Source organism: Johannesbaptistia floridana (genome assembly GCF_057440575.1).
This window is the reverse complement of record NZ_JALKVM010000414.1, coordinates 1-40,753: the sequence shown is the minus strand read 5'-3', so window position 1 is coordinate 40,753 and position 40,753 is coordinate 1. Positions and strand designations below refer to the sequence as shown.

The following is a 40,753-nucleotide window of genomic DNA, read 5'->3' as shown; positions in this document are numbered from 1 at the left end:
GGGGGGATCTGTAAATATAAATATTGTTAACACTACAACGCTCATTGCTATAACTTGGTAAATACTATGAAAAGAAGAAAATTATTAACTAATTTAGGACTTTTAACCGCCAGTAGCCTAATTCCTCTTAGTAAAAATGTATGGATTGGGCAAGAAACTACAGCAACCTCTAGACAACAAAAATTAATCGTTATTTTTCTCAGGGGAGGAGCAGATGGACTAAATATTGTAGTACCATATCAAGACCCTGAATACTATATTGCTCGCCCTAGTCTAGCTTTACCTCCACCTCAAAAAACTGATGGAGTTATCGATTTAGATGGTTATTTTGGATTACATCCTGCCTTAGCTCCTCTGATGCCCTTGTGGAGAGAAAAAAACTTGGCTTTTGTACATGCCTGTGGTTCTCCTGATTCCACTCGCTCTCACTTTCAAGCTCAAGATTATCTGGAAAATGGTACTCCAGGAGATATTAAAACAAATACTGGTTGGCTGAATCGACTTTTATCTCTCTTACCTGGTGATCATCCCGTAAAAGGGGTGAATTTAGGAAGAACTACACCTTATATACTAAGGGGTACAGCACCTGTAGTCAATGTTCCCCCAGAAAAGCAAAAACAGCATTCTCCCATCAATCGAGGGGGAATCACTGAGGCTTTAGACCAACTATATCACGGGAATGATCTTCTCAGCTTAGCTTACCAAGACGGGAGAGAAAGTCAACAGATTCTTATAGAAGAGTTAAATGAAGAAATGATGGAGCAATCTATTCAAGACTATCAATCTAAGCGAGGAGTGACTAAAGATTTACTGAAATTAGCTCAATTAATCAAAGGTGATGCACAAAGCACCATAGGTTTTGTCAATGTTGGAGGATGGGATACTCATACTTCTCAACATCATAGTTTGAATAGATCTCTTGAAATTTTAGTAGAAGGATTAAATACTTTAGTCCAAGAATTAGATACAGTTTATCAAAATACCTTGATTGTAGTTGTTTCAGAATTTGGTCGTACAGTGAGAGAAAATGGAAATCGCGGCACAGACCATGGACATGGTAATGTGATGTGGTTAATGGGAGGTAATATACCTGGAGGAAAAGTATATGGAGAATGGTTAGGCTTAGGAGAATCGAATCTCTATCAACAGCGAGATTTAGCTATCACTACAGATTTTCGCCAAATTCTTTGGTTTATGTTAGCTGAACATTTTCAGCTTAGTTACTCTCAAATGAGTCAAGTTTTTCCTAATTATCATCCAGATAAAAAGCTCTTTTTATAAGAAATGTAGGGACATAATAAGATTTATTGCTGATCTTAAATTTCATATTTTAATACAAGCTATAATTGTATGTAAGATGATTTGATAAGAATTAATCATGACTACAGCAAAAATAACCAAAGCAAAAATATGGCTTGTTGATCAAAACAATAACAATAGTTTGGTGCTTCCCGAAACCAATAAAATTAGCGCAGAAAATTTAATAGCTCCAGCGCAACCATTTACTATTAATATGCTTGGGACCCAAATATTTGAAAAGTTAGATAAACATACCGATAATGATATTCTCATTAGAACTCGTACAGTTTGGAGCAATGAGCGAGTAGATAGGGTTAATTGTTGGGAAAAAGATTTTCCCTCAGGAAAATTTTTGAGAGCTAATGATGCAAGAGATAATCATTATGAAAATATGTTTTTCACTGATGATTATTTAGGAGGAGAAATAAGTATACGTATTGCTGTTATCGAAGTAGATACTTACGATTCAGAAAGAGACCAAATAGTTACTAGTTTTCAACAACTATACCAAAAATTTGGTGCAGTTTTTCCTGTTTTGTCGCCATATATTTCTATAGGTGATGTTGTTTTTAGCACAATTAAAAAGATATCTGATTTAATGCAAAAAGATGAGACAATTATTGAGGTTGATTGTGATTTTCGTGAATGTAAACCGGGGAGTAATGTTCCCATAGGTAAAATACCTTTAAAAGCTGGAACTTATGTTGCTTTTAAAGAAGAGTTTCAAGGAAAAGCCGTTAGGATAACACATGAAGGTAAAATAGAATCTAAAGGAGAAGGAAGTTTTGACGTTACTGATATCATACCTTCTTATGTAGTCTTTCAAATCATACAGGAAAAGCCTCAAAATCCAGACTATGTAATCGGACAAGAAATAGCAGCTTTATTGACTAAAGTAAACGCAGCTAAGAATAAATCTTCAACTGCTGCTTCTCTTGACTTCCTCAAGGAAATTTTCACAGGTGCTAAGATTATCCAGGATTTAGACAGATATCAAGAATTAACTCGCCGTAAAAAAAATGGTGCTACACTAACCGAGTTTGAAACACAGCGTTTAGCTGAATTAGAAGAAGAATTAAAGAATATCCCAGTATAAATGTAATAAGGCGCTAATGAGAGAGTGAAAAATAGTTTTTTGTCATAAAACTATGAGTATCTTTGCTTTTTTCTGGATAACTGTGAAGTGTGTTGTAATGATAATTATTTTTATTGTTACCTGAGAAACCCACCAAAACAAGTTGACATACTCCCGCCAGAAGAATTAAATTTATGGTCAATCTAACCTAAGATAGAAATATTATTGAACCTAATCTTACTATTAATTCAATGAATATTTGGCCAAAAATTAAACAAAAAATCGCTCTTGATGGTTTAAGTCAGTTAATCAAGATAAGTCTCAATCGTATTTTCTTAAAATTTCCCTTTGGTGATAAAATTATTCATCGTCCCTATTACATATCACCGGAGGGTTATCCTTTATCCTCTTACTCTATCTTAATGCCTGAGTGGTTAAAAAACACTCCCAACTTATCAGACACGAGAATTTTATTTTTATCTGACACTTCTACTGTTGAGATGACTCCCCTCATTGATTATCTTCAAAAGAATTGTCAAAGTTTTAAAATAACTTCACCTAATCATCTAGGGTTATTTACTAAATTATCTCAACAGGATGTAATTTTTCTAGTAGATATTCCCTTTAGTCATCGACTGCGCCAAATTTTAAAGTATTCTTATTCTCATTATCTCCCCACTTTTTCTCTTGCTACTCAATCGACATTTACCAAAGAAAAGCTACAGACTTATTTAAGTACAGATTTTATATTAACTCCAGAGACTAGTTTAATAGAAAAATATCCAGAAAAAAAATATAAACTTTTTCTTTTTGATTTTAAGCAAAACCCAGATAAGCTTCCAGCTATTTTTACAGAGGCAATCAGCCAATACAAAAGTAGATATTTTCCCAAAGTAACTATCATATCTACCTTAGATAAAGCCATAGATAAATCAGTTATTCAAGATTGCTGGTTATCTTATGTTAATCAATCTTATTTGGGAGAAATACAGATTATTATAGTTGACTTATACCATCAATTATCGGGAAAAGATGAACAGAATATCTTAGAAAATTTACCTCTGACTATAACTATATCTGAATCTAGAGAAGAGAGTTTATCTCTAGCAATCGGGGATTTAATCCTCTTCACTAAATCTAACTATTATCTGAATGAAGACTATGTAAAAAGTCATGTTATTTCCCATAGTTACCAAGATTGTGATATATCCATTGGTAACGCTATTTTTATTTCAAAACAAGCTAATCTTAAAGAAAGTTATGAAAACCTCGATAAAAAATCAGTTGCTAATCAGTTTTTTAAACGAGATCCAATAAATCCCCATAGTTTTGTTAACATAAGCTTAAATCATCTTGGCATTAAAAGAAAGTGGGGAGAAGATAATTTAGATATTTTTAATCTAGAAGATCTAGAATTAGGTTATCAACTCTATCAACAGGGTTTAAGATTACAGTTTACCACAAGTGCCTTTACTCTATCTCCTCAACCAGTTTCCTCAGAAGATACTTTCCCAAGCATTACACAATTATCTGGTTTATTAACCACTTATCCACCCATATCTTTAGTTGTGAGGCGATGGCTTTTACAAAAATACCCAGATCTAAATTTAGATAATTCTCACATCTGTTTAGCTTCCCTTTATAATCAACCTCCACGAGTGAAGATTCTTACTTATCCTTGGCATATTTCCCATCAATATGAATTGTATAAACTGCCATATCAATTTACTCTAATTACAGATGTAGGTACATGGAGTGCGAGTGGGTGGAACTTACAACATCGACCAATTCCAGAAAATATTCTGTTTAAATCAATTAGAGAAATAAATCCTCAAGATTATGACTTAGCTATTCTTCATTTTGATGAAAATGTTCTTTCACCAGAACAAAGTAATGGCAAGATTAGTAAAGACTGGGGAGATAGTTTTAAGTTTTTTCGAGAAAAGATAGATTTACCCAAGGTAGCTATATGTCATGGAACACCACAATTTTATGGTCAATATGACCTTAGTTATGACCAGTCTAACTTATTACAAACTATTGAATCTGAAAGAGAAAAATTAGTCAATTATTTAGGAGATATACTAGTAATCAATAATTCCCATCAAGCACAACGAGAATGGAATTTTAAAAACAGTAAAGTAATTTGGCATGGATTTGATCCTACAGAATTTCCACCCACAACCTATACTCAGGGGATTTTATCACCCTTTGGTGAAGCAGTCACCTCTAGACCACATTATCGAGGTTATCAGATTTATAAGTCTGTTTTAGAGAATTTTCCCCGTGAATACTTTCCTTCTATTTTATCAGTACCAGAACCCCATATCTTATTACAGGGGAATGAATACGCGCAAACTAGATTTAGAAACTATGTAGATAATATTAGAGAATATTCTATTTATTTTAATCCTACCATTAGATCTCCTATGCCGCGATCGCGTGGCGAAGCCATGATGTGTGGTTTAGTAACCGTTAGTTTAAAAAATCACGATGTGGATATGTTTATAGATAATGGTATCAATGGATTTTATGGCGATACCCCCGCAGAAATTAGAGAAATTTTCTTATATCTTCTCCATAATCCCCAAGAAACCGATAAAATTGGACAAAGAGGTAGAGAATTAGCCATGGATATTTTTAATCATGATCGCTATTTAAAAGCTTGGCATGAAACACTCTTACAATTAATCTAACTTAAAATCGTTTATAATCACCTAAACACAATGAATTAATATCCCCAAAAATATGAATCAATTGTTACAACAAGCTTTTTATGAAGCACAAAAGCTATCCGATGCTCTTCAAGATGAATTAGCTCAACAAATGTTGGCAGATATCGAAAATGAACTAAAATGGCAAAAAACTTTAGAAAATCCAGATAATGACTTAGATATTCTCAGAAAAATGGCTAAAGACGCATTAGACGAAGATCAAGAAGGTAAAACTGAAGACAAAGGTTTTGGCGAAGAATAAGAAGAATAAGAAGAATAATAACAATAATGAGATCTTCTAGAACTAGGGATTTTCGACAAAAATTTGTAAAATTACCTCCAAGAGTAAAGGAAACAGCAAAAAAGAACTATAAACTCTGGAAACAAAATCCATTTCATCCCAGTTTAGAATTTAAACAAGTAAAAGAACAACAGAACATTTGGTCAGTCAGAATAGGTATAGGATGGCGTGCATTAGGAGTAATGAAAATTAGTGAACAAAAAATTATCTGGTTTTGGGTTGGATCTCATGCTGAATATGACAAACTTCTGAATAAAAAGTAAAAGAAATAAAATTTATGCTTGTTATCCGTCATTTAATCTAACTTTCTGTATGTATCGTATTGCTGCTTATATCACCGCCTATGAAGATATCGACGCTGTTAAAAGATGTATAACCGCGATTAAAAATCAGTCTTATCCTGTAGACAAGATTTACATCATAGATAATTCTACTATTCCTCTTAGCAATTTAATCGATGACCATCACCTACTTATCTTTGACCATCATCCTGATAATATTGGTATTGCCGCAGGCTTAAATATTAGTATGAATTGGTCAAAACAGGAAAACTACGATTTTTTGTGGACCTTTGACCAAGATAGTCAACCAACGCCAGAGGCTTTAACTTCTTTAATTAACACCTATCAAAAGTTAAGAGATAGTCAAGTTAAACCGGGAATTGTTGCCTGTTTACCGATTGATGTATCTACAGGATATGAGTTACATGGTTTAGTTTTTACTCGCCATAAATTTAGAGAAATCCCAGAATCTAAAAGGCAAAGTGATTATTATGAATGTGATTTAGTGATTACTTCTGGTTCTCTAGTTGTAGTAAGTGCCGTTAATGATATCTCTCCCCTAAATGAGAATTTATTTATTGATGCAGTGGACTGGGATTTATGCTTAAAATTAAAGCAACAAAATTATAGTATTTACGTAGATAAAAATGCTGTTTTGAATCATCACTATGGTAGTTCTTATTACGTAACTATACCTATACTTAAGAAACAACTAGCTATTAGTAATTATTCTTCTCTACGCTACTACTATATCTCTCGCAACCAAACTTTTATGGAAACTCGCTACGCCTTTACTCACCATAGGGGGATAATTACAGTTATCTATCGCCTGATTAATATGAACAAAAAACTCCTAAAAATAGTTATGTTTGAAAAAAATCAAGTGCTATTAAAACTCTATGCTACGATAATAGGAACAATCCAAGGATTGCAGGGAAATTTAAATAAGCGTTGGTACTCTTAGGGGTTTTTATAGAAATAACAGATATTTATTAATATTACTTGCTTGAGAATTACTATAGAGGAAAATATTATTTCAAACTAAGTAAATCCTAAATTTCATTTAAATTACCCCCTAATTCTCTTAATTTATAGCAAATTGATTAAAAAATCCTAAAAATATAGAAGCCGACTAGATCCCCCCAACCCCCCTTATTAAGCTATGCTTTATAAACATCTTTCTTAACATAAAACTTGACAAAAACACCAACTTGTGATTAAGTGCTTTTTCAGATTTTGTTTAAGAAAATAATGTATAAACAAATACATTATTTAGGAAATTAAGTAATTTTACTTAAAAATTTCTCCCTGCTCCCTGCTCCCTGCTCCCTGCTATACAAGGGTTTCAGAGTTGCTTATCAAGGATAGCGCAATTTCGGGGGGCTGTTTTATTCTAAAATAAAAACCCGGAACAGATGAAAGCGGCCCAATAAACAGGATGAGAAAAAGGTTTAGACTCTTGACAAAAAGAATCTAATTTTTTTTTGGCTTGATAAATGCCCTTGGCAATTTGGTCATGTTTTTTGTATTCTTCATCTAGTTGCTGATACATTGGAGAAGCTGGTGGATGAGTATTTCTTGCTTGTTTAGTTTTTTTAAGCAAAGTTGACCTTTCCTTGAGTTTTTCTGTCAAAAAATCATTTAGGGTTGGTTGGTAGTTTTGTCTAAGAGTTTCACCTGTAAGATTTCGCAGTTGAAATTGAGCTTTTTTAATTGACTCTAATTGCTTATTTCCTTGCTCTCTATATTGATAATAAAATAATGAAAATAGGGCGGTTGCTAAATCATTTACTGACCAGAGTGTACTAATCACACTTTTTGCCCCTGCACAAATAAAACCTGTGGCAAGAGTTAAAATATCATTAGTTATTTCAGGCGGACACAAGCTAGTTTCACAGCAAGAAAGAAAAACGCATTCTAACTGAGGACTGCGCCAAGCAGGAGTTAATAATTGAGCCAGAGTAATCCGTCCATTGGCTAAAATTAATGCTGATTCTAAAGGATTATCAAGCCGCGCTTGGGCATGATGGCTAGAATGAATTACTTGGACTTTTCCCAGCAATTCCCGATAGTTGCTCACACTAGCTTGTTGACTGCCTTTTAAATATTGATGATTAGGAATGTTGTACAAATTAACTATTTGTTCTCCTTCCCAATTAGCATAAGGTAAATCTTCAGTAGCATTTTCAACGATACCATACTTTAAATTATTATCTGTTGAGAGACGATTGTGACAAAATTTGAGAATTTGACAACTAGGAACATAACGAATCAAAAATTTATCCCCTAGATATTGACTTTCTGCAATTGGTAAAGCAGCAAAGGGAATTTGATGTAAAGCTAGATGAGGAATTATAATTAATTCTGAAATATTTTGCAGATGTTGTGCTATCAAATCATTTAATTTCAAGACTTCAGCTAGTTCTGATGTTAATGAATGAAATTTTTCTTTCCAATTATCTTGGTTATCTATATATTGCCCTAGCCAATCAGTTAAAATTAATGTTTGTAAAGTTGACACTCCCAATCCAGTGCAAGTGTGTAAATTAATTTGATTTTGCCGAATTATAAAGATATGGGTGTCATAGGGAGTAATAAAAAAGCTCAAAATAGCTGTTGTAGGAAATTTAATTAGCTGCTGTATAGATGACAAATTCATGTGAGTTACTTGAATTTGACTGGCTGACACAGGATCTAAATGGCGAATTTGTTCCCAAATTTGCTGTTTATCAGCTTCTAAATTGGCAATGATTTCGTTATCAGCTTGAAGAGCAACACGATTATCAAATATATTATTACCAACAAGAGATTCTCTCTCATGATCAATTTGCTGTTGGATAGCTTCAAAATCTTGTAAATACTTTTGAATTTCTGAGGGGATTTCACTATCCCAATAAAGGTCATTAATTTCTATTAAATCTACCAATCGTTTTGAGCGAGAACGTTCGACGTATTCAACAGCTTTATCGAGTTGTTTATTATTAAGACAAGCTTGCACCATATTGTAGTAAATATCAAGAGAACTAAGTAAGATTTTTTGACGGCCTAATTCTGAACCAGTCCAAGTGCGACTAGTTTCTACAGCCTCAATTGCTAGACCATAACCTTTAATCGCTTCAGCCCAATCACCAATTTTCAAAGCCGTATTTCCTAGCATTTCTCCTGTCTGCCGACAATATTGGGGAAAAGCTGTGGGGGTGAAAATTTTTAAGGCTGAGCGATAACAAGTAATTGCTGCTTCTTCTTGCTCTTGTTGTGAGAAAACATTGCCTAAATTCATCTGAGTCATAGCCCAGTGTCGGGGAAATTCTTGTTTAGTAAAGATTTGTAAAGCTGCTTGATGATGGGAGATCGCCTTATCTAAGTTTTTCCTGGTATCAAGATAAGCATTACCTAGATTCATCTGTACTCCTGCCCAATCTAGGGGAAATTCTTCTTGGGTGTAGACTTGTAAAGCTGCTTGATAAGCGGCGATCGCCATTTCTAGATTTTCTGCGGCATCCCCTTGACGTCTCTGACGATAGGCAGAGCCAATATTCATTTGAGTTTGAGCCCAAAGTTCGGGCAACTCTTCGCGCTTACGAACCTCAAGAGCATTTTGATAACAGGCGATCGCTTTTTCTAAATTCTCATCCGCATCATCTGTCACATTTTCAGGTTTGTAAATAAGACCTAGATTGTTTTGAATTGCTCCCCATCTTTCAGGATATTGATCCCTTGTATAAACCTCCAAAGCTGCTTCCCCTGCTTTGATTGCTAATTCAGCGTTTTCTGCTTGATCTCCCCGAATTCGAGAGCCATAAGCAATCAGCAAATTATTGTGAATTTCTGCCCAAATGTTACCAATTTTAAAAGAATTATTTGAATAAGAAATTGATTTTTCTATGTTTTCTGCTTCTGTACCCTTTATTCTACGGTTATAGATTTGTAAAGCATTATTTAAAAAATCAAGGGATTTTTCTATGTTTTCTGCTCGTTCACCCTTTATTCTACGGTGATAAATATTTCCTAACCCTAACTGACATATAAATGTAGAAAATTGTTCTCGGAAAGTTTCCCCATGGAAAATTTTAGAAGCAATTTCATATCCTGTCAGGGCAATTTCTAAATTATTCCCCTCATTACCTTGTCGAAATTCTTGAAATAGAAAGCTTGAGCAAATAAGCATTGTCCCTAAAGCTTCTGCTTCTTCCGAGGATACTTGAGAAAGCAAACCTTCTATGTGTAGTTTCAATACAGTAACAAAGCGTTCATCTAATTTGTCTTGATTTGCTTTGAGTAAAGGGTATACATTTTCGATATTTTCTGGGTTTTTTGATAATGCTTCCCATAACTGACTCTGGAATACTGCACGCAAATCATTTTGAATAGTTTCCCATTGTTGAGGAAAATCTTGCTTGGTAAAAACAGTAGCAGCTACCTCATAACCTGTAACAGCAATTTTCAACTTAATTGTTAGATCACCTTGAGGAAATCGGCGAATTAAACTACTAAAACTGACAATATTTGCAGCAATTTGAATAGCTTGACCTGATGGTATGTGTTCATAAAGATCCTTAAACCTTTGGAAGTTTTGAACAAATTCTTCATCTAATTTATCTAGATTATTTTCCAGAAACGGATAGACGATATCAGGGTTTCCATTGTTATCAGCAATTATCTGTAGTATCTGTCCGAGGAATTGTGCATTTGAGTGAAATTCTTGCAATTGCTGATCATCTATCAAGTCTAAAATACTTGGTAAACCAGAACGTTTAGCATATATTTCGGCTTGATCTCTTTCCCCATTGATTAGACAAAAAATTACTATGCCTATATAAGCTTCAATTGCTTCGGGAATTTCTTGTAAATGAGAAATACCACCCTGTCGGCGAATTTGTTCTACAGCTTCAATAGCGATCTGATAACCTCTCATAGCTTCTGCTTTCAAGTCAGCAGCTACGGCGGCTTTAGCCAAAATTAAGCCAGTTCTGATACAATCTCTAGGGAAATTGGTGGGAGTAAAGAATTGCAGCGCGGCGCGGCAACATTCCAAGGCTTCAGTTAATTGACTTGCTTGATAATAGGCATTTCCCAAACTACTGGTTGTCGCCCCCCATCGTTCAGGATAATCATATATTGTATAAACTTCCAATGCCTTAAGATATGCCGCAATAGCCTTCTCTAAATTCTGTTGTTTATTTCCTCTAATCCTTGCTGTGTAAGCATTAGCTAGGTTATGTTGACTACTAGCCCAATAATAGGGTGATTTCCTCTCACGTACTTGTAAGGCGACTTGATAGCAAGCGATGGCCTTCTCTAAACTCTGTGCCTTATCACCTTCAATTCTATTAAGGTAGGCATTCCCCAAATTATTTTGAATTGTACTCCAAAGTTCAGGCATCTCATGGCGGTTAACTACTGTTAAAGCAGTTTCATAACAAGAAATTGACTTTTCGATGTTGTCAGCTTTGTTTCCTATAATTCTGTCAGTATATACAAGACCCAGATTATTTTGCACAAAAGCCCAATTTTGGGGAAAAGCGACAGGAGTGTAAACACTTTGGGCATTATTACCAGCAATAATTGCCTTTTCTAGGTTATCTGCACGATTTCCTCTGAGACGATGGCGATAAGGAGGTACTAAATTAAGTTGAATCTCTGCCCAAATTTCTGAAGAAATCTCAGGAGTAAAGATATTAGCTAATGCTTCTAAACCTGTAATGGCAATTTCTAAGTTAATCTCCCGATTACCAAGGGGAAATTCCCAAAGCAATATAGAAAAATTAATAACACTCCATCCGACTCTTATTAATGCTTCTCGGTTTAAATTGGTTATCCAGTCATGAAACTGTTCATAAAAATCTTCATTGATTTGATGTAAGTTCGCTCTAAGCAGAGGGTAAACCTTTTTTGGGTTATCTTGATTTTGAGCGATCGCTCCCAATATTTCAGCTAAAAAATCCATTGTGTAATCTCTATGTATTCCCAGTTCTTGACTCAACCAATTAGCTACATTTTGCAAAAAGTAAGCAGAATCAATATCTCCTTGGTTTGCTCGGATTTGAGATACCATCAAAAGGGTTTCTACCAATCCTGCATCAACTAGATGTGAATGCTTCCTAAGAACCTTCATTTCCTTACCAATAGGAGATTTGAGTAGCTGCTTAATCAATTTAAAATAAGCTTTTTGGCGTTTAGTAAAATCTGGTGATTTTTGAGAACCGAAACCTTTATTCATATAATTTATAGCAATGAGCTAATAGATGTTGACAAAAATAATGAAAAGCCCCCCTTGGTAAGGGGGTTAGGGGGATCATTGGTGATAAATGTTGTTAAAACCACTGCGGTCACTGGTATATTTACTTACAAAAATATTTTAAATAAAGTGTAATTTAGATATGGCGCTAAAATTACTCAGCATTTTCCCAAATTTCTGCTAACTTCTCCATTAACATTTCCGCTAAATCTTCTAATTCATGATCATCTAACTGAATTGTTTCACGGGTAGCACTAACAGTCATAGCATCGACCCCTAATATTTCACCTCCTGCATATCGCCACTCAAATTCTTCCGCAGTTCGGTAAAGAAGCTCGAATCTTGCCACAATTTCTGATAAAGGTTTACTTTGCAAGACATTACGTACTTCTTGAGCCACTACATCATCTGTTTCAAGAAAGGCGATCGCTTCTTCTAAACGAGTAATTTGTTCTAAAAGAGTTTCAATCGGCTGAAGTTCTGACACTGCTAACTGTGTCTCTGGATTTGCTTGATCATAGGTAGGGGCAAATCCTAATATTTCTACTGAGTCTAAGCTTTCTTGAAACTGTACTGCTACATAACCAATTTGATTTTCTCTGGTATTCAGCAATAAGATAACAGTTTGTTGAGGTAAAACTGGACAGCATTCTAACTTGCCCACATTGGGAATTACCAAATCAGCTACATTTGATAAAGCTGCTGTTACCGGATTCAGGCAATCTGATTCTGTTAAATCTGTTGGTATTTGCAACCATTTTAAATAACAGTGAACAGCATAAACTGCTAAGACATTTAAGTAAACTCGTTTTCCTTTTTCAACAGTACTTTGTTGAGCTGCTAACTCTCTGGCTCTAGAATGAATATCTAAATCTAATGGTACCCTGGGGAAAGATGTGCTGTTCATAACGACTCCTCCTGTTTATATCCCAAATCTTCAGCTATTTTTTGTAGTATGGGTAGGCATTTTCTCTTCCAATGGGAATTGACAGTTGTATAGGGAATGGTCAACTCTTGAGCTATCTGGGCAAATTTATCGGGCGGTTCTTTTATGACCAGTCTTTGGCTTAGGAATTGACAATTACAGTGGGGAGAGTTACTAGGATGACTATTTTTGAGCTTATCTTCGGGATCTTGCTCAATGTAAAGTTCCAAGTCTAAACCAATACGTCTAGTAGTTTCCCGCATACTGCTTTCTATTAAACCCTCCAATCCACTCAAAGTGAAATTAGAGAGATTATCCTGCATCGTTATTTCCTTAATATTTGGCGCCACTGGAACATCTAAACTGAGTGGAGGATCTTTAGCAGGACAGTATAAATCTCTAATTCGCCAGCCTAAGTAGCTGTTAACCCACTTCAGCAAACTTTCTCTCACGGAATCAGAATCAGGTTCAAATCGAGTAATATTCTCACTAACCCATTCTAGAGTACGGTTTAATGCCGCATGATAGTTTGGATGAGAGGATTTAGCTAATCCTGGAAGTTGCTGGATTTCCAGTAGTAACCTATTCATGTTGAACCGCCATTGTCTGCTTTTAGGTGGGTTTTGACGTACCTGCGTAATTAAAGTAGTTAACCTTTGCTCTAGGTCATCCATAGAGGTATTGCTTGAGTTATATTGTAGTTTACAAGCCTGTTCTCATTGATCCGAATGCTTATATCTATCTCGGAAGCTGAAAAATCTGGCTGATTCCTGGCGGGAACAGATTATTGCCACGGGAATTATTACAAGTATAACAAGCTAAACGCAAATTTGAAATATGATTAGACCCGCCTCGGCTTTTGGGAATTAAGTGTTCAATAGTTCTTTCAGATTTTTTCATTTGTTTCCCACACCAGCAACAATAGTTCCCATACATCTGTAATAATTGCTGTCTTTTGTGACGCTTCCTCGTAGAAGACATATTAGCCATAATTTTATTGCCTTTTTTTGATTGGTTCACTTACTTAACAGGGCAATGTCCAAAAATTACGCAGAGTTTTTGATCCTGTTGCTGAAAATTGAGTATTTTTTTTTATAGTGATACCAAATCCGGTTTTCAAAGTGCCTTTATCTCAGCTCTTGCACTCCTGTTAAAAATACCTAGGCTTTGACTGCAAAGGTAGATTGTTGGGTTTCGTTTCCTCAACCCAACCTACAATAATTTATATCATTTCCCCTAAAAACAAGAACTTATGTGTCCTATAGCGTTACGTAGACAAGAGACATTTTGATCCCCCCTAACCCAATACTGCGTAGGTTTTGAATCAAACATATTTATTTTGAGAAAGCAGGGAGCACGGTCGCAGGGAGCAGGGAGAGGGGTTTTTGGCTTTGTAATTAATCTACTTTCAACCTTACTCTAATCAATAATTTTCTCTTAACCGAGCAGTATTGCCCCCTAACCCCCCTTGAAAAAGCTATCCTTTATAAGCAACTCACCAAACCCTTGTATAGCAGGGAGCACGGTCGCAGGGAGCAGGGAGAGGGGTTTTAAGTAAAATTACTTAAGTTGTGGATAAAATGTATATTGCTATACATTATTTTCTTAAACAAAATCTAAAAAAGCACAAACCCACAAGTTGCGGTTTTTGTCAAGTTTTATGTTAAGAAAGATGTTTATAAAGCATAGCTTGAAAAAGGGGGGGAAAGAGCTTTATTTTGATGTCAAACACGATAATCCGTAGGGCTATAATAGACTGAGATCAAAGCACCAGTACGTTTGTACTAATTTAACTGTCAGAAAAATTCATTCATTTAGTGGTTTCGGTGGGTTTTTTTGTTCAAAAAAGTAAGTATAAATACTTAAAAAAACTCATTACTCATTACTCATTACTCAACCTCCACCAGTAAATGAGTGATAAAGATGCTTTGGTGTGAGGATATGGCGGTTTTCGACAATTATGTTTTGGTAATTAAATTTAAAAGAAAAAATGTGAAACTTAGTAATAGTCTACTTTTGCCTTGGGGGTGGCGCTATAAGTACTAGTTGTTGAAAAATAAATTTGATTACCAACCATTTTTTAGGGGGTTTTAAGTCCTTAATTACTGGTAAATTAAATAGCTGCATAACTTGCTTAAATTCCTCTAGTCTACCTCTACGCAACATACGGAAAGCACCAGCTAAAATAAATTGATGAAAAAATCTATTTTGACAATCTTGTAACTCTGAGTCCGTTAAGAGGTTCAAACTAGCAACTCTATCAAAAAATCCTAGTAAAGTAGTCACGGTATTTTGATTAAACACTCCCATAGTCAAAGCTTGAGAATGGACAGTATAGGCGCAGGTAGTAAGAGAGACACAATAGACACCATAGCGACTAAACAGGCGAATCCACATATCAATATCCGTTGGTTCTCCCCATTGGGGGTCAAAATAACCAACTTCATTAAATACTTGACGTTGAATAGCGATCGCCGGAAATCTTACCCAAGAAGAATTAGATAAAAGACTAATTAAGGCTTGGGGAGGCGCTAAGTATTGTGTTTGAATAAATCTCTGGGTTTTTAATACCTTTTCTTGTTCGTTAACTACTTCTACACCAAACAACAGGACATGATATTTATCTTTTACTGTCTTTAGAGTTGTAATTAAATTCTCAACTCCCCCCGGTAATAAAAAGTCATCATCATGAAGAACCACTATATATTCTCCTGAGGCAAGTTTAATCGCTTGATTCCAATTTTCAGCCATACCTAGACGTGGAGAATTAGCTTGGTATTTAGCTTTTCCTGTCCAGTAATCAAGCAATTCTTCAGCGATTAAGCCACAGGTGGCATCAGAAGAGTCATCAGAAACGATAATTTCTACCTCTTGAGAAAATTGAGGATTAACAGCAGTAATTGAAGTAATCGTTCTTTTTAGCCATTCTGGACGATTATAAGCAGGGATACATATACTGAGAAGAGGAGATGAGTTCATTTTAAATCAAATTCAATCTATATTAATTGTAAATAAATTGTGTTGAAAATTGACTATCCACCTTGGTTACAACCTGGCGATCGCCTTTCGGTAATCGCCCCTTCTGGCAATTTACGCAATCTAGAAGATTGGCAAGCAGGATTAGATATTTGGCGTAACCATGGCTATAAATTAGCAATTAGCCAGCAATGTTACCTTACTACTGGTTATCTTGCGGGTACAGATGAACAACGTCGCCAAGCTTTAAAAACAGCCTGGTTAGATCCTGATTGCCGTGGCATTCTCTGCGCTAGGGGTGGTTATGGCGCCATGAGACTTTTAGAGGATTGGCAATGGCATCAAGAAGATAGTTATATATCTAAGTGGTTAATTGGCTTTTCCGATGTAACAGCCTTATTATGGAGTTTAGCTAAATCAGGTATCGCCAGTATTCACGGTCCGATGATAACTACTATAGCATCAGAACCGGAGTGGTCAATCGAACGTCTATTTAAACTAGTGTCTGGGGAAAAATTACCACCTTTGGTTGGTCAAGGATGGGGAAGAGGTCAAGCAACAGGTTTATTACTGCCGGGAAATCTAACTGTAGCAACTCATTTGTTAAATACATCTTTACATCCACCCTTGGATGAGGTAATTTTAGCTGTAGAAGAAGTTGCAGAAGTTCCCTATCGTATTGATCGCCTTTTAACTCAATGGCGGCTGCTAGGCTTATTGTCACAAGTAAAGGGGATTGCTTTGGGACGTTTTAGCGGTTGTGATGCCCCCTCTCATATCTCTAGTTGGACAGTAAAAGAAGTATTGCGCGATCGCCTAGGGGAGTTAAATATTCCCATTGTTGGGGATTTGCCCTTTGGACATCGGGGTGCCAATGCTGCTTTAATTGTAGGAGAGAGAGTCGTTTTAGATGGGGATAGAGGAATATTAGTTCAGGCATGAATCAGTTAAGATGTTTAGGTATTGACCCAGGTTTAAATATGATTGGTTGGGCATTGTTAATGGGAGAACAATCACAACATCCCAACTTATTTGACTATGGAACTATAGAAACAAGTAAACAACTATCTACTTCTGAGAGATTGGTAATTATTGAAGCAGATATGATGAGTTTAGTGGCGGAATTTCAACCTAACTTGATTGCCATAGAAATGCCTTTTTTCACTAGAGAAATTAAAGCCGCAGGAGGAGTCTTGCAAGCCTTGGGTATTATTAATTTGGTTTGTTATCGAGAAACTAAGATTAATCCTGTGTTGCTGCATCAATCCTCATGGAAAGCACATCTAGGCAATGGGAGGGCAAAAAAAGCCGAAGTAGCCTTGATGGTGCAGTCTTTATTTGTTTTACCTGATTTGCCCCGAGATGATACTGTAGATGCGATCGCCATTGCCTATGCTGCTTTTTGTGGCTTACGAAATCAAATTGCTTAATATGAAATGAGATAAGATTTCTAGGTAAACTAAGTTTAAGCAAAAAAAATTTTAAACATGAAAGAATTATTATATATAGAAGTACCAGAAACAGAACCTCAAAAAGTTACCTTATGGCTACAAAATGACTGGAAACCAGTGTATGGAGAAAAAAAAGCCACTCAAACAGGAGTCTTATTAAATTTACCTGAGTTAAAAACCAATAAATCAAACCAAGTGCTTTCTATATTTACTTGGTCATTACAGAGAACTACTTATTTAAAAGTTTTTCGCTATTCAGCGAAAGCCTTTCGGGAGGAAGGAAAAATCATTAAACAACTAGAAAAAGAAATAAGAGAATATTTTCCCCATAAATATCCTCAACTACCTGTAATTGACCTAGAAAAATCTGTATTTAGCCAATTAGCTGCTTACTATCCCAAAACAACCCACTATTTTGCCAAAATGCCTCAAGGAGAATTTTACCTAAAAAGAGCCTATTGGTGGGAGAAACGCTGGAGGGAATATCTTTCTAATCCTCAAAAACCCCAACAAGTGATCTTTCCTATCGCCAATCAGAGTAACCTAGATACAGAATACGACTTAATTTATCTAGGTGGAGCTCTCGGCTCAATTCATGCGGCGGTTATGGCCCAAAAAGGATATAAAGTTCTCCTAGTGGAAAGATTGCCCTTTGGTAAAATGAATAGAGAATGGAATATTTCCCGAGATGAAATCCAAACTTTAGTTAGATTAAATTTATTTACCCCAGCAGAAATTGAAGAGCTCATCGCCAGAGAATATCGCGACGGTTTTAATAAATTTTTTGATGGCAACAATCCACCTCATCTCAAAGCCAAGGTTTTACATACTCCCAAAGTACTCAATTTAGCTTTAGACGCTGAAAAACTGCTGAAACTCTGTGGAGAGAAGTTAATAGCCGCAGGTGGAGAAATTTGGGATGAAACGGAATTTAAAAGCGCTCAAATCGCTCCGAAACAAGTTATAGTTAATTTAGTTAATTTACCCAGCAATCAACCCAAACAGGCAACAGGACGTCTATTAGTTGATGCTATGGGTACTGCTTCTCCCATCGCTTGGCAGTTAAATGGGGAGCGGACTTTTGATAGTGTTTGTCCCACAGTAGGAGCGGTAGTTGAATCAGGTTTTGAGCCACAGGTTTGGGATAATAACTACGGAGATGTACTGAATTCTCATGGGGATATTTCTCGCGGACGTCAGCTAATATGGGAGTTATTTCCTGGTGCTAACTCAGAATTAACCATTTATCTATTTCACTACCATCGAGTAGATCCCCACAATCCTGGATCTCTTCTAGAGATGTATGAAGACTTTTTTAACATCCTACCGGAGTATCGTCGTTGTGACTTAGAAAAACTAGTTTGGAAAAAACCGACCTTTGGTTATATTCCAGGACATTTTACTATGAGTCAAGGCGATCGCCAAGTGGCTTTTGATCGTTTAGTCACTATCGGTGATGCGGCTTCTTTGCAATCTCCCCTAATTTTCACTGGTTTCGGCTCTCTAGTGCGCAACCTAGGCCGTTTAACCATACTATTAGATAATGCTTTAAAATACGATTTACTCCAGGCTAAAAACCTCAATCAAATTCGTGCCTACCAAAGCAATGTCTCTGTAACTTGGTTATTCTCCAAAGGAATGATGGTACCTACGGGGAAAACTTTACCACCTCAGCGAGTCAATTCCATGTTAAATACTTTTTTTGGTATTTTAGCCGATGAACCACCGATTGTGGCCGATACTTTTATTAAAGATCGTACTAGTTGGCTAACTTTTACGCGCCTTGCCCTCAAAGCTGCTCGTAAAAACCCTATTTTGTTAATCTGGATTATGGAAATGGCTGGTTATCAAGATTTAATCCGTTGGCTTGGTTCTTACGTTATATTTACTATAGACGCTTTTAAAAATATCTTATTGGTAGGATTTTTTCCTCAATGGTTAAAAAAATCCCAATCTTGGTTAGAAAAGCGTTTTCCGGTTTTATGGTTTAGACTACTATGCTTCTCCTATAGTCTTAGAAGTTGATATCTATATGGTTAAGTAAATAAACAGAACTTTTCTCAGTTTCTGAGTTTTTTACTACCGTTTTAATTTCAACCGAAAAAATTTGACTATAATTGCCATCAGGCAATGAGTCGCTCACGCTCAATATTTACTTTCATCTGGGAATCTTAATTAAAATAACCAAAAAACTCCATAAACTAAACTTTTAGTTCATTGATATGAGGTTTTGCTAAGGTCTCAGGGCTATAACTAAGCTGTAAAAATTTATGTTGACAGAGAAAACAAAATTGTCTATCTTAAAAGTGCTAAAAAAAACAGGGCAATTTATGGAAATTTGTCAGTTAATATTTAAAATGATAGTAAAAATAATTTAGTAATTAACCCTAAAAACCCTCTAACACCTTACACACTTATATTTATATAACAATTATGACAAAAAAAGAGCAAACAGATACAAAAAATACATACAATACAAACTACCCGCAGTTTATAGAAATATCAGCAACGTCAGAGCGTATCACAAAAGATAATCACTCTTCAGGAAATTCTTTCTTTTCATCCCAGCAAAATTACGGGGATAATCAGGGAAATCCTGAAGAAACCAGTGGAGGTAATCAAATTGTACCTAGTAATGTAGCTCAAATAAAAGTGATAGGTGTAGGAGGAGGAGGTTGTAATGCGGTTAATAGAATGATTGCAAGTGACTTAGTAGGAGTAGAATTTTGGGCAATTAACACAGATGCCCAAGCCCTATCCTATGCTGACGCTTTAAATCGTCTACAAATAGGCAAGAAAATTACCCGAGGGTTGGGAGCAGGTGGGAATCCAGCCATTGGACAAAAAGCAGCGGAAGAATCCCGAGATGAAATCGCCGCCGCCCTAGAAAATACTGATATGGTGTTCATAACTGCCGGAATGGGAGGAGGAACTGGTACAGGTGCAGCACCAATAGTAGCAGAAGTAGCGAAGGAGATGGGATGTTTAACCGTAGGAGTGGTAACCAGACCATTTACATTTGAAGGTCGTAAACGCACAAGTCAAGCTGAAGAGGGGATAAATGCTCTAGCCACTAGAGTTGATACTCTAATTATTATACCTAATAATCAGTTGTTATCAGTGATCAACCCAGATACTCCAGTGCAAGAAGCCTTCCGCACAGCAGATGACGTGTTAAGACAAGGGGTTCAAGGGATTTCAGACATAATCACCATACCAGGCTTAGTAAATGTGGATTTTGCCGATATTAGAGCGGTAATGGCAGACGCAGGCTCAGCATTGATGGGGATAGGCATAGGCACAGGTAAATCAAGGGCAAAAGAAGGGGCAATAGCCGCTATCTCTTCACCCTTGATTGAATCGTCTATCGAAGGAGCTAAGGGGGTAGTACTAAATATAACAGGAGGGAATGATTTGACTTTGCACGAAGTCAACTCAGCAGCAGAAATTATTTACGAAATAGTAGATCCTAACGCCAATATCATCTTTGGGGCGGTGATTGATGAAGAGATGCAAGGAGAAATTAGAATAACTGTGATTGCAACAGGTTTTAATGGAGAACAAAAATCTATTCCAGAAACTATTAGCAATACACAGAAACCACCAGTACGACCAGGAAATCAACCGAAACCTCGGCCAACATATCGCTCTGAATCAAGTTCAGCTTTAGATATACCAGAATTTCTGCAAAGACGTCGTTTTTCTAAATCAGATGAATAATTATTCTAATAATTATCCTAATAATTATCCGATTGTTCTCACAATCGCAGGCTCCGATAGTGGTGGAGGAGCGGGAATTCAAGCAGATTTACGAACTTTTGCCTTTCATTGTGTTCACGGAACTAGTGCCATCACTTGTGTTACAGCACAAAATACAGTTGGCGTAACTGAAGTAGTACCTATAGCATCGGCAATGGTAGCAAAGCAAATAGCTACAGTAGCAGAGGATATGTCTTTAGCAGCAGTAAAACTAGGAATGCTTCTATCTTCAGAAATTATCACGACTGTGGCTGAGGAATTAGAGAAACTCAAGATTACTAATCTAGTAGTAGACCCAGTAATGGTATCCCGTACAGGTGCTCAACTCCTCGATGATACCGCAGTAACAAAGATAATCGAATTACTGCTTCCTCAAGCTTTAGTGGTTACCCCCAATATTTACGAAGCTCAAATGATCACAGGGAGCAAAATAACCAGTATAGCTGAGATGCAAGCTGCTGCTAGAAAAATTCAGAGCTTTGGTAGTAAAAATGTACTAATAAAAGGCGGTTCTCTAGCAAAAGAATTACAAGGAGTAGATGTGTGGTACGATGGGAAAGAATACTTGACTATGAAAACCGAGCAAATACCAACTAAAAATAATCATGGTACCGGATGTACTTTGGGTGCCGCTATAACCGCTAATTTAGCTTGGGGAAAATCACCCCTAGGGGCGACAATAGCAGCAAAAGAATATGTAACCACAGCCTTGCAATATTCTCTCAATATAGGTCAAGGACATGGTCCGGTAGGTCATTTCTTTCCATTGCTAAGTATAGAAAAATCAAACAATATTTATGGAAATTATTAAAGCAATACGAGGAACTAGAGATATATTGCCAGAGGAAGTGAACTACTGGCAAGAAATAGAAACAAAAGCACGTCAAATCTTTAAACAAGCTTGTTACCAAGAAATCAGACCACCAATATTTGAACAAACTAGCTTATTCGCTCGGGGAATAGGGGAAGATACAGATGTAGTAGGGAAAGAAATGTATACTTTCCTAGACAAAGGAGAACGCTCAATAACTCTAAGACCAGAAGGAACAGCAGGAGTGGTAAGAGCTTACATAGAGAATAATCTGAGCAAAGGTGGTGTACAAAGACTGTGGTACACAGGTCCAATGTTTCGCTACGAAAGACCCCAAGCGGGACGCCAAAGACAATTCCATCAAATAGGTCTAGAGTTACTAGGCAGTTCTCAACCACGAGCAGATGTAGAAGCGATCGCCCTAGCCACAGATTTACTCAGCCAATTAGGTTTAGTAAGTTTGAAATTGGCAATTAACTCTGTAGGCACTAAGGCAGATAGACAAGTATATCGTAACGCCCTAGTAGATTATCTCAGCCCCTATAAACAAGATTTAGATACAGACTCTCAAATCCGTCTTGAACGTAACCCCCTACGGATACTTGATAGCAAAGATGAAGGGACCCGGAAAATTACGGAAAACGCTCCCAAAATTATCGACTGTTTAAGTTCAGAATCAAAAGCACACTTTGAACAGGTACAACAATTACTCACAGAGTTAGGAATCAACTACTATATCGATAACCGTCTCGTGAGAGGGTTAGATTATTACACTCACACAGCCTTTGAAATTCAATCAGACGAACTGGGGGCTCAAGCAACCGTATGTGGAGGAGGACGCTATGACGGCTTAATAGCAGAATTGGGAGGCCCGGATACCCCCGCCATAGGCTGGGCAATTGGTATGGAAAGACTAATTATCCTACTCCAAGAAAAGTACCCCCAAATAACCACAAGACCAGATTTTTATCTAGTCTCCCGCGGGGAAAAAGCAGAAGCTAAAGCCTTGATTGTTGCTCAAAAACTACGTAAAAGCGGTTTTATAGTAGACTTAGACCTGAGTGGGAGTGCCTTTGGTAAACAGTTTAAACGGGCAGATCGCAAACAGGCGATCGCTTCTCTAATTATAGGTGAACAAGAAGCAGAAACCGATACTGTAAACTTAAAATGGATGAATACCCAAACTCAAGAAACTTGGAAAATTGGTGAACTTTTCACCCAAAGTCCAGAACTACAATTAAAAATAAATCAGTTAAAATAAATCAGTTAAAATAAACTAGTTAAATGAGCATTTGGCAATTTTTTCTCGAAGAAAAAGGTAAAAGAGAGCTGATTCCTGTGACAACCAGCATTTTTACTCTCACACCAGGATGCTATCGAGTTATTGTTGAGTCTAACATGATTGATACATCAGTGGAAATTAGTTTAAGATATCAAGAAGCTCAAGTAGACACAGAATTTAACTTCACTGACAAATATTTACGACTCACTGACTCTGAGGGAAAATTAACAGTTACACCTTTTTTAGATTTATCCCCTTCCAGCATTCTCACCATTAGATGTCAAAACGATATTTTTGGTGAGTTTATGGGTAAGAGTTGGCAACAAAATCTTCAGCTTAATATTTTGTCTGATTCTACCCTCCAAGATGCAGACTCCAATCAATTTAACCTAAAATTGAATTTAGAGCGACAAGTTTTAATTAAAGAAGTACAAAACTCTATTTCTCTATCTGGTCAAATTACTAGTGAATTAGAGAATCATATCACCAACGGGAAAATAACTTATTCTTTAAATAATCCAAAAACTGGTGAAATCTTACTAACTCATCGGGAAAAATTGTTAAATCTTAATTTACCCTTTGATTTTAACTATGATATAAAAATTAATCCTGAATGGGATACTTGTTTAATTTTAGGGACAATTTGTCTTGAAGCTTGGAAGGAAGAATCTACTTTTGAACAAACCCTAAACTTTACTATTCTAGATAGTCTGCCTTTACTATACCAAAGATTAAAGCAAGTAGAACACAGCTTTGAACCCTCTCCTCATGCCCAGATAGATTTGTTAGATGTTAAAAAATTACCTGCTAACAAACTAACCCTATCTAGTTCTGATTCTAATAATGTTTTACCCCCTAATTTGAAGTTATCATCATCATCTCACTTGGATTTCTCACAAATGGGAGTAGACCAAGCCTTGCTGAGGTTAGACTTGAGAAAAAAATTTAGTGCCCGTTTGAGTAATTTAGCCCACCAGGATATTAATGAGTTTTGAAGTAATGAGTTAAAAAATTAATGCGATCGCCCTCACTTTAACGCTTTATGTCACCCCGTCAGGAATAGTTCTCAAAATTCTCCCCGAAAAGCTTTTTGTAATAGAGAATGAAAAAGAAGGTGAGAAGTAGCTAATTGTTTTTTAAGCTTAGCAGAATATAATTGTATATTTTCTTCAAACAGAGAAAATTTATTTTGTAGCTCTATTGGTGGTAATATTATTGATAAGTTTTTAACCTTAGTAGCATTGATCCCTGACTGAGTTGTTCCAACTAAATTCTTAGTAATCTGATACCAGTAATATTGTGTTTTAAAAAAATGAGATAAATAAATGGGATTAACTTCTTCAACTAGAGGTTTAATTCTGATTAAATAAGAAGCAAAAACCGCATTCTTTGGACAACTACGAATTAAAAAACTTTTACCTGTTGTTGCCCCCGTTCTTGCTACAACTATATCACCATAAGTTAATTTATATTTACTTAATTCTTGTTGATTGCATTCACAATAAGGGACTTTGTCCCAGTCAACATTATTTTCTTTTATATCACTTATCCGTAAAAATTTAATACCACTATCTCTTTTTAAGGCTGAAGCAGTATATCCATAGTCAATATTTTTGATGATGTTTTTTAACTCTACTTTTTTCCAACCTTTGGGGTTATTTTGAGGATCTCCGAACATTTCCAAAAAAAGCGATTCCAGTAATTCTTCAGTTAACTGTATTTGTTTTTGATATTTGCCTCGGATTTCGTAAGCTTTATCTAGTATTGCTGCTATATGTTTTTGTTCTTCTATCGGTGGAACTGGGAAAAGTGTACTTTTTAAAAAGCGAAAGTTTCTACTATATCCAAGGTCTGGAAAAGTTAATGTATTTAAGTAGTAATAGGCGAATTTGGGATCAATATTTTTACTATGACTTAAAACTTTAATTCCGTCAGCGCCTAAAGCAAAGGGTTTTTCGATAAATTTGAAAATTTTTGTATGATCTCCAAATAAAATACACGGTAAATCTACCTGACACTGAAGATTAATATTGTTAGTAAAGCCACCAATAAACTGTTGACTTTGATCAATAATTGGTAATTTACCCATGTCTGAATATTCATGTTTTTTTAACTTGGGTTGTCCTCCAGTTTTATCCTGGAATGCTTCAGTAAATTGAATAATATTCCAGTCAGAAGGAAATTTTTTATATTGAGTTAATTCTTGATTATTTATAGTAATTCGCACATTCTACACTCTTTATTTTACATTCTATAGCAGTGCTCGTTATAGTGTTAACTATATTTACATAAACTTTTCCCCCCAAACCCCCCTTATTAAGGGGGGCTTTTGATGATAACTGTAAACATCTATTTGCGAGCTTGCTATACATTCCCTATTGCCTTTATAGGTAAACGTTCAGGGGGGCGATCCTCACTTTGGGTAGGTTTTTAACATTTCGGTGAAGACGGGACAAGCTCATATCTTGCATCTTTTCCACTCATTTACTGGTGATGATTGAGTAATGAGTTTTGAAGCTTTGAAGTAATGAGTTAAAGAATTAATGCGATCGCGCTTAAAAATTGATTCTCGCCTGTTGGCCTATTTAGTACTTTTGCACTTGCGTGCTTTGATATGGGACTCCGGGAGGAACGAAGACAAGTAGACAAGGGAGATAATACAATTTAAAAAGTATGTTTTGAGCTTTTTGTAGCAGACAAATACTTATGCTTCCTTATTACTCATCGATTGACAGTTTTTGCAACAGAACCATCAAACTGCTGCATAACCTGTATAGGGTCGTAACTCTGGTTCTCGAAATCCCAAAACAATATCCTCCTTCGGTACACCCGCCTCCTCTAAGTCTAATGCAATACCACTTTCTGTCCCATCGCGCTGAATCCAGATTTTTCCTTGAATAATATCAAGATGAATAATGCAGCCATGTACCCGACGACCATTATTCCAACCTATATTTATTAAGAGATAGCGATCGCGTTTTTGATCAAAGATAATCTCTGTCTCAAACTCCCCATAAGCATAGGGAACAGCCGCATAATCCGATAATACTTGTTCAATAATTTCTCGATATCTATCTAGGGTATCCATGTAATAATCTCCTCCTTATTTGGGTCAAAGACTATCAGCTTAACTCGCTGCTTCTTTAAAAGAATTTTGCCAATGGGTTCTTCAAATAAGTCTTCAAACGTTCTTAGTCGAATCGCTAAATATAAAATTCTCTCTGGAGAAAAGTCTTCTAAAATATCAAAGTAAAGAACATATTGACCCAAAGCCTTTTCTAAGTCGTCTACATCCGACCTTCCAATAAAACTTTTAATTTCAACTGCAATTTTTTGTTCTTTTTTTGTCGCCGCGATCAGTTGGGCTGCCCCCAAGTCAATATATAAATCCTTCTTGCCAATTTCCAACTTAAATGGATCGTGGGTAATATTCCATCCATCTTTAATCAGAGCATTTTTCACACAATTATGATAGATATCTTTTGCAGGCACAGTAACTTCTAGGGGCATTAGATTAAATCTACTTTAATTATATAGCAAAGGAAGGGTAAGTTAGGACACAAAAAGATATTTTTCAACTGTATTTAGCCCCCCTGAACGGTTGCCTTCATAGAGAGACTAACGCGGCGAAGAGTAACATTGACATCTAATACCTTTACCCGGACAATTTGCCCAACTTTAACCACGGTTTGAGTATCTTCGACAAAATGATTAGCCAACTCAGAAATATGTACTAAACCATCTTGATGGACACCAATATCTACAAAGGCACCAAAATTAACTACGTTAGTGACAACGCCTTCTAACTCCATTCCTATCTCTAAATCTTCTATCTCTTCAATTCCTGGTTTAAAATTAACTTTAGAGAAGTTATCGCGAGGATCTCTACCTGGTTTAGCTAATTCGGCACAAACATCTTCTAAAGTGGGTAATCCCACTTGACTGGTAACAAATTGCTGTAAGTCTAAATTATCTAAATGGTTACTAATTTTGTGAATTTCTTCCAGGGAAACATTACAGGCATCTAAAATATTTTTGGCTACATAATAGCTTTCTGGGTGAACTGCGGTATTATCTAGAGGGTTATTACCGTTACGAATACGTAAAAAACCTGCTGCTTGTTCAAAGGCTTTGTTACCCAATTTCGGTACTTCTAGTAACTGTTGGCGATCGCTAAATGCACCATTAGCTTCACGGTATTTAACTATATTATTGGCTATACTCGGACTGATTCCTGAGACAAAACCCAGAAGTTCTCCCGATGCAGTATTTAGGTCAACTCCTACGTAGTTAACACAGCTTTCTACTGTTTCTTCTAGCTTCTTTTTCAACAGTTTTTGCGATACATCGTGTTGATACTGTCCTACTCCTAGGGATTTTGGTTCGATTTTCACTAATTCTGCGAGGGGGTCTTGAAGACGTCTACCGATACTAATTGCACCTCTTATAGTAACGTCTAAATCAGGGAATTCAGCAATCGCTACTTTACTTGCAGAATAAATAGAGGCGCCGGATTCATTTACAGTTACTATTTCTGGTTTGGGGGTGAGATTTTCTAAGGTCTGTTGGATGAAAGCTACTGTTTCTCTAGATGCTGTACCATTACCGATGCCTATTAATTGTATTTGATATTTTTCGATAAGTTCAATAATAATTTTGCTGGCTTCGGTACTTTTTACATTACCACTGTGGGGGTAAATTACTTGATGGGCACAAAATTTTCCTGTTTCTGACAAGACGGCTACTTTACACCCCGTACGAAATCCTGGATCTATTCCTAGGGTTGGTTTCATCCCAGCAGGGGGTGATAGTAATAATTCTCTCAAATTTGCCTCGAAGGTTTTAATTGAGGTTATATCTGCCCATTCTTTAGATTCTGCTCTAATTTCGCGGATTATAGCAGGTTCTAATAATCTTTTAAAGCCATCGGCGATCGCCTGTTGGTAGAATTTTTTTAGTTCTGGTGATTTTGTGTTAATTTCCCTCCCTGCTATTTCTCCCAATACTTCTTCTTGATCGTAATCTAGGTTAATTGTGAGTATTCCTTCGCTTTCTCCCCGTAAAATAGCCAGAAAATGGTGGGCTGACATTTTCTTAATATTCCTTTGGAAGTCTCGATACATTTCATATTTGGTGCTTCCTTCTGGGTATTCTTTTTTTATTTTGGTGGTAACTTGACTATTTTTTGCTAAATAATCTCTCACATAGTTTCTCAGTTCTAGTTTTTCTGCTATTGCTTCTGCTATTATATCTGAGGCCCCTTCTAGGGCTTCTTTTTCTGTTAGTTTGAGGTTATTTTTTTGGCAGTAGCTTTCAGCCAGGGTAGTTAGAGATTTTACTTTACTATTAGATGTATTGAGAGATTGTAGCTGTTTGGCCAAATTTTCTAACCCTTTTTCTTTGGCTATCGCCGCTTTGGTGCGTCTTTTTGGTTTATAGGGTAGATATAAATCTTCTAATTGATTTTTTTGCCAACAGGCGTCTATTTTTGCTGCTAATTCCGGGGTTAGCTGTTTAGTTTTAGCTATGGCTGCTTTGATTACTTCTTTTCTCGCCGCTAATTCTGTGAGATATTGGTATCTCTCCTCAATGTTTCTCAGTTGAGTTTCATCGAGGTTAGCGGTTTTTTCTTTACGATAACGAGCGATAAAGGGTATTGTTGCTCCTTCTTGGAGTAGATTGAGGGTATTTTCTACTCTACTGCTTTCTATCGATAATTCCCTGGCGATCGCTTCGATAATAGCTTGCATCATTTCAGTTTTGTTTTATGCCATCGTACTTATCCTACTTTTCCAGTTAGTGTAGGAAATTTTTATACTGTGCTTAATCCTAACATAGCTCGTAAGGTAAAGTATAAGAAGCTAAAACTAGCAATTATTGCTCCTACTAGGGCGATCGCTGTTACTGGATTACGCAATAGGGGTTGTAGTCTCTGAAAAAAGGCGATAAAGATACCCAAGATTAAACTAATTAAATAGCGGGGATAGCGAAAGACATTCTCAAAAAATTCTTGCATTTTTCCATTTTCTCTAGATTCTCTTTGTTATTTTTACACAATTTTCGTGCCTTCGGTGTCTATTGCTGCTGAGATTACTTCTGCTTCTATGCCTTGTTTTTCCCAAGTTTCTTTCATTGCTGTTTTTACCTTCTCTGCTGTACTAACTTCTGCTAAGGCTAATAGAGTTGGTCCTGCACCACTTATTACCATACCATAGGCCCCCGCTTCTATAGCTGCTTTTTTTACCTCCCTATACCCTGGAATTAGGGTTTCTCTATAGGGTTGATGTAGGCGGTCTGCTAGGGCTACTTTTAGCCATTTTTGCTGTTTTTTAGCTAAACCCTGAATAAGTAAGCCTAAATGTGCCAAATTAAATATAGCATCTTTGTATGTGACTGTGCTTGGAAGTACAGAGCGAGCGGCTTCTGTGGATAATTGAAAATTTGGGATAGCGATAACGGGTATAATTTCTGGATGCCAAGAGATGGGGCATATTTCCCAATCTTTGCCGTTAGAGACTGATAATTGAGCGTTACCCAAAAAAGCTGGTACAACATTATCAGGATGTCCTTCCATGGCGATCGCCATTTCGAGAACTTCTTGCTTGTTTAAAGGATTACCTGCCATACTATTAGCGGCTACTAAACCCCCAACAATTGCTGTGGCAGAACTGCCTAAGCCTCTCGCTAGGGGTACACCTAGTTTAATTTTTATATTCACGCCTGGGGTATCTTGCCCTAGGTGTTGATATAGTTTACTAAAGGCTTGATAGAGGAGATTATCTTGATCTAAATTTAGATTAGTTGAGTTTTTATCTTCTAGAGTGATTAGTAGTTGGTCAGAGGAATTGAGTTGAAATTCAAATTGATTGTATATAGTTAAAGCTACACCCAAGCAGTCGAAACCGGGACCAATATTTGCGGTGGTAGCTGGTGTAATTACAGTAACTGTGGATTTTGACATAGATTGTATAAATATAAATGTGTTGCTTAAAGTTTATTCAATTTCATCGAGATGTTCTGCCACTGATTGATATAGGTCTAAAACATGATGATCTTGTAAACTATAGAATACTTTGCGCCCTCTTTTTTCATAACTAACTAGTCGCATAGATTTAAGAGTACGTAGTTGATGGGAAACGGCTGATTCACTCATACTCAAAATTGCTGCCAAATCGCAGACACAGAGTTCCTGTGTTGCTAAAATCGATAAAATGCGTAAACGGTTAGTATCCCCAAGCAGACTGAAAAATTCCGCCATTTTTTCTGCTTTTTCTTTAGTTAGAGTCTTGCTTTGAAAAGTCTCTATAGCTTCCGTCTGAATTGGGTGAGGATGGCAATGGATTAAATCATTAGTATTTTGATTAGTTGAGTGAGAATCCGTCGATGATGCGACATTGATCATAATAAATTTAATTTACTAGTCCGCTTCTTTTTGTTAGAACGGAATATAACAACATAGTCTTCTAGTTCCTAAGCAAAAAATAGTTAGGTGTTTTTAGTTAACTATTTCAATTTTAACTGATTTGGGCAGTTATACTGCTTTTAATCTTATGTAGCAAATGTATAGTATAAAATACCCTTGTCATAAATGTTTTTCTCAACTATGATTATCTTAAGAGTATATACTTGTTCGGCCTATACTTGCATTTAAAAGTTACAGGATAATCATAGCTATCAATTTTCCTAATCTTGAAGATGAATAAAAAGCGTGGGAAAAAATTTTTTAGTAATCGAAAACCAACTATATCATTAAGATTAGTTTTAATTATACCTTTTGTTTTACAAACAACAGCGATTGTTGCAATGACTGGATGGTTATCCTGGCGTAATGGTCAACAAGCTATTTCTGAAAATTCTCATCAGCTACGTCAGGAAATTCTGGAACGTGTTGAACAATATTTAGAGGATTATTTAGATACACCTTATTTAATCAATGAAATTAATATTAATGCTGTAGCTAACGGACAATTGTCATTAGATAACCCGGAGGCTATAAGAAGACAATTTTGGCAGCAAATAAAACTATTTAAGGAGGTGGGGAATATAGCTTACGGCAGCGAAACTGGAGAGTTTATTGCTGTTGAGTATAATTCGGAATTAACAGACTTAGTTGTACAATCGGTCAATAAATCCACTAATTACAGAATGTTCACCTACTCAATTAATGATGAAGGTGAAATAATCAACCCACCAACAGAAGCAAGAGAGGAAAAATTTGATCCCCGGAGTCGAAGTTGGTATCAAGATACGATAGACAAAAGTGGAGATTACAGATGGGGAGATATTTTTAGCTTTTTTAGTGATGAAGATATCTTGGTTCTTCCTGGTAGTAAACCAGTATACGACTCAGAAAATAATCTGGTAGGAGTTTTTAGCGTCAGACTCTATTTATCTCAAATCAATAAATTCTTAAATTCTCTAGCAATTGCTGAAGAGGGGGAAATTTTTATTATCGAAAGAGATGGAAAATTAGTAGCAACCTCAATCGATGAACCTGTCACCAGTCGAAAAGTAAGAAAATACAACAGAATAGAAGCAATCAATAGTAGTAATCCCAAAATTGCTATAACAACTCAAAATTTAGGAGATCTAAATAAAATTCACTCTCCAGAACAGCGTGATCAAGAAATAGAGGGAATAAACTACTTTGTGGAAGTATCACCATTTCAGAACGAGACAGGTTTAGATTGGCTATTAGTAGTAGTAATGCCTAAAGCTGATTTTGCCGAACAAATCGCAGCCCACACTCGCAATACAGTAATACTATATTTAATATCTTTCTTAATCGCCATTTATATTTCTATCATCACATCTCGTTGGGTAGTAAGACCTATTGTTAGATTAGTAACCGCCTCTCAATCCATAGCTAGTGGTAATCTAGACCAAAAAATTCAAATCAAAGGCATTTATGAATTAAAAGTCCTTTCCCAAGCTTTTAATGACATGGCTTATAAGCTACAAAAATCTTTCACTACCTTAGAAAAACGAGTGGAAAGGAGAACTGCGCAACTTCAACAGGCAAAAGAAGAAGCAGACAAAGCCAATCAAGCAAAAACTCAATTTCTCTCTAATATTAGTCATGAGTTAAGGACTCCTCTTAATGGCATTCTTGGCTACATCCAAATTTTGCAAAAAGATCCCCACATCACCCATAAACACCAAGAGGGAATTAAAACCATCAATCAATGTGCCAATCATCTGTTAGATTTAATTAACGAACTTCTCGACCTAGGAAGAATTGAGGCAGGAAAAATAGAATTATCTCCTAGTAAATTTAACTTCATTCGTTTTTTAGAACAAATTAGTCAAATCACTCAAATTCAGGCGGATAAAAAGCACATTTATTTTAGATGGGAAGTTATTACCGAATTACCCACTTATGTTTATGCCGATGCCAAAAGGCTACGCCAAATCCTGCTGAATGTACTAAATAACGCAGTGAAATTTACTCACAAAGGGGGTGTAATCTTGAGAGTAAGTTATTACCAAAGGCAAAATACACCACCCAACTCACCAGTTATGATCAAATTTGAAATAAAAGATACTGGGGAAGGAATAAGTGAAACAAATCTCAAGAAAATCTTTTTGCCTTTTGAACAAGCAGAAAATAAACACGAACCAAATCAAGAAGGCAGTGGTTTAGGTTTAACTATTACTAAACAACTAGTGGAACTTATGGAAGGAAAAATAAGTATCCATAGCATTCCAGGAAAAGGTACTAATATAAAGTTGGCTATACCAGTAGTTATCGCCACAGACTTAAAACAAGAAACTGAGACTAAATTACCAGAAATTGTCGGTATTAAGGGCAAAATTCCTAAGATTCTAGTGGTAGACGATTCAGATTATAATCGTTTAATAATTACTAATTTTCTAACTTCTTTGGGAATACAAGTGCAAGAAGCCAATAACGGCCAAAAGGCAATAAAAACGGCAATTGAATTTCAACCTGATTTAATTGTTACTGATATATTCATGTCTGGTATGGATGGCTGGGAAATGATTGCGAGAATTCGTCAATTACCAGAATTAGCTAATACTATATTTATTGTTTCTAGCGCTAGTTTAAGTAATATGAGTCAAACTCTAATTAAACAGGAAAAAATATTTTTCTTACCCAAACCAATTGATTTGAATTATTTGTTGAAGCAATTAGAATCATTTTTGTCATTAGAATGGGTATATGAGTCAAAATCTAGCACAGTTGAACCATCAAATAATCATTATTTAATTCCTGAACAATCAGAATTAATACTAGTTTATCAAGCTGCTATGGAAGGAGATATCAACGAAATCATTAATCAAGCCACTAGAATCAAAAATAATACATCTAAATATACAGAATGGGCTGATTATATTATTAGCCTTGCTAAGAATTTCGAGATTCATACAATTCAGGAACATTTAAATCAAAAAAATCATGAAATCTTCTAAGATACCTAAAATTTTAATTATAGATGACGATATTAATAATATTAAAATACTTTTTTTTATTTTAGAAAATGCTGGTTATCAGCTTTTAGTAGCCAGAAATGGTCACTTAGCGGCGACACAAGCTAAACAAGCTTTACCTGATTTAATCTTATTGGATGTAATCATGCCAGGAATTGATGGTTTTCAAACCTGTCTCCTGTTAAAAAGCGTACCAGAAACTCAAAATATTCCGATTATTTTTATGACTGGTGTATCAAACTTACAAGATAAGGTAAAAGCATTTGAGTTAGGAGCAGTAGATTATGTTACAAAACCTTTTGAACAACAAGAGTTAATAGCTAGAATTAATTTACATCTACAATTAAAAAATTTAACAGTTACTCTTCAAGAAAAAAATAATTTATTACAGGAAGAAATAGCTAGGCGCACTTTAGCAGAAGAAGCTTTAACTAAGCTAAATCAAGAGTTAGAAACAAAAGTTAAACAAAGCACTCTACAATTAAGAAATGCTAACAAACAATTGTATAATCAGGCTTTTTATGATTTTCTCACTCAACTACCTAATCGAGCTTATTTTTTTAAAAAATTAAGTTCAATCATTGAACTATCACAGCAGGATAATAACTATTTTTATGCCGTTTTGTTTATAGACTTGAATCGCTTTAAAATGGTTAATGATAGTCTGGGACATGAAGTAGGGGATAAATTACTTAAACAAGTGGCGATAAGATTAAGAAGTTGTTCGCCATCACGTAAAATAACAGCACGTTTTGGAGGAGATGAATTCCTAATTTTATTAAAGATTAATAGCTTTCAAGAAGCAGAAGCTTGCGCTGAAGATATTAACCAGCGCTTTCAAGAACCTTTTTTCTTGAAAGATTATCAACTATATTGTTATACAAGTATTGGGATCACTTCTAATTTAATCAAAAAATATACTATCCCAGAGGAAGTACTTAAAGATGCAGATATAGCCATGTATAGTGCTAAACACGAAAATAACTATGTGGTTTTTAAACCAGATATGCAAACTCAAATCATCAAAACTATGGAGTTAGAACATGATCTACATCAAGCTATCAACAATCAAGAATTATTACTCTATTATCAGCCAATAATTTCACTATCTACAGGTTTATTAACGGGTTTTGAAGCCTTAATACGTTGGCAACATCCTACTCGGGGTTTAGTTTCTCCTGCGGAATTTATTCCTCTAGCGGAAGAAACAGGTTTAATTTATTCTATCGGTAATTGGGTAATCTCAGAAGCCTGTCGTCAAATCAATCTATGGTTAACAGAGTTTCCTGATAATCACACTTGGAAAGTTAATGTTAATGTTTCTCCCATACAGTTGAAACACCGAAATTTTATAGGCGAAATTCAAGAAATATTGACTAAAAATATGATTTCAGGAGAATATCTTCAAATAGAAATTACTGAAAGTTTTCTTATCGATAAAGATATTCAGACAAAACATTTTTTAGAAGGTTTGAAAAATTTAGGAATAGGGATATGTATAGATGATTTTGGCACAGGATATTCTTGTCTTAGTATTCTTCACAATTTTTCTATCGATGAATTAAAAATTGATCGCTCTTTTTTAAAAGCTACTCAAAAAGATAAGTCAAATATTCGTTTGATTCAATTAATTATTAATCTCGCCCATAGTTTAAATATGCAAGTCGTTGGTGAAGGTATTAGTCATATAAATCAACTTGAGTTACTAAAAGAACTCGGTTGTGAATTAGGACAAGGATATCTTTTTTCTCCTCCTGTAGATAGTCACCAGGCTACAAAATTACTAGCCAACCTACAACAAGATTGGCTAGTAAATCTTTAATTATTTACTTCGGTTCACTATAAAGGAAGTACTATATTTTTAGCTAAGCCTAGGGTTTGGAGAACTCTAATTGCCCACCAAGTTGGGTCAATTTCCCACCATCTTAAGCCAGCTTTAGCTACACGGGGATGAGAGTGATGATTGTTATGCCAACCTTCTCCGTAGGTAAGAAGCGCTGCCCACCAAAGGTTACGAGAGTTATCTTCTGATTCAAAACTGCGGTAACCTCGAATATGAGTAGCAGAATTAATTAACCAAGTACTATGCCAAAGCAATACTGCCCTCACAAATACTCCGTAAATAACAAAAGACCAACCACCGAGTAGATATAACACTACGCCTAGGGGAATTTGCAGTAACAAGTAGTTACGATTTAACCAACGATAAAAGTGATCGCGATCTAAATCCGGTGCGAATTGTTTATAACTTTCGTAATCAAAAAACTTATTTTCTGTATATAGTAACCAGAGACAATGACTCCACCAAAACCCTCTCCTTGCTGAATAGGGGTCTTTATCTACATCCTCTGTATAAGCATGGTGTAGACGATGTCCTGCTACCCAAAATATGGGCCCTCCTTGCAAGGCTAAAGCCCCAATAGTTGCTATGATATATTCTAAAGCTTTAGGAACCTGTAAACTCCGATGAGTTAATAGCCGATGATATCCTAAACAAATACCTATACTACCTAAAAGCCAGTGTAAAAATATGGTTACCCCCAATGCAGACCAAGAAAAAAACCATGGCGCTAACAATGCTAGTAGATGAAATGTTCCGAAGAAGCTTACGTTAATCCAATTTAGCTTTAGGGGTTGATTTGAGTTGGTTTCAATAAAATTTGCCGTCACGAATATCCTTTTTTATACAAAGATTGTGGAAAAATAAACAAGCGCCATTACACTTCCTATTCTTCCTCCCTTAACTCAATTAAAAGTAAAAACAGTTAGAATAGAAGTTAATATTGCAAGTTTTACTTACATTTCTCATGCTAACAGTAAATTGATATTTATGCAAGCGATACTTGCATTTAAAGCGCAACATCTATCCAAATATAGAGCAGAGCTATTTTGTAAAGAAAAATAAAAGCATAAATCTAATTGAAACAACTACCATAGGAAACGAGACAAGGGTTAAAAAATTTATGTCTTCAAGAAGTCATCAGACTCGAACACGTTTAATTAAAGCAGCAATGGAGTTATTTATCTCCCAAGGAGTGAGTAATACCACAACTAAACAGATTGCTGAATTAGCTCAAGTTAACGAAGTAACACTATTTCGACAATTTCACAATAAACATGGATTATTTCTAGCAGTGATGGAAGAATCAGATTTATTTACTCATTTAGCCGAAAATTTAATCGCTGGTCTTAATCAAGAAAGTAGCATAGAACAAGTAGTAGAAAAATATGCAACTGAATGTATTCAAAGTTTGGAAAAATTCCCTGCTGTAGTGCTTTCCGTAGTGGGAGAAGCTGGTCATTATTCCCGAGAAAATCGCCAAGCATTAGGCAATGGATTAACCCAAGCTAATCGTTATTTAAGCAAATATTTAGAAAAAATCCTCCAACAAAATCAAACACCTAGTCATCTCAGTGCTGAAAAATTAGCTAGTATGCTTAATAGTATGTTATTGGGGTACGCAGTCATTGAGTTAACTAGTGAATCCCACCAACTTTGGCAAGGGAGAAGAGACTTTTTAGAAAGTTTAGTAGCTTTATTTGCCCCTGATTGTGCTATACATCAATCACAGCAAAAAGTAGCCGATTTACCGGAGAATTTAGTTCATTCCCTACTGCAAAGAGCAAAAAAAAGTGGGAAGCAAGAATATGCAATAGTTTACTTGTTATTTGCCTCAGGTATCAGTGGAGAACAAATTGTCAATTTAGAGCGATCGCGCTATATTAATAATTCCCACGGTCAGTTTATCCAGATTACTCAACCAACAAGAAGAGAAGTCCCAATCAATCAAATAATTCTCGGCAAAAGTTATGGTTCTTACACAAGTAATCCCTTAACAAGATGGCTCAAAAGTCGCAAAGATACGGCAACAGCTTTATTTATCAACGAAGAGGGAAATACTCTTAATGAAACTCAATTGCATGAACAATGGCAGGAAATAACCACAGAGTTGGTCACTCCTGAAGGGAATTCTCCCACTCTAAAACAAGTACAACAAACCTGGTGTGTAGAAATGTTAACTAGGGGTATGACTCCAGAAGATTTATGTCTACTACTTGACTGGAATTTATCTACTCTCCAACCATATATCCAAAGAGCTAAGGAAAAAGCCACACTAGAAAAAGCAATTAATTTAGATCGCCATTGAAGAGTTCGTAGTTGGACTTTAGTCCAAAACCTAAGTGGTGACAACAAGTTTACACTTAAAACGGTTATTTTCTCACATCTAATCAGATCCTAAAAGATATCAAATGGGTTTTATAATAAGAAAAGTAACAGATAGTCAAGAGTACAGAAGAAAACAAGAATGGCAATCTTGACAGCGCGATCGCTGAAAAAAGACTTCGGCATCAAAGAAATTATCACCGATGGTAATTTTAGCCTCAATGAAGAAGACAAAGTTGGTCTAATTGGTCTCAATGGTTCTGGTAAATCTACTTTACTAAAAATGATTGCCGGAATCGAACCTATTGACGGTGGTGAATTATGGCATCATCCCAAAGCTCAAATAGCCTATCTACCGCAACAACCAGAAGTAAATGAAGAATATACAGTATTAGAACAAGTTTTTGCCCACAGCAGCCAAGAAATAGCTTTATTAAAAGAATATGAGTCTATTTCAGCTAAATTAGGAGGTAGTGGACATGCGAATGATGAATTAATGGCCAAATTAGCTAAAAGTGCTCAACGTATCGAAGCAGCAGGCGCTTGGGAATTAGAAACCAATGCCAAAATTATTCTAGACAAATTAGGCATTCAAGACAAAGATGCTAAAGTAGGAAGTCTTTCTGGTGGTTATCGTAAACGTATAGCTTTAGCTTCAGCATTGTTATCTAAACCAGACTTACTCTTAATGGACGAACCAACCAACCATTTAGACGCTTTTTCAGTAGAATGGCTACAAAGCTATCTCCAAGGTTATCAAGGCGCTTTATTACTAATTACTCATGATCGCTATTTTTTAGACAAGGTAACTAATCGTATCCTCGAAGTTGATAGAGGCAATTTATATACTTATGATGGCAACTACGCTAAATATTTAGAGCAAAAAACCACTGCCGTTGAGATGGAAGCAAGTAGCAAGCAGAAACATTTAGGCGTACTGCGCAGAGAACTTAAGTGGCTACAAAGAGGACCTAAAGCCAGAAGCACTAAGCAAAAAGCCCGTATAGATAGAATTGCCGAAATGCAAGGCAAGGAATTTAAAGCAGATGTAGGCAAAGTAGAAATTTCTACAGCTAGTCGCCGCATTGGGAAAAAAGTTATTGAACTAGAAAATATAACTAAATCCTATGGTGAAAAAACTCTCATAAAAGACTTTAGTTATCTATTTAGTCCTGAAGATAGAGTAGGGATTATTGGGAGTAATGGTGCGGGAAAATCCACACTCATGGATATTATCACTCAAAAAATTTCCCCAGACTCAGGTAAAGTAGAAATCGGTTCAACCATTCACATTGGTTATTTTGATCAACACTCCTCAAGTTTAGCCAAAAATCAAGAACAAAGAGTCATAGAATATCTCAAAGATGTAGCCGAGTTAGTAAAAACCGCCGATGGCAGTGTCATCACCGCATCCCAAATGCTAGAAAGATTTCTCTTCCCCCCAGACCAACAATATGCCCCAATTCATAAACTTTCTGGTGGTGAAAAGCGCCGTTTATTTCTTTTAGAAGTGTTAATGAGTGCCCCTAATGTTTTAATCTTAGATGAACCTACGAATGATTTAGATGTACAAACTTTAGCAGTATTAGAAGAATATTTAGAAGACTTTCCTGGTTGTGTTATTGTTGTTTCCCATGATCGCTATTTTCTAGATCGTACTGTAGACACTATTTTTGCCTTTGAATCCCAAGGGGAATTACGTCAATATCCCGGCAACTATTCTCTATACCTAGAAAAAAGAAAAACAGATTCAGTAACAGCAGCAAAACCAGAAAAACTAGACAAACCAACAAAAGTAAAAGTAAATAAATCTCAACCCCAATCAACTCGCAAACTTTCTTACAAAGAAAAGCAAGAATATTCAGGTTTAGAGGCTAAAATAGAAGCCTTAGAAGCAGAAAAAGCCCAAGTAGAAGAGATACTCTATGAACAACCCCCCTCTGATTATAATCAAATACAAACCTTAACAGAAAGTTTGGCAAAACTAGTAGAAGATATTGATACAGCTACCCTACGTTGGTTAGAATTAGCCGAAAGAGAATAGCCAAATCCCTTGAACATAAAAGGAAACAACTACCGTTTTTTACAAATGTAATTTGTACTCGTAATGATCTGAAGCTACGTTACGTAGGTCACGCTGAAAGTTGGGGATGAAGTAGTTATAGATGGTGATTTGGAAAAACCAGAATTTTTAGCCTTCTATATTCTCAATAACCAAATTATGGCCGTCGCCGGAATTAACCGAGATCAAGAAATCGCCGCTATTTCTGAATTGATGCGTCTACAAACAATGCCTAATGCAGCAGAAATTCAAAACAAATCTTTAGATTGGGTGAATATGCTACCAGTATTAGTAACATAGTAAGATAACTAGTTTATGGCATCAAGTAGGAACTTATAAATTTGGTTCACACAAACGAGGTTCGTAGTTGGACTTTAGTCCAAAATATTTCATTGTGTGACAAGAACCTCTTGATGTATCCGAACCATAGGCACTTCTATTTGTAATCTGGAAAAAAGGAGTCAGGAGTTAGTAATTAATACTTAGTAATCTTTAAAGACATTATAAAGCAATTAATAAGACGAAAGCACTCTAGAAAAAATTCTCAGTACTTCTACTCAAAAAAAATCTCTGTCAATTTTATATTTTATAAAAAATCTTCTGACTCGGTGACTACTTCTCATCATACTATTTGACGTGCGGCAGATGGGATGTATAGCAATTCATAAATATGATAGGGCTAAAGCCCTACTACAAACTTATCGTTCGGCAGATGGGATGTATAGCAATTCATAAATATGATAGGGCTAAAGCCCTACTACAAACTTATCGTTCGGCAGATGGGATGTATAGCAATTCATAAATATGATAGGGCTAAAGCCCTACTACAAACTTATCGTTCGGCAGATGGGATGTATAGCAATTCATAAATATGATAGGGCTAAAGCCCTACTACAAACTTATCGTTCGGCAGATGGGATGTATAGCAATTCATAAATATGATAGGGCTAAAGCCCTACTAC

The 40,753-nt window shown here is 35.9% G+C and carries 31 protein-coding genes; 18 read left to right on the top strand and 13 right to left on the bottom strand.

Features of this window, described 5'->3' with window-relative positions; all coding sequences use genetic code 11:
• Positions 1-66: 66 nt before the first annotated feature.
• The 6 genes from MW688_RS23710 (at position 67) to MW688_RS23685 (ending at position 6,634) form a co-directional block, all read left to right on the top strand.
• Positions 67-1,281 carry a DUF1501 domain-containing protein gene (locus MW688_RS23710; RefSeq protein WP_486738480.1) on the top strand — a complete coding sequence of 405 codons (1,215 nt, stop codon included), beginning with the start codon at positions 67-69 and terminating at the stop codon, positions 1,279-1,281.
• 97 nt (positions 1,282-1,378) lie between these two features.
• The gene (locus MW688_RS23705; RefSeq protein WP_486738479.1) at positions 1,379-2,395 is read left to right on the top strand and encodes a hypothetical protein; all 1,017 of its coding nucleotides are present in this window, start codon (positions 1,379-1,381) and stop codon (positions 2,393-2,395) included.
• Positions 2,396-2,625: 230 nt separating this feature from the next.
• The gene (locus tag MW688_RS23700) at positions 2,626-5,070 is read left to right on the top strand and encodes a glycosyltransferase (RefSeq protein ID WP_486738478.1); all 2,445 of its coding nucleotides are present in this window, start codon (positions 2,626-2,628) and stop codon (positions 5,068-5,070) included.
• A 52-nt stretch (positions 5,071-5,122) separates the two neighbouring features.
• Entirely contained in the window at positions 5,123-5,350 is a 228-nt protein-coding gene (locus MW688_RS23695; RefSeq protein ID WP_486738477.1) for a hypothetical protein, read from the top strand.
• Between the two features lie 26 nt (positions 5,351-5,376).
• A complete protein-coding gene (locus MW688_RS23690; RefSeq protein WP_486738476.1) occupies positions 5,377-5,652 on the top strand; it encodes a ParE family toxin-like protein in 276 nt (91 codons plus the stop codon).
• 49 nt (positions 5,653-5,701) lie between these two features.
• Complete coding sequence (locus tag MW688_RS23685) at positions 5,702-6,634, top strand: glycosyltransferase family 2 protein (RefSeq protein WP_486738475.1); 933 nt, start codon at positions 5,702-5,704, stop codon at positions 6,632-6,634.
• A gap of 429 nt (positions 6,635-7,063) precedes the next feature.
• Here the strand turns inward: MW688_RS23685 and MW688_RS23680 are convergent, their stop codons facing one another.
• The 5 genes from MW688_RS23680 to MW688_RS23660 form a co-directional block, all read right to left on the bottom strand.
• Complete coding sequence (locus MW688_RS23680; RefSeq protein ID WP_486738474.1) at positions 7,064-11,890, bottom strand: CHAT domain-containing protein; 4,827 nt, start codon at positions 11,888-11,890, stop codon at positions 7,064-7,066.
• Positions 11,891-12,062: 172 nt separating this feature from the next.
• Positions 12,063-12,815 (bottom strand): DUF1822 family protein, encoded by a 753-nt coding sequence (locus MW688_RS23675; protein ID WP_486738473.1) that lies wholly within the window; start codon positions 12,813-12,815, stop codon positions 12,063-12,065.
• Entirely contained in the window at positions 12,812-13,423 is a 612-nt protein-coding gene (locus MW688_RS23670) for a hypothetical protein (RefSeq protein WP_486738472.1), read from the bottom strand. The genes MW688_RS23675 and MW688_RS23670 overlap by 4 nt, the downstream gene beginning before the upstream one ends.
• Positions 13,424-13,571: 148 nt before the next feature.
• Positions 13,572-13,853 carry an HNH endonuclease gene (locus MW688_RS23665; RefSeq protein WP_486738471.1) on the bottom strand — a complete coding sequence of 94 codons (282 nt, stop codon included), beginning with the start codon at positions 13,851-13,853 and terminating at the stop codon, positions 13,572-13,574.
• Positions 13,854-14,843: 990 nt separating this feature from the next.
• Complete coding sequence (locus MW688_RS23660; RefSeq protein WP_486738470.1) at positions 14,844-15,812, bottom strand: glycosyltransferase family 2 protein; 969 nt, start codon at positions 15,810-15,812, stop codon at positions 14,844-14,846.
• Between the two features lie 48 nt (positions 15,813-15,860).
• On the opposite strand from MW688_RS23660, the gene MW688_RS23655 reads away from it, so the two are divergent.
• From MW688_RS23655 to MW688_RS23625, 7 genes are all read left to right on the top strand, one after another.
• Positions 15,861-16,751 carry a S66 peptidase family protein gene (locus MW688_RS23655; protein ID WP_486738484.1) on the top strand — a complete coding sequence of 297 codons (891 nt, stop codon included), beginning with the start codon at positions 15,861-15,863 and terminating at the stop codon, positions 16,749-16,751.
• Positions 16,748-17,239: a crossover junction endodeoxyribonuclease RuvC gene (locus tag MW688_RS23650; protein ID WP_486738469.1), complete on the top strand. Its 492-nt coding sequence runs from the start codon at positions 16,748-16,750 to the stop codon at positions 17,237-17,239. The genes MW688_RS23655 and MW688_RS23650 overlap by 4 nt, the downstream gene beginning before the upstream one ends.
• Positions 17,240-17,296: 57 nt before the next feature.
• Complete coding sequence (locus MW688_RS23645; protein WP_486738468.1) at positions 17,297-19,285, top strand: NAD(P)/FAD-dependent oxidoreductase; 1,989 nt, start codon at positions 17,297-17,299, stop codon at positions 19,283-19,285.
• 408 nt (positions 19,286-19,693) lie between these two features.
• Positions 19,694-20,980 carry a cell division protein FtsZ gene (gene ftsZ / locus MW688_RS23640; RefSeq protein WP_486738467.1) on the top strand — a complete coding sequence of 429 codons (1,287 nt, stop codon included), beginning with the start codon at positions 19,694-19,696 and terminating at the stop codon, positions 20,978-20,980.
• Complete coding sequence (gene thiD / locus MW688_RS23635) at positions 20,973-21,830, top strand: bifunctional hydroxymethylpyrimidine kinase/phosphomethylpyrimidine kinase (protein ID WP_486738466.1); 858 nt, start codon at positions 20,973-20,975, stop codon at positions 21,828-21,830. Before ftsZ ends, thiD begins: the two co-directional genes overlap by 8 nt.
• Positions 21,817-23,091 (top strand): histidine--tRNA ligase, encoded by a 1,275-nt coding sequence (hisS, locus tag MW688_RS23630; RefSeq protein ID WP_486738465.1) that lies wholly within the window; start codon positions 21,817-21,819, stop codon positions 23,089-23,091. Before thiD ends, hisS begins: the two co-directional genes overlap by 14 nt.
• A 23-nt stretch (positions 23,092-23,114) precedes the next feature.
• Positions 23,115-24,107, top strand: coding sequence for a hypothetical protein (locus MW688_RS23625; protein ID WP_486738464.1), 993 nt, complete (start codon positions 23,115-23,117; stop codon positions 24,105-24,107).
• Between the two features lie 71 nt (positions 24,108-24,178).
• Here the strand turns inward: MW688_RS23625 and MW688_RS23620 are convergent, their stop codons facing one another.
• The 7 genes from MW688_RS23620 to MW688_RS23590 form a co-directional block, all read right to left on the bottom strand.
• Positions 24,179-25,339 (bottom strand): restriction endonuclease subunit S, encoded by a 1,161-nt coding sequence (locus MW688_RS23620; protein WP_486738463.1) that lies wholly within the window; start codon positions 25,337-25,339, stop codon positions 24,179-24,181.
• 525 nt (positions 25,340-25,864) lie between these two features.
• Positions 25,865-26,200 (bottom strand): element excision factor XisI family protein, encoded by a 336-nt coding sequence (locus MW688_RS23615; protein WP_486738462.1) that lies wholly within the window; start codon positions 26,198-26,200, stop codon positions 25,865-25,867.
• Complete coding sequence (locus MW688_RS23610) at positions 26,188-26,604, bottom strand: XisH family protein (RefSeq protein ID WP_486738483.1); 417 nt, start codon at positions 26,602-26,604, stop codon at positions 26,188-26,190. The genes MW688_RS23615 and MW688_RS23610 overlap by 13 nt, the downstream gene beginning before the upstream one ends.
• 92 nt (positions 26,605-26,696) lie before the next feature.
• Positions 26,697-28,862 (bottom strand): Tex family protein, encoded by a 2,166-nt coding sequence (locus MW688_RS23605; protein WP_486738482.1) that lies wholly within the window; start codon positions 28,860-28,862, stop codon positions 26,697-26,699.
• Positions 28,863-28,924: 62 nt separating this feature from the next.
• Positions 28,925-29,128 carry a DUF751 domain-containing protein gene (locus MW688_RS23600; RefSeq protein WP_486738461.1) on the bottom strand — a complete coding sequence of 68 codons (204 nt, stop codon included), beginning with the start codon at positions 29,126-29,128 and terminating at the stop codon, positions 28,925-28,927.
• Positions 29,129-29,161: 33 nt separating this feature from the next.
• Positions 29,162-30,073 carry a homoserine kinase gene (gene thrB, locus MW688_RS23595; RefSeq protein WP_486738460.1) on the bottom strand — a complete coding sequence of 304 codons (912 nt, stop codon included), beginning with the start codon at positions 30,071-30,073 and terminating at the stop codon, positions 29,162-29,164.
• 33 nt (positions 30,074-30,106) lie between these two features.
• Positions 30,107-30,514, bottom strand: coding sequence for an ArsR/SmtB family transcription factor (locus MW688_RS23590; protein ID WP_486738459.1), 408 nt, complete (start codon positions 30,512-30,514; stop codon positions 30,107-30,109).
• 293 nt (positions 30,515-30,807) lie between these two features.
• Here MW688_RS23590 and MW688_RS23585 point away from each other — a divergent pair, with 293 nt between their 5' ends.
• Together MW688_RS23585 and MW688_RS23580 are read left to right on the top strand one after the other, a co-directional pair.
• Complete coding sequence (locus MW688_RS23585) at positions 30,808-33,546, top strand: ATP-binding protein (protein ID WP_486738458.1); 2,739 nt, start codon at positions 30,808-30,810, stop codon at positions 33,544-33,546.
• Entirely contained in the window at positions 33,533-35,386 is a 1,854-nt protein-coding gene (locus tag MW688_RS23580) for a two-component system response regulator (RefSeq protein ID WP_486738457.1), read from the top strand. Before MW688_RS23585 ends, MW688_RS23580 begins: the two co-directional genes overlap by 14 nt.
• Positions 35,387-35,403: 17 nt before the next feature.
• Here the strand turns inward: MW688_RS23580 and MW688_RS23575 are convergent, their stop codons facing one another.
• A complete protein-coding gene (locus MW688_RS23575; RefSeq protein ID WP_486738456.1) occupies positions 35,404-36,234 on the bottom strand; it encodes an acyl-CoA desaturase in 831 nt (276 codons plus the stop codon).
• 293 nt (positions 36,235-36,527) lie between these two features.
• Between MW688_RS23575 and MW688_RS23570 the strand changes: the two genes are divergently transcribed.
• The 3 genes from MW688_RS23570 to MW688_RS23560 all read left to right on the top strand — a co-directional run bounded on the left by MW688_RS23570 (position 36,528) and on the right by MW688_RS23560 (position 40,091).
• The gene (locus tag MW688_RS23570; RefSeq protein ID WP_486738455.1) at positions 36,528-37,712 is read left to right on the top strand and encodes a TetR family transcriptional regulator; all 1,185 of its coding nucleotides are present in this window, start codon (positions 36,528-36,530) and stop codon (positions 37,710-37,712) included.
• 159 nt (positions 37,713-37,871) lie between these two features.
• Entirely contained in the window at positions 37,872-39,773 is a 1,902-nt protein-coding gene (locus MW688_RS23565) for an ABC-F family ATP-binding cassette domain-containing protein (RefSeq protein ID WP_486738454.1), read from the top strand.
• Positions 39,774-39,866: 93 nt separating this feature from the next.
• Positions 39,867-40,091: an oxidoreductase C-terminal domain-containing protein gene (locus MW688_RS23560; protein ID WP_486738481.1), complete on the top strand. Its 225-nt coding sequence runs from the start codon at positions 39,867-39,869 to the stop codon at positions 40,089-40,091.
• Positions 40,092-40,753: the final 662 nt, after the last annotated feature.

What these genes read in the sequence shown, in the direction of transcription:
- MW688_RS23710 (WP_486738480.1), top strand. Translation starts at nt 67, where the DNA reads ATGAAAAGAAGAAAATTATTAACTAATTTAGGACTTTTAACCGCCAGT.
- MW688_RS23705 (WP_486738479.1), top strand. Translation starts at nt 1,379, where the DNA reads ATGACTACAGCAAAAATAACCAAAGCAAAAATATGGCTTGTTGATCAA.
- MW688_RS23700 (WP_486738478.1), top strand. Translation starts at nt 2,626, where the DNA reads ATGAATATTTGGCCAAAAATTAAACAAAAAATCGCTCTTGATGGTTTA.
- MW688_RS23695 (WP_486738477.1), top strand. Translation starts at nt 5,123, where the DNA reads ATGAATCAATTGTTACAACAAGCTTTTTATGAAGCACAAAAGCTATCC.
- MW688_RS23690 (WP_486738476.1), top strand. Translation starts at nt 5,377, where the DNA reads ATGAGATCTTCTAGAACTAGGGATTTTCGACAAAAATTTGTAAAATTA.
- MW688_RS23685 (WP_486738475.1), top strand. Translation starts at nt 5,702, where the DNA reads ATGTATCGTATTGCTGCTTATATCACCGCCTATGAAGATATCGACGCT.
- MW688_RS23680 (WP_486738474.1), bottom strand. Translation starts at nt 11,890, where the DNA reads ATGAATAAAGGTTTCGGTTCTCAAAAATCACCAGATTTTACTAAACGC.
- MW688_RS23675 (WP_486738473.1), bottom strand. Translation starts at nt 12,815, where the DNA reads ATGAACAGCACATCTTTCCCCAGGGTACCATTAGATTTAGATATTCAT.
- MW688_RS23670 (WP_486738472.1), bottom strand. Translation starts at nt 13,423, where the DNA reads ATGAATAGGTTACTACTGGAAATCCAGCAACTTCCAGGATTAGCTAAA.
- MW688_RS23660 (WP_486738470.1), bottom strand. Translation starts at nt 15,812, where the DNA reads ATGAACTCATCTCCTCTTCTCAGTATATGTATCCCTGCTTATAATCGT.
- MW688_RS23650 (WP_486738469.1), top strand. Translation starts at nt 16,748, where the DNA reads ATGAATCAGTTAAGATGTTTAGGTATTGACCCAGGTTTAAATATGATT.
- MW688_RS23645 (WP_486738468.1), top strand. Translation starts at nt 17,297, where the DNA reads ATGAAAGAATTATTATATATAGAAGTACCAGAAACAGAACCTCAAAAA.
- ftsZ (WP_486738467.1), top strand. Translation starts at nt 19,694, where the DNA reads ATGACAAAAAAAGAGCAAACAGATACAAAAAATACATACAATACAAAC.
- thiD (WP_486738466.1), top strand. Translation starts at nt 20,973, where the DNA reads ATGAATAATTATTCTAATAATTATCCTAATAATTATCCGATTGTTCTC.
- hisS (WP_486738465.1), top strand. Translation starts at nt 21,817, where the DNA reads ATGGAAATTATTAAAGCAATACGAGGAACTAGAGATATATTGCCAGAG.
- MW688_RS23625 (WP_486738464.1), top strand. Translation starts at nt 23,115, where the DNA reads ATGAGCATTTGGCAATTTTTTCTCGAAGAAAAAGGTAAAAGAGAGCTG.
- MW688_RS23615 (WP_486738462.1), bottom strand. Translation starts at nt 26,200, where the DNA reads ATGGATACCCTAGATAGATATCGAGAAATTATTGAACAAGTATTATCG.
- MW688_RS23605 (WP_486738482.1), bottom strand. Translation starts at nt 28,862, where the DNA reads ATGCAAGCTATTATCGAAGCGATCGCCAGGGAATTATCGATAGAAAGC.
- MW688_RS23600 (WP_486738461.1), bottom strand. Translation starts at nt 29,128, where the DNA reads ATGCAAGAATTTTTTGAGAATGTCTTTCGCTATCCCCGCTATTTAATT.
- thrB (WP_486738460.1), bottom strand. Translation starts at nt 30,073, where the DNA reads ATGTCAAAATCCACAGTTACTGTAATTACACCAGCTACCACCGCAAAT.
- MW688_RS23590 (WP_486738459.1), bottom strand. Translation starts at nt 30,514, where the DNA reads ATGATCAATGTCGCATCATCGACGGATTCTCACTCAACTAATCAAAAT.
- MW688_RS23585 (WP_486738458.1), top strand. Translation starts at nt 30,808, where the DNA reads ATGAATAAAAAGCGTGGGAAAAAATTTTTTAGTAATCGAAAACCAACT.
- MW688_RS23580 (WP_486738457.1), top strand. Translation starts at nt 33,533, where the DNA reads ATGAAATCTTCTAAGATACCTAAAATTTTAATTATAGATGACGATATT.
- MW688_RS23570 (WP_486738455.1), top strand. Translation starts at nt 36,528, where the DNA reads ATGTCTTCAAGAAGTCATCAGACTCGAACACGTTTAATTAAAGCAGCA.
- MW688_RS23565 (WP_486738454.1), top strand. Translation starts at nt 37,872, where the DNA reads ATGGCAATCTTGACAGCGCGATCGCTGAAAAAAGACTTCGGCATCAAA.